Source organism: Pseudomonas cistanchae, assembly GCF_054483635.1.
On sequence record NZ_JBTLWN010000006.1, the window covers coordinates 1 to 56,885 of the forward strand.

A 56,885-nucleotide genomic window follows, 5' to 3' on the forward strand; every position below is an offset into this window, starting at 1 on the left:
GCCGCGTTCCTTGAGGACAGCAAAGCGAGCATCGAAGCGCGCAATTTCTATTTCAACCGTGATTTCCGCGAAGACGCCGGCCAGTCCAAGCAGGAAGAATGGGCGCAGGGCTTTCTGCTGCGTCTGGAATCCGGCTACACCGAAGGCACCGTCGGTTTTGGCGTCGATGCCCTGGGCACCCTGGGCTTCAAGCTGGACTCCGGTGACGGCACCTCCGGCAGCGGCCTGCTCAACCCGGATCGCTCCGGCGGTTCGCAGGACTACTACGGCGGCCTGGGCCTGACGGCCAAGGCGAAGATCTCCGAAAGCGTGCTCAAAGTCGGCTCGCTGCAGCTGAAGAACCAGGCCATCGGTTCCAGCGACAGCCGCCTGCTGCCGCAGGTGTTCCGCGGCGGCAACATCGTCTCCAAGGACATCGCCGGGCTGACCCTCGACGCCGGTTACCTCGACGAGGTCAACAACCGCAACTCCGCCGATTACGAAGACATGACGCTGAATCAGTTCACCCTGAGCGGAATTACCTTCGGCGGCAATCCCAACCAGTCGAACGAGTTCATCTTCGCCGGCGGCAACTACAAGCTCACCGACAGCCTCACCGGCGGTTACTACTACAGCAACCTGGAGGACATGTATAAGCAGCATTCCTTCAACCTGGTGCACGTGCTGCCACTGGGCGACAAGCAGTCGCTGAAAACCGACCTGCGCTACGCCCGCTCCACCGATGACGGGGTGAGCAATGTCGACAACAAGGCCTTCGGTGCGATGGTTACCTACGCGCTGAGCGGCCACAGCCTCGGCCTCGGCTACCAGAAGATGAGCGGCGACACCGGCTTCGCCTACGTCGGCGGTACTGACCCGTTCCTGGTCAACTACGTGCAGATCGGCAACTTCGCGGCCAAGGACGAAACTTCCTGGCAGGCGCGTTACGACTTCAACTTCGCCTCCATCGGCATTCCCGGCCTGACCTTCATGACCCGCTACCTGACGGGCGACAACATCGACCGCGGCGCGCTGGCGGATGGCAAGGAATGGGAACGCAACATGGACATCGCCTATGTGGTTCAGGAAGGCACCTTCAAGAACCTCGGCCTGAAATGGCGTAACGCGACCATGCGCAACAACTTCGGTCGCGATATCGACGAGAACCGTCTGATCGTCAGCTACACCCTGCCGCTGCTGTGACAGGCGCCGTCTGCTGAGTTGTTGCATCCAACTCGGCGGTGGCAGCACAAAAAGAAATCCCGGCCTGGTGCCGGGATTTTTTTTATCGCTTAGCGCTGCTGCGGGGCGGGTTGCTGCTGAGTGATGCAGTGGATGTTGCCGCCGCCGAGGAGGATCTCGCGGCCCGGCACCATCACGACCCGGTGTTCAGGGAACAGGCGCGTGAGGATCGCTTCGGCCTCGGCGTCCTGCGGGTCGTCGAAGCGCGGGGCGATGATGCCGCCGTTGACGATCAGGAAGTTGACGTAGGAGCCCGCCAGGCGGATCGAAGGGTCACGTGCCTGGCTGCCGGCGACCAGATCGACCCCGGCGCACTCTTCAGCGCTGGCGTAAAGCGGGCCGGGAATCGGCATCTTGTGCACGAGCAGTTGCCGGCCCTTGGCATCGCGTGCCTGTTCCAGCACGCGCATGGCGGCCTGGCAGCGCGGGTAGTTGGGGTTTTGCGGGTCATCGGTCCAAGCCAGCAACACTTCGCCCGGGCGTACGTAGCAACAGAAGTTGTCGACGTGGCCATCGGTTTCGTCATTGAACAGGCCATCCGGCAACCAGATCACCTGATCGATGGCGAGGTGCTCGTGCAGCACCCGCTCGATCGCCTCGCGATTGAGGTGCGGGTTGCGGTTGTGGTTGAGCAGGCACTCTTCCGTGGTGATCAGGGTGCCTTCGCCATCCACATGAATCGAACCGCCTTCGAGAATGAATTCCTCGGTTCGGTAGCGCGCGCAGCCTTCGATTTCGAGAATCTTGCGTGCGACTTGATCGTCACGCACCCAGTTGGCGTACAGGCCGCCCTCAAGACCGCCCCAGGCATTGAATGTCCAGTCGACTCCGCGCACGTCGCCCTGATCGTTGGTGACGAACGTCGGCCCGGTGTCACGTACCCAGGCGTCATCGGTGCTGATCTCGACGACACGAATCGCCCTGTGGTCCAGGCGCGCGCGGGCGTTCTCGTATTGGCCGGCGGAGACGCAGACCGTCACCGGTTCGAATTCGGCGATGGCCTTGGCCACGGCGGTGAACGCCGCTTGCGCCGGCTTGCCGCCGAGCCGCCAGTTATCCGGCCGTTCGGGCCAGACCATCCAGGTTTGACTGTGGGGCTCCCATTCGGCCGGCATGCGAAAGCCATCGGCACGTGGAGTAGTGGTCAAGGTCGTCATCAGGCTTACCTGCAGCTGGGTAGGATGGGCGTGCAGCGAGCCCATTCCTACGGACTTAATCAGTCGGTTCTCGGGTGGAGCGGTCAGGATTCGAGCGAACCGTCCAGCGTCTTGATCGGGCCATACAGGTTCGGCCGGCGGTCGCGGAAGCTGCCCCAGGCGCTGCGGATGTGCTCCAGCTGGTCGAGGTCGAAGGTGTGCATCAGCACGGCCTCGTCCGTTTCGTTGGCTTCCTGCACCTTGGCGCCGAACTGATCGGCGATGAACGACGAGCCATAGAAGTTGATGTGGTAGTCGCCCTGGTCTTCGCGGCCGATGCGGTTGCTTGCGACCAGCGGCATCAGGTTGGCGCCGGCATGGCCCTGCTGCACGCGCTGCCAATGGTCACGCGAGGTGATGTTGGAATCATGCGGCTCGCTGCCGATGGCGGTTGGGTAGAACAGGATCTCGGCACCCATCAAGGCCATGCTGCGCGCGCACTCGGGGAACCACTGGTCCCAGCAGATGCCCACGCCGATCTTCGCGTAGCGGGTATTCCACACCTTGAAGCCGGTATCGCCGGGATTGAAGTAATACTTTTCGTGGTAACCGGGGCCGTCTGGAATGTGGCTTTTGCGGTAGGTGCCGAGGTTGCTGCCGTCGGCATCGATGATCGCGATGCTGTTGAAGCGAGCACGTCCGGCCAGTTCAAAGAAGCTGATCGGCAGGACCACCTGCAGCTCCTTGGCGATTTTCTGGAAATGCGCAATGGCTTCGTTGCTTTCCACGGTGGTCGCCAGCTGCAGATAGTCTGGGTTGGGCTTCTGGCAGAAGTACGGCGTTTCGAACAGTTCCTGGATCAGGATGATCTGCGCCCCTTTGGCCGCAGCCTGACGCACCAGCTTTTCGGCATTGGCGATGTTGTTAGCGCGATCCCAAGAGCAAGCCATCTGGGTGGCGGCGACCGTGACGATGCGGGACATGGAGCACCTCATTAGGACAATAGGTGGTAGTCGATACAGGCTAGCAGGCGAGGTGCGGCATTGCTGTGTCACAGACGCCCGGCTGAAGCCAATCATGGATGCCTTTATAATCGATAAAAATCTGTTTTGGAAGCTATTAAATGTTTATAGCTGTTAAATATCGATGCTTATGCAGATATATATCGATATTATTTCTGCAACTACAGCTTCAGCGCCATACAGTGCTTCATAGCCTTCAATAGGCCGGTGGAAGAGAAAGCGTAGTCAGGCCGTGAGTTCAGTTACTCGGCTATCGTGGCGTTGCGAGCTTGGGCAGGTACAGCGGCAGGTAAAGGCTGAGGTAGGCGTCGAACACTCGCATGCCTTCTTCGGCCAGGCGTGGGGTGATGGTGCCGTGCAGTTGCACCGAGCGGGCGTAGACCCGATCACCCAATTCCATGGCCAGGGCGAACACGTCGATGTCTTCAGGCAGGCTTGGCAGGGCGAAGTGCCGCTCGAAAACCGCCTGCATCAGTTTGCCCAGCTCGATGTCGTGCTGACGGTCGGCCTGGGTCACTTCGGCCAGCCCGTGCTGGGCCAAAATCAGCTGCCGGGCCGCCGGATCCTCGCCATAGATGGCGAGCATGCGCAGCTCGACGATGCGCGACAGATCGCGCCAGGTCGCCAATGCCTCGTGTGCGATGGGCTCCTGCAGGCAGGCGCGAAATGCGCCGTGGATGTCCGCCGTCAGGCCTTCGAGCAGGGCCGGCACGCTGGCGAAAAAATGATAAACCGATGACGGAGGGATCTCCGCGCGCTCGGCGACGCTGTAGATCGACAGGCCGGCCACACCTTGTTCGGCCAGCAAGGCGCGGGCTGCGGCGAGAATGCCGGCGATTCGGGTCTGGCTGCTGGCGCGGGGTTTGCGGGTGGCGACGGGGCGCGACATGGCGTTCATCTCGGCGAAGGACGCGCTATTGGACGTCAGCCGGCGCTGCAGACGCAAGCGGCTGTCTAAGCCTTGGTGTTGCCCGCGATCACGCCGCCGTTTCAGGGGTACGCAGTCAGGGCGACGCAAAGGCTCGCGAGGTGAAGGCTGATTCGGCGGGATTGGCAGATAAAACAACGCCGGCTCAGGGCCGGCGTCGGGTCGTGCTTTAAACGGTGTGCAGGTACCAGTTGTACTCAAGGTCGGAGATCGAGTTTTCGAACTCGGCCAGTTCGCTCTCCTTGCAGGCCACGAAGATATCGATGTACTTGGGGTCGATATAGCGCGCCAGGATTTCGCTGTCGTCCAGTTCGCGCAGGGCGTCGCGCAGGTTGTTCGGCAGGCTCTGCTCGTTCTGCTCGTAGGAGTTGCCTTCCACCGGTGCGTTGGGCTCGATCTTGTTGACCAGGCCGTGATGCACGCCCGCCAACACCGCCGACAACAACAGGTAGGGGTTGGCATCCGCACCTGCGACCCGGTGCTCGATGCGCACGGCATCGGCGCTGTCGTTCGGCACGCGCAGGGCTACGGTGCGGTTGTCGATGCCCCAGCACGGTGAGTTCGGTACGTAGTACTGGGCACCGAAACGCCGGTAGGAGTTGACGTTCGGGCAGAGGAACGCCATCGACGCCGGCATGGTTTCCAGCACCCCGCCAATCGCGTGGCGCAATGCATCGTTCTTCACCGGATCATCACAGGCAAAGATGTTGTTGCCATCCTTGTCGAGAATCGAAATATGCACATGCAGCCCGTTGCCCGCCTGATTCGGGTACGGCTTGGCCATGAAAGTGGTGTCCATTTCATGGTCATAGGCAATGTTCTTCACCAGGCGCTTGAGCAGCAGTGCGTAATCGCAGGCCTTGATCGGGTCGGCGACGTGGTGGAGGTTGACTTCGAACTGCGCCGGGGCGCTTTCCTTGACGATGGCATCGGCCGGGATGCCCTGCTCCTTGGCGCCTTCGAGGATGTCCTGCAGGCACTCGGCGTATTCGTCGAGGTCGTCGATCAGGTACACCTGGGTCGAATGCGGGCGCTTGCCCGAAAGGGGCGACAGCGGCGGTTGCGGGCGGCCGTTCACGTTGGCCTGGTCGATTAGGTAGAACTCGAGTTCGAAGGCGGCGCAAATGGTAAGGCCCAGTTCGTCGAACTTCGCGACCACCTGGCGCAACACTTCCCGCGGGTCGGCGAAAAACGGCTCGCCTTCCAGCTCGTGCATAGTCATCAGCAACTGCGCAGTCGGGCGCTTCTGCCATGGCTCGTAGCACAGGGTGTTGGGGATGGGGAAACAGACACGGTCGGCGTCGCCGATATCCAGACCCAGGCCAGTGCTTTCCACCGTCGAGCCGTTGATATCCAGGGCGAATAAGGAAGCCGGCAGGTTGATGCCGCGCTCGTAAACCTTGTGGAGGCTTGCGCGCTCGATGCGCTTGCCGCGCACCACGCCATTCATATCTGCAATAAGAAGGTCGACGAACAGGACCTCAGGATGTTTCTTAAGGAACGCGTTCGCTTCGTTAAGCTGAACGGCACGCGGGGGTACCGACATGATGCAACACCTTTCTTGTTAAAAATATCAATCATGCGACTGCACAGGAGAGAGTCAATCTTAAACCCCTAGCACTGTCAAGACACGTGCATTCTGCCCTAAAAAAGGGCTCTGTGGCCAATTTCAGGGCGTTTCAGGGCATTTGCTCCCGGCCGCAGCCTCGGCTTTACGCGGTGCTCAGTGGGGTGTGTTCAATTTTTTACATGACTATTGTGTAAAAAAATGAACAAGGCTAAGCTCCGCTCAAACCCATAACAGCAATAAAACGGGTGTCTCATGTCGCGCCTGCCGTTGATCGGCGTCACCGCTTGCACCAAGCAGTTAGGCCCTCAAACCCACCATACCACCGGCGATAAGTATGTTCGCGCCGTGGTCGTGGGTGCCGGTGGGCTGCCGCTGATCATCCCTGCTCTGGCTGAGCTGCTCGACCTACCCGCGCTGATCGATAATCTGGACGGCCTGCTGTTTACCGGCTCGCCGTCCAACATCGAGCCCCATCATTACCAGGGCATGGCCAGTGCGACTGGCACCTCACACGAGTCCCAGCGTGATGGCACCACCCTGCCACTGATTCGCCTGGCGCTCGACGCGGGCATCCCGCTGCTCGGCATCTGCCGCGGCTTTCAGGAAATCAACGTGGCCCTGGGTGGCACCCTGCACCCGCGTGTGCACGAGGTGACGGGGCTGATGGATCACCGCGAACCGGCGGATCAGCCGTTCGATGTGCAATATGCACCACGCCATCCGCTGCGGGTGCAGCCGGGTGGTCTACTCGCCGGCCTCGGCTTGCCGGACGAGATTATCGTCAATTCCATTCATGGCCAGGGCGTTGCACGTCTGGCGCCGGGCCTTCGCGTAGAAGCACTGGCGCCTGACGGGTTGATCGAAGCCTTCTCCGTCGATGCTGCGAAAAGCTTCGCGCTAGGGGTGCAATGGCATCCCGAGTACCAGGTACGATCCAACCCGAATTATCTCGCCATCTTCCAGGCCTTTGGTGAGGCTTGCAGGAAGAGGGCGGGGCAACGTTGAGCCGACTATATATAGGTCGGCTCTCACCAACCCTGAGGTCTCTATGAGCACCAAACTAGACCAGCTTTCGAGCTGGCTGAAAGAACGCAAAATCACCGAAGTTGAATGCCTGGTCAGCGATCTTACCGGCATTGCCCGCGGCAAGATCTCCCCGACCAACAAGTTCCTCGACGAGAAGGGCATGCGCCTTCCCGAGAGTGTGCTGCTGCAAACCGTAACCGGCGACTATGTCGAGGACGACGTCTACTACAGCCTGCTCGACCCGGCCGACATCGACATGATCTGCCGTCCGGATGAAAACGCAGTATTCCTGGTGCCATGGGCCATCGAGCCAACCGCCCAGGTGATTCACGACACCTATGACAAGCAAGGCAACCCGATCGAGCTGTCGCCGCGCAACTTGCTGAAAAAGGTCCTGAAACTCTACGCCGACAAAGGCTGGCAGCCGATCGTCGCGCCAGAGATGGAGTTTTACCTGACTAAGCGCTGCGAAGACCCGGACTTCCCGCTGCAGGCGCCGATGGGCCGCTCGGGCCGCCCGGAGACTGGTCGCCAGTCGTTTTCCATCGATGCTGCCAACGAATTCGATCCGCTGTTCGAAGACATGTATGACTGGTGCGAGATTCAGGGCCTGGACCTTGACACCCTGATTCACGAAGAAGGCCCGGCGCAGATGGAAATCAACTTCCGTCACGGCGACGCCCTGTCGCTGGCCGATCAGATTCTGGTGTTCAAGCGCACCATGCGCGAAGCCGCGCTCAAGCACGACGTGGCGGCAACCTTTATGGCCAAGCCGATCACCGATCAGCCGGGCAGCGCCATGCACCTGCACCAGAGCATCATCGACCGCAAGACTGGCAAGAACATCTTCTCCAACGAAGACGGTTCGATGAGCGAGCTGTTCCTCCACCATATCGGTGGCCTGCAGAAATTCATCCCCGAGCTGCTGCCGCTGTTCGCCCCCAACGTCAACTCGTTCCGCCGCTTCCTGCCGGACACCTCCGCGCCGGTCAATGTGGAATGGGGTGAGGAGAACCGCACCGTCGGCCTGCGGGTGCCGGACGCGACGCCGCAGAACCTCCGCGTGGAGAACCGCCTGGCCGGTGCCGACGCCAACCCGTACCTGGCGCTGGCGGCCAGTCTGCTTTGTGGTTTCATCGGCATGGTCGAAGGCATCAAACCGAGCGCGCCGGTTAAGGGTCGCGGTTACGAGCGCCGCAACCTGCGCCTGCCGCTGACCCTGGAGGCGGCGCTGGAGCGCATGGAAACCTGTAAAACCATTGAGCAGTACCTGGGCTCCAAGTTCATTGCCGGCTATGTCGCGGTGAAGCGGGCCGAGCATGAAAACTACAAGCGCGTGATCAGTTCCTGGGAACGCGAGTTCCTGTTGCTGTCGGTGTAAAACGGCTGCGTTTGCAGAGGCCGGGCTTGCCGGCCTCTGCGGCGCTCGCGACGTACAACGTCGCCTATTAAAGGTGTGGATATGACTAACCCGGTTACCAATCCGAAAACCCGTGAATGGCAGGCCATGAGCCGCGACCATCACCTGGCGCCGTTCAGCGACTTCAAGCAGTTGGCCGAAAATGGCCCGCGCATCATCACCAAGGCCGACGGTGTGTACCTGTGGGACAGCGAGGGCAACAAGATTCTCGACGCGATGGCCGGGCTCTGGTGCGTGGCCGTCGGTTATGGGCGCAAGGAGCTGGCCGATGCCGCCTCCAGGCAGATGCAGGAGCTGCCCTACTACAACATGTTCTTCCAGACCGCGACGCCGCCGGCGCTGGAACTGGCCAAGACCATCGCCGAAATCGCCCCCGAGGGCATGAACCACGTGTTCTTCACGGGCTCCGGCTCGGAAGGCAACGACACCATGCTGCGCATGGTTCGTCATTACTGGGCGATCAAGGGCCAGCCGAACAAGAAGGTCATCATCAGCCGGCATAACGGCTACCACGGCTCGACGGTAGCCGGCGCGAGCCTGGGCGGCATGAAGTACATGCACGAGCAGGGCGATTTGCCGATTCCGGGCATCGTGCACATCCCGCAGCCTTACTGGTTCGGCGAAGGCGGCGACATGACGCCGGACGAGTTCGGCATCTGGGCCGCCGAGCAGCTGGAAAAGAAGATTCTCGAAGTCGGCGCGGACAAGGTCGCCGCCTTTATTGCCGAGCCGATCCAGGGCGCCGGCGGGGTCATCATTCCGCCAGACAGCTACTGGCCGAAAGTGCGTGAAATCCTCAGCCGTTACGACATCCTGTTCGTTGCCGACGAAGTGATCTGTGGCTTTGGCCGCACCGGTGAGTGGTTCGGTAGCGACTATTACGGCAACGCCCCGGACATGATGACCATCGCCAAGGGCCTGACCTCCGGTTACATCCCCATGGGGGGCTTGATCGTGCGCGACGAAATCGTCGACGTGCTCAACCAGGGTGGCGACTTCAACCACGGCTTTACCTACTCCGGGCACCCGGTAGCGGCGGCGGTGGCGCTGGAAAACATTCGAATCCTGCGTGAAGAGAAAATCGTCGAACGGGTCAAGGCAGAAACGGCACCGTATTTGCAAAAGCGTCTGCGTGAACTGGCCGACCACCCATTGGTGGGCGAAGTGCGTGGCGTCGGCATGCTCGGCGCGATCGAACTGGTCAAGGACAAGGCAACACGCACGCGCTATCCGAGTGAGCAGGGCGTGGGCATGATCTGCCGCGGCCACTGCTTCAATAACGGGCTGATCATGCGCGCGGTGGGCGACACCATGATCATCTCGCCGCCACTGGTCATCAGCCCGGCGGAAATCGATGAACTGGTCGCCAAGGCGCGCCACTGCCTTGATCTCACCGCGCAGGCGGTGTCGGCTTAAGGGGTGTAACGTCTGAAAGTTGTAAAAAGTGCCCTGTCCTTGCCAGACTGCGCCAGTGCGTCAGTCAGGCTCACCGGGAGGTGGTGCAGGTTGGCTGTATCACCCGCTGGCAAAACAATTACGACAACAGGAGCTGTAAGCATGAAAACATTCGGCAAAACCCTTCTCGCGTTGTCCCTGGTGGGCGCCATTACTGGCGTTGCGCAAGCCGAGGATAAAGTGCTGCACGTCTACAACTGGTCGGACTACATCGCCGAAGACACCCTGGCGAATTTCGAGAAAGAGACCGGCATCAAGGTGGTTTACGACGTTTTCGACAGCAATGAAACCCTGGAAGCCAAGCTGCTCTCCGGCGGTTCGGGCTACGACGTGGTGGTGCCGTCCAACCAATTTCTGGCCAAACAGATCAAGGCCGGTGTGTTCCAGAAGCTGGACATGTCCAAGCTGCCAAACTGGAAGAACCTCAACCCCGACCTGATGAAAGCGCTGGAAACTGCCGACCCAGGCAACCTGTATGCCTTCCCCTACCTGTGGGGCACTACCGGCATCGGCTACAACCCGGAGAAAGTGAAAGCGGCGCTGGGGGTGGACACCATCGATTCCTGGGACGTGATCTTCAAGCCGGAAAACATGGAAAAGCTCAAGTCCTGTGGCGTTTCCATGCTCGACGCACCGGATGAAGTGTATGCCGCGGCGCTGCACTACCAGGGCCTCAACCCGAATCCGACCAGCGTTGAAGATGTGAAGAAAGCCGAAGAGCTGTTGATGAAGGTGCGCCCTTACGTCACCTACTTCCACTCCTCCAAGTACATCTCCGACCTGGCCAACGGCAACATCTGCGTCGCCCTGGGTTGGTCTGGCGATATCTTCCAGGCCCAAGCGCGCGCCGAAGAAGCTAAGAACAACGTGCCGGTGGCCTACACCATCCCGAAAGAGGGCGCCGCGTCCTTCTTCGACATGATGGCGATTCCTGCCGACGCGAAGAACGTCGAAGAAGCGCACATCTTCCTCAACTACATCCTCAAGCCGGAAGTGATCGCCCCGATCTCCGACTACGTGGCCTACCCGAACGGCAACAGCGCCGCAACGCCGCTGGTGGCCGAGGAAATCCGCAACAACCCGGGCATCTACCCGACCGAGGCGGCCAGCAAGAAGCTGTACACCTTCTCCGAGCTGAAACCAGCCGTACAGCGCGCCGTTACGCGCAGCTGGACCAAGGTCAAGTCGGGCCGGTAAGCCCTGGTAACAGGCTGTGATCGGTTTCTGGCGGGAACGCCCGCCAGAAACCTTGATGCAAAAGGATGCCGCAGAGCGGGTGGACTCATGGTCGATGCCCAAACTGACCCTGCCATGCGCGTCGCTACTGGTAGTCCTGGACAATCTTTTTTATCGTTCGCGCCCCTGGCGGTCCGCTCGACCCCCAAGAGCCACAGATCCGTTTTTTTGAAAATCTCGCAGGCATCTCCCCGCCTTCCACGGCGAGCGGGTTGCTCGAATCGATTCACTCAGTTCAACCGTCCGCCGGCCGGGCGCTACTTTTGTGGGGAGTTTGGGAATGGCAGTTGCTTCCAGTGCCTATAAAAAGGTCCTCGAGGGCGATCTGACACCGAAAGAGGTGCTGGTCAAGATCGAGCGCGTGACCAAGAAGTTCGATGAAACCGTGGCGGTCGACGATGTATCGCTGACCATCAACAAGGGCGAAATATTCGCCCTGCTTGGTGGTTCGGGCTCGGGCAAATCCACCCTGCTGCGCATGCTTGCCGGCTTCGAACGGCCGACCGAAGGGCGCATCTGGCTCGACGGCCAGGACATCACCGACCTGCCGCCGTACGAGCGGCCGATCAACATGATGTTCCAGTCCTACGCGCTGTTTCCGCACATGAGCGTGGCCGACAACATCGCCTTCGGCCTCAAGCAGGACAAACTGCCGAAAGCCGAAATCGACGCCCGCGTCGAAGAAATGCTCAAGCTGGTGCACATGACCCAGTACGCCAAGCGCAAGCCGCATCAGCTGTCCGGTGGTCAGCGTCAGCGCGTGGCCCTGGCCCGCTCCCTGGCGAAAAGCCCGAAACTGTTGCTGCTCGACGAGCCCATGGGCGCGCTGGACAAGAAGCTGCGCTCGCAGATGCAGCTCGAACTGGTCGAGATCATCGAGCGCGTCGGCGTGACCTGCGTGATGGTGACCCATGACCAGGAAGAGGCCATGACCATGGCCCAGCGCATCGCCATCATGCACCTCGGCTGGATCGCCCAGATCGGCAGTCCGGTGGACATCTACGAAACTCCGACCAGCCGCCTGGTGTGCGAATTCATCGGCAGCGTCAACCTGTTCGAAGGCCAGGTGGTCGAGGACATGGAAGGCCACGCGCTGATCGACAGCCCGGACCTGGAACGCAATATCTTCGTCGGCCACGGCGTCAGCACCTCGGTGCAGGACAAGAGCATCACCTACGCCATCCGCCCGGAGAAATTGCTGGTCACCACCGAGCAGCCGACCTGCGAATACAACTGGTCGCGCGGCACCGTGCACGACATTGCCTACCTGGGCGGTCACTCGGTGTTTCACGTCATGCTGCCAAGCGGCAAGGTGGTGCAATCCTTTGTTGCCAATGCCGAACGGCGCGGCGCACGGCCTACCTGGGACGACGAAGTGTTCGTCTGGTGGGAGGACGACAGCGGGGTGGCATTGCGCTCATGAATATTTCCCGAAGCATCAGCCGCCGTATGCCTAGCGGGCGCCACTTCGTCATCGGGGTGCCGTTCCTCTGGCTGTTCCTGTTCTTCCTGCTGCCCTTCATCATTGTCTTGAAGATCAGCTTCGCCGAAGCCGACGTGGCCATTCCGCCGTACACCGATGTGTACACCTGGGCGGAGAACAAGTTTTCCCTGGTGCTCAACCTGGGCAACTACATCTTCCTCAGCGAGGACGACCTGTACCTGTCGGCCTACCTCGGCTCGCTGAAGATGGCGCTGGTCAGCACCGTGCTGTGTTTGCTGATCGGCTATCCGATGGCCTACGCGATCGCCCGAGCCAACAAGGAAATGCAGACCGTACTGCTGCTGCTGATCATGATGCCGACCTGGACGGCGATCCTGATCCGCGTATACGCGTGGATGGGCATCCTCAGCAGCAATGGCCTGCTCAATGGCTTCCTGCAGTCCATCGGGGTGATCGACGAGCCGCTGCGGATTCTCAACACCGACATCGCGGTCTATATCGGCGTGGTCTATTCGTACCTGCCGTTCATGATCCTGCCGCTGTTCGCCAACCTCGTAAAGCATGACCAAAGCCTGCTGGAAGCGGCATCGGACCTGGGTTCGAGCAACTTCAACAGCTTCTGGAAAATCACCGTGCCGCTGTCCAAGAACGGCATCATCGCCGGCTGCATGCTGGTGTTCATCCCGGTGGTCGGCGAGTTCGTGATTCCCGAGCTGCTCGGCGGCCCCGAAACTCTGATGATCGGCAAGGTGCTCTGGCAGGAGTTCTTCAACAACCGCGACTGGCCGGTGGCGTCCGCCCTTGCAGTGGTGATGCTGGCGATCCTGATCGTGCCGATCATCCTGTTTAACCGTAACCAAGCCAAGGAAATGGAGGGCAGGGCATGAGTCATTGTCTGATGGGCCTCCTGTTCAACCGGCTTTCAATCCTCAATCAGGCCGAAGAAACGGAGGGCCGCGCATGAGACGTTACCGTTTCTCCAGCATCATGCTGTGGGTCGGCCTGGCGTTTATCTACCTGCCAATGCTGATCCTGGTGATCTACTCCTTCAACGGCTCGCGGTTGGTCACGGTGTGGGGCGGCTGGTCGCTGAAGTGGTACGCCGGCCTGCTCGATAACAGCCAGTTGATGGGCGCCGTGATGCGCTCGCTGGAAATCGCCTGCTACACCGCGATTGCCGCCGTGGCGCTAGGCACCATGGCCGCGTTCGTGCTGACCCGGGTGACCCGCTTCAAGGGCCGCACGGTGTTTGGCGGCCTGGTCACTGCGCCGCTGGTCATGCCGGAGGTGATCACTGGTCTGTCGCTGCTGCTGCTGTTCGTCGCCATGGCCGACCTAATCGGCTGGCCCGCGCAACGCGGCATTCTGACCATCTGGATCGCCCACACCACGTTCTGCTCCGCCTATGTGGCGGTGGTGGTGTCGGCGCGGCTGCGCGAGCTGGACCTGTCGATCGAGGAGGCGGCGATGGACCTGGGCGCCAAGCCCTGGAAGGTGTTCTTCCTGATCACCATCCCGATGATCGCCCCCTCGCTGGCGGCCGGCGGCATGATGTCGTTCGCCCTGTCGCTGGACGATCTGGTATTGGCCAGCTTCGTCTCCGGGCCCGGTTCCACCACCCTGCCGATGGAAGTGTTTTCCGCCGTGCGCATGGGCGTGAAGCCGGAGATCAACGCGGTCGCCAGCCTGATACTGTTGTCGGTATCGCTGATCACCTTCCTGATCTGGTTCTTCGCCCATCGCGCCGAAGAGAAACGCAAGAAAGCGCTGCAGCAAGCCATGGAAGAAACCACCGGCGCCAGCCGGCAGGCGGGTCCCGACAGCCGCCGCGATCCTTCGCAGCAACACGTCGCCGCTTAATCGGCGCGCGCAAAAAGGGCCACTTCGGTGGCCCTTTTTTATGGCGCTGTCGTTGTGTGCAGCGACCGCAGAGCCTTTTATATACCTGAAAAGCGCTCGACGTTCCGACCGCCGGTTAGGCTCGCGGCAGCAACTGGCAGCCTCGTTTCCGGTCTATCAAGTGTTCCTTCCACGCTGCCAGGCAATCAGGCGGCGGGTACCCAAGCTATTTACCGACTCAAACCCTCATTCCAGGGACGGGCAGCTCATGTTTATCGCCTCCCGCCATCGCTTGGTCGATGCGGGCGCCGCGATGCCGTAGCCCATGACTGTTGACGGAGCCCTGGCCCCGCAAACACGTATGAAGGCTACAACATGCTCAATAAATCACCTCATTCGTTGCTGTTCGCATTCCTCGCTGCCTTGTTGTTCTCCGCGTTTGGCCATGCCGAGCAGGCCCCGCCGCGGGATATCCTCGGCTACCTGCACACGGTGCCCGGCATGCAGGCGGAAGACTTGCCCAACGCTCCGGCGGGTTACCGCTACATCCTGATCCGTTACCAACAGCCGATCGACCACCGCAACCCGGCGCGCGGTACCTTCAAGCAGCGCATGGTGCTGCTGCACCGTACCGCCGAAGCGCCGATGGTGCTGGAAACCAGCGGCTACGACATCAGCGTCAGCCCGTACCTGTATCCGCTGGCGCGGGTACTCGGCGCGAGCCAGCTCAAGGTCGAGCACCGTTACTTTGCCGAATCGGCGCCTCAGCCGCTGGACTGGCGCTACCTCGACATTCGCCAGGCGGCCAACGACCATCACCGCATCGTGCAGGCTATTCGTCCGTTCTACAGCGGCAAGTGGGTCTCCAGCGGCGCGAGCAAGGGCGGCATGACGGCGATGTACCACCGCCGCTTTTTCCCCAACGATGTGGACGGCACGGTGGCCTACGTGGCGCCGCAAAGCTTCGGCCGCCTTGACCCGCGTTACGTGGTGTTCCAGAACCACGTCGGGCCGCGCTCCTGCCGCAACGACCTCAAGCAATACCAGCGTCAGGTGCTCAGCCGCCGGGAAACCATGAAGGCCTATATCCAGCGTTATGCCGCCGAGAATCAGCTGGCGTTCAACCTGGAGGGTGGGCTCGACCGGGTGCTGGACCTGACCATCGGCGAGCTGTATTTCCAGTTCTATCAGTACGGTGACCTGGAGAACTGCAAGGACATTCCCGCGCCCAGCGCGAGCGATCAGGAGCTGTTCGACTTCATGATCGCCTGGGGGCCCCTGCCGTTTCTGACCGATGAAGGTATCGCGCAGTACGAGCCGTACTTCTACCAGGCGATTACCCAGCTCGGTTACCCGCGCCTGCTCACCAGCCACCTGAAGGATCTGCTCAAGTACGACCCGAACGACTACAGCGCCTATGTCAGCCGCTGGCCGCACAAGCCGTTCGACTACCGCGCCATGTGGGACATCGCCGCTTACGTCGCCTTGAAAAGCGAAAACGTGATGATGATTTACGGCTCGATCGATCCCTGGACGGCAGCAGCTTTCCTGATGCCCAACACCCGCCACCGCGATACCCGGCTGTTCATGGTTCCCGGCGGCAACCATGGCGTGAACATCCTCAGCCTCGACGCGCGCAAACAACAACAGGCATTCGCCATGCTTGAGCGCTGGACCGGCGTCAAACCGGTCGCGCCGCCCTTGCTGCGTAGCCTGAACGACGCCCCGCGCGAAGCCCAGGAGGAGAGCATCCGCCGTCCGCTGTAAGCCACGCAGAGCGGCGGGTGCGCCCGCCGCCTCTTCGGATTCGCCTGCCTGGCCTTGGCCTTGCCCTCCGCTTCGGCCAGCGTGACACGCGCCTTGGCCTGTATCAGTGCGCGGCTGGATACGCAATTGACCTGAACATTTGCCGCCGCATCGTTCAAATACCGAATAAGCCATTCACAGCGGAGGCCCGCATGCTGCCAATTGAAACCATCGCCCAGTACTGCGCGGCGGGTCTTGAACTGCTGGGCATTGGCGTCATTGTGACCATAGCGCTGAGCTCGACCGTGCGGGCAGTGGCCATGGTACGCAAGCACGACGAGGGTAACCGGGTATTCCGCGCCTACCGGCATCAACTGGTTCACGGCACGCTGCTGGGGCTGGAACTGCTGGTGGCGGCCGATATCGTGCATACGGTCGCCATCGAGCTGTCCTTTTCCAGCATCGGCGTGCTGGCCGCCGTGGTGCTGGTCAGAACCTTCCTGAGCTTTACCCTGGAAGTGGAAATGAACAATCGCTGGCCCTGGCAACCGGAGCCTCGCCCGCCAACAAAGGCTGCCGAGCCGCCGGTCCATCCGTCCTGATATGCAGTGGCGAGATAAACAGCTTGATGAGCAACTTGACCGACGCGGGCTATTGCGCCTTGTCGTGCCGCACGCTCAGCTCGCTGAACACCACCTTGCCGACTTCGTCAGCATTGCCCCCGCTTGCCTGGACATAGGCGCCGGCCTTGAAAAAGAACTGCACGTCACGCCACTCGGGGTCGGCGCCGTAGAAATCATGGGTGAACTGTTCGCCATTGACCTCGACGGTCAGAACGCCGTCTTGAACCTCGAGGCGGTAGGAAAACGGCTGCTTGCCCACTTGGGCGCGAAATACATGGCTGAGGTCGGCGTTACTGCCGCTCGGATGGCGTTTAATCAGCGCCTTGACCTTGCCTTTCTCCCATTGCAGCTTGACCAGTGGCCGCGCATCGAAGCCATGGATCTGCCCGACGATGATCTTTTCCGTGCTGGGTGCCTGGAGAACCTGACAGCGCGCCCGCAACTGATGAGAGCCCTCGCCAGACCAGTTGCGATTGTCATCGCCTGGGTCCATCACCTCGCGAAGTTCGGAGCGCGGGTAGCGGCTGTTTTCGGTGGTGCCGCCTGATGCGGGGGCAACGAACACCATGTCACCGCCATCGCCCAGGTGGAAGTAGGGCGACGCGTAGCCGCGCAGCTGAGCGGGGCGCACTTCACTGGCCTGGTCGTCCGGCAATGTCAGTTTCCAGTGGGATAAGTCATAGGCGGCGCCTGGGGCGTCGTAGCGTTTTTCCATGTCCTTGCCGCAGCCGGCGAGCAATGCCAGGCCGGCCAGCACGAGGCAAACAGTCGATAGACGCATAACAGACTCCCAGATTGGGTGAAGGCCCGCAGTGTAGCGCGGTTCTGGCATCGCCCGGGCTAGCGGTAATAGGCGTCCCAGAGCTTGTTGCGAAACTTGTTGGTCGGGTCGATGCGTTTCTTCAGGGCGAAGAATTCCGCGGCACGCGGATAGGCCGCGAGGAATTGCTCGCGGCTGGCGTGGATCTGGTAGGGCAGGTAATAGCTGCCCTGATTGGCGATGGCCAGGTCGATCAGTTCGCGGGTCCAGCTGGCCACGGCGGCGCGCTCCGCGGGCGCGCTGCCCTGGCGGTAGTACAGCACCAGGGCGAAGGTGTCGGCGCGAGCCCAGGCCAGCAAGGTGCCCGGATCGGCCTTGGCGTGGCGAATGGAGATATTGGCGACCCGTACACCGTGCGCATCGAGAATGCGCTTCAGGCCGCCGACGAATGCCTCGAGCCGAGCCTCGGGCACGAAATATTCCTGCAGCACATAGCTGTAGCCGGGCCCGGATATGGGTTGCAGCTCGCGCACATCCAGGCTGGCTTCGTGGTTGCGCCATTGCACGCGTTCGCCGTCGAGCAGCCACGGGTCCACCAGCGTTTCGCGCAGCTTGCCGCCGCTTTTGCTGTCGGCCAGGCCCAGTGCGGCGCGCATGATCGTGTAGCTGCGGTCATTCGGCACCAGGCGTTCCTCCACCGTCAGCGGCGCATCGCTGCGCAGGTAGGACACCGCGCGGACACTGCTGTAGTCATCGGTGTAGAGGATGCCGTTGTGCATCACCATATCCGGGTTGTTGCGCACCTGCTTATCGAAAAACTGACGGTACTCGCTCAGCGGCATCACCTCGGATTGCCGCGCGAGCTTGCTGTTGGGCACCAGCGGCAGGGTGGCTTCGACGATTACGCCCAGCCCGCCGTAGCCACCGATGGCGCCATAGAACAGCTCGCGGTAGTGGGTCGGGCTGGCCTCGACCAGGCTGCCGTCGGCCAGTACCAGGCGCAGGGAGCGTACGCCGAGCACCAGCGGGCCCTGGCCGACGTAGCGACCGTGCGCGTTGACGCTGAGCGCGCCGCCGACGGTGAAGTTGGCGTAGGACTGCATGATCTGCGGCGACAGGCCGTGCGGGTCGATGTGCTCCAGCACGTCGCGCCAGGTGATGCCGGCTTGCACGCGGATCTCCCGGCGCTCGGCAGAAAACTCCAGCACCCGATTGAAGCGCCGCATATCCAGTTGCAGCGCCTGCTCGGTCGCGGTCTGCCCGCCCATGCTGTAGCGCCCGCCGCCGATGGCGATCGGGCCGGGATGCGCGCGTACCGCCTCGACGATCTGCTCCAGGCGCGTGGGCACCAGCACCTGTGCCACTTCGACGGGGTTGAAGCCGCTGACATCGTTGACGATCTCGCTGGCCTGCAACGGCCCGCACAGCAGCAGGGCGAAGATCACGGCGATACGCATGGAACCTCCTTGTTCGTGGCGTGGAGCGGGCTTACTCAGGCACCAGGGTCAGCGTGCTGCGGGTGTTGGCCGCTACGTCCGCTTCACTCAGGTGCTGCGGCTGGTACTGCCCGGCGACATGGGCGGCGGCCTGGTCGCGGTAATGGGCGTCGAAGGGTACACCGCTTTGCCCGACCGGGTTGCTACCCAGCGCCGTTTCGGCGTTGGCCAGGTCCACCAGCTTGCGTGTGGACGGCCCGGCGGTCACTGGCCACGGCGCCGGGCTGGTGCGAAAGGACATGTTGTTTGGGGTCTCATGGCCACCCGCTGCGGCAAACGGGCCGACATTGAACAGCCAGTCCAGCGGCTTCTGCTGACCGAGCGGGTGGCCATGGGTGAGGGTGTGAACGTTGCCCCAGCGCCACTGCGCGGGCTCTTCGCCCAGGGTGTTGCGCAGGTGGCCAAGGCTCGCCTGCCAGGCCAGACGAACGATGTCGGCGCGGGTTTCCCGTGGCTCGCTGCCGCGCTTGTCCCACCAGGGCGAATCGGGGTCGGCGCTCAGGCGCGGCAGGGCGATATCCAGCGCGCGGGTTTGCAACAGGTTGGCGAAAAAAGGCTCACCCAGTTCGTCAGCCATGGCGGCCACGGTCAGCTGGTAGACGAACTGGTTGAACAGGGTGGCGGGGACCGAATCGAGGCTATGGTCGCCATTCCAGTTGGCCAGTTGTTCGACCAGTGCGCGCTGCTGATCGTCACTGGCCGCGGCGCGTAGGTCCGCAAGCAATGGCGCCAACAGCCGCGTGGCATAGCCGCTGCCGGGGTCGAGCTGGAGTGCCTGGCTGTTGCGCAGGTCCCACTTCACCTGGTCGTCGGCGAGACGTTGGTTCAGGCGCTGGCCGCGGTCGGGCAGGTTGTAGTAACCGGGAATCGCCATGCCCGTGGGCGCCAGCGGTTGATGGTTGGCCGAGACGATATAGCCGCGCGCCGGGTTCTCCTCCTGGGGGTTGGCGTTGAACGGGTGGAAGCCGTCTTTCTCCGCCTCGCCATTGGCGCCGTCGAGGATAAAGCTCGGGTTGACCCCCGCCGGGCGGCGCGGCAGCTTGGCCGCGGCCCACCAGCCGATATCGCCAGCGGCAGACGCCCACACCACGTTGAGGCCTGGCGCTTCGATGTGTTCGGCGGCGACGCGGGCCTTGTCCAGGCTGTCGGCGCGATTGAGCTGATAAAAGCCGTCGAGAATCGGGTTGGCCGTCTGCAGGAATGCCCACCACAGCGCGATGGGCGTGCTGCCAACGCTGTCGCTCAGCGCGCTGTTGATGATCGGCCCATTGGGCGAGCTGCGAATGCTCAGGCTGATCGGCGCGGCGTCCTTGACCAGAATCTGCTCGTCGCGGCTTTGCAGCTCGACCCACTGACCGCGATGCCAAACCTGGCTGGGGTTGTCCGGGTTGGTCTTCTCGGCGATCAGGTCGACGTCATCGTTCTGGAACATGGTCAGGCTCCAGGCGAACGCCCGGTTGTGGCCCAGAGAGGCGACCGGGTTGAGCGCCTGGTGGTGGCCGTACAGCTCGAAACCGGGATAGCTCAGGTGCGCCTCGTACCACACGGCCGGTACGGAGAAGCGGATATGCGGGTCGCCAGCCAGCAGCGGCTTGCCGCTGGCGGTGCGGCTGCCGGCGACGGCCCAGGCGTTGCTGCCCTCGAACTGCGGCAAACCGGCGTGGCTAGATGCGGCCTGGCTGAGCTGGGCAATGGCGTTGAGATCCTGCCAGTCGCCGGTCGATAGCGGCTGACCAAGCACACCCTGCGGGTGCCACTCGAGGTCGAAGGCGTTCAGATAGTCGGCGCCAAGCACATCGCGAACGTAGCTCAGTACCGGTTCGGTACGGAAGGCGGCGGCGAAGCTATACGCCATGTAGCCGGCGACGCTGATGGTGTCGGCCGCTCTGAACGGGCGCTGCTCGATGCCCAGCAGGTCAAACTCCAGCGGCGCCGGGCGGCTGTTCTGGTACTGATTGATGCCATCCAGGTAAGCCTGCAACGCAAGCCCGGCAGGGCTTTGCATGTCCATCCGGGCGGCGTAGTCATCGGCGTGGGCACGGATGCCGAGGGTACGAAACAGCCGGTCGGTTTCCACCAGGTTGGGCCCGAGCACCTCGGCCAGCTCGCCGCGGGCCAGCCGGCGCAGCATCTCCATCTGGAACAGCCGATCCTGGGCATGCACAAAGCCGAGGGCGCGGTACAGGTCGGCTTCGTGCTGTGCCTGGATATGCGGCACGCCGCGCTCGTCGTAACGCACGCTGACAGGCGCCTGCAGCTGCGCCAGGGTCAGCTCGCCGCTGCGCTGCGGCTGTTTGCCGTCGAGGTACCAGTAAGCGCCAGCGGCAGTGGCGGCGACTATCACGGCAAGGGCAGTCAGGGTGCGTTTCATGGGTGTTCCTTGTTATAGGTTTGCGCGCATTGTGCGGGCTGGCCACGGCGCAGGTATTGACCAAATACAACTGGAGTGAAAGCCTTTGGTCAATCAAAGGAAGGTGCATGAATCAGTATCCGCATAACAGCGTTGCCAGCATGCTGACCCATTCCTCGACCCTGCGTCGTCTGCTGTACGAGGCACTGGCTGAGTTGGGGCTGGACCCGACGGACACCTATCGCCAGGCCTATCAGGGCGTAGCGCTCGCACCGCCGCTGCTCAATGCCCGCGAGGACCACGACAACGCGCCGCGCTTTTGGCAGGCGCTGGCGGGCATCAGTGGTGATGTGGATATTGGCCTGCATCTGGGCGAAACCATGCAGCCACGGCCGATGGATGTGGTCGGTTACCTGCTGCTGGCCAGTCGCGACCTGGGCCAGGCGCTGGAGGGCTTTGTGCGTTTTCAGCACATCCTGTCCGGTGGCTTTGCCGCGCGCCTGGAGCTGGACGGCGAGCAGGCGCGGTTGATCTTCGACCTCAACTACCGTGGCGTCGGCTCGCTGCGCCAGCAGATGGAATGCCTGGCGCTGCTGTTGCAGAAGATGCTGGCCAGCATCAACAACGACGGCAGTTTCCACCTGGTCGGGCTGGATTTCCGCCACCCCGCACCGCGCCAGCTGAGCGAACACCGGCGTTTGTTCGGCCTGCTGCCGCAGTTTTCACAGGTGCATGACGCGCTGATCTTCCCGCGTGCCTGGCTGGGTCGGCCATCGCGCAGCGCCAACCCGCGGCTGTTCGCGGTGCTCTGGGCGCAGGCGGAAGTTGAGCTGGCGGAGCTGGAGGAAAACCAGCTGCTCAACCGCGTGCGCTACTGGCTGGAAGTCAATATTGGCGTGCAGCTGTGCGATCTACCGCGCTGCGCCAAGGCCCTCGGTTACAGCGTCGGCGGCCTGCAACGAGCGCTCGGCGAACAACAGCAGAGCTTTCGCCAGCTGCACGATGAAGTCCGCCGCCTACGCGCCCAGGCTCTGCTGGATGAAGGCCTGGCGATTCGCGAAGTAGCCCGCGCCTGCGGCTTTGCCGAGCTGTCGCCGTTCTACCGCGCCTTCAAACGCTGGCAGGGGGCGACGCCGCAGGGCTATCGCGCTAGCTGCTAACGCGGAAGCGCCGGCTCAAGTTGCTCAACCGCTCGGCCAATTGACTGAGCTGCTCGCCATCACGGCTGAGCTCCTGGGCATCGCTGAGGTTCTGCTCGGCGACCTGTTGCACGCTGGTGAGGTGCTGGCTGACGTCCGCACTGACGGCCGCCTGTTGGTGGGTGGCGGCGGCGATTAGTTCGTTCATTTGAGTGATGGCGTTGATGTCCTGTGCCACGGCGCCAAGCAGGTCGGCAGTGGCCTGGCTGTCCTGTACGCAGCTACGCACGCTGTCGCGACTTTCTTGCATGGCCGAGGCGGCTTGGCGGCTGCCCTGTTGCAGGCGGCTGATGATTTGCTGGATCTCGGCAGTAGACAGGGCGGTCTTTTGCGCGAGGTTGCGCACCTCGTCGGCAACCACCGCAAAGCCACGGCCCTGATCGCCGGCGCGGGCGGCCTCGATGGCCGCGTTAAGCGCGAGCAGGTTAGTTTGTTCGGCAATTGAGCGGATCACCTCCAGCACCTTGCCGATCTGTTCAGACTGATTGGCCAGAGCTTGCACCTCGCTTTCGGTGACATCGATCTGCGCGGCCAGCTTGCCGATTTCGCTACGCACATGGTTGACCGAGCGACTGCCTTCGGCGGCTTGCTGGTTGGCCGTTTGTGCGGCACTGGCGGCGCCGTCGGCGTGCCCGGCCACTTCGTCGATGGCGCTGCTCATCTGTTGCATGGCCGAGCTCATATAGGCAATTTCCCCCTGCTGGCGGTCCGCGCCGCTGCGCATCTGGCCGGTCGCCTGCACCAGGTTGCCGCCCAATTGCTGAAGGCCTTGGGTGTCCTTGATCACCTCGCTGACCAGCTCGTCGAGGGTACCGAGGAAGTGGTTAAAGCGTTTGCTGACCTTGCCCTCGGCTTTGCTGCGGTAGCTCAGGTCAATCGCTTCATCATGCTCGGTCAGCTGTTCGGCGGCCTGCATAAGCGCCGCGCCTTCCAAGGCTTCAGCATGGGTCTGTTTGGCCAGGTAGATCAGGATCGCGCTCTCCACCACCACGTAGAAGGCATGTAGAAAAATGATTGGCCAGCTGCCATTTGGCACCACGAATACCGCGCTGCCTTGCATCTGCAGGGCAAAGAAGCTCAGGTGGTGTACGGCAATCACCGCAGCCGCTACCACGATGGGCAGCCAGTCGCGGTAATACACCAGAAATGCCAGCAGCACGAAAATACCGAAATGCATTTCCAGCATGCCGCCCGCCTGGTTGATATGCAGTGCCGACATCACCATAAATGCCGCGCCAATCGCGCAGCGCAGCAGACGCCGGCCGGCGATCAGTTGCTGCAGCACGCTCATCACCGCTGCCGTACCGCCACCGACTAGCAGTGCCTGCCCCCAGGTACCATGCCAGGCTGCAAGGCCGAGCGAATAAAGAAACATCAGCCAGAGCACACCCAGCATGATGCGATCCGCGTTGCGGTAGTGCTGTTCAAGGGGAGAGATACGGCTAGGCATGACGGTGGACCCGAAAAAGATGATTTAGGCCCTGTTGAGTATGGCAGTCATCCTTGGTGTTGCAGGGCAATGTCCAGGGGATAAGTTGTACATGGTATGTGCTTTGTACAATTTATGTTAAATAAATTTAGTTTTCTGCTAAGGCGCAAGCCGCACCTGGCTGATATGACCACGCCGAACTGATTTAGGTTTGTACAAGGTCGCAGCTATCGGCTGCGATAAGTGGTGGCTGGCTTGATGAGAGATCGCCTCGTACGGGCGTTGTTAGCCTCTATGCGATATGGCTAGTGTGGTCAGTTGCTTTGCCAGTCGCAGAAACAGCCCACCGCCAGGGTATTGCTGGCGTTCACCGGGCGATCTGCGACCAGGGCTTCGAGAATGGGCTCGATAAAGCTGTTGCTTGAGGTGCAAGTCGCGCCTTCGCTGTAGGGGCCGAAGTAGGCCAGCCGGCCAGTGCGGTCCCAGATCGCCACCGCCGGGCTGGCGGGAATCTGCGTACTGCCGGGCAATTCAGCCAGTGGTTGCAGGGCGCTGAGGGTGCTGGGCAGTCGGCCTGTGCTTCCGGGGTTTTGCACGGCATGGAAGGTCACGCCCTGAGGGGCGAAGCGCTCGATGAGTTCGGCCAGGTGCTGCTGGTTGCCGACGTTGCACGGGCATGCTGGGTCCCAGAAATGCACCAGACGGATCGGGCCTGGGCCGGCCAGCTCAGCGGGCAGGCGCAGCTGTTCGCCGTAGAACAGCGCGGTCTGCTCGCTGAAGCTGCGCAGATAGCGCGCCTCATACCACCAGTAGGCAGCGAGCATGGCGGCGGCCCAGAGCAGAATCAGCAGGCTGGCGAGTAGGGTCTTGCGCGTGGTTCGAGTCATGGGCAGCCTTCGGCAAACAGGCGCGCAGCTTGCCATGACTGGCGCGACAGCTGAATATCCGCAGCCTGATTGCATTGGCCTGGATGGCCTGTGACTACCCCGCATGATTGATGGAAGCCCTATGCCAGAGCCGTTTCAGCCGGAAAACCTGATTGCCAGTCTGCGACCCTTGGCCGCAGCCGCGCCGCTGTCGCTGGCGGAGCAGGGCTATCGGCAGTTCTATGGCTTTAATGGTGCACTGGCGTCTCACAGTTGTATGGGGGTTATTCATGCGGCCGGCTACCAGATCGCGGTGCAGGCCTGGTGGCCGACGCAGCCACGCGCCACCCTGGTGCTGCTGCACGGTTATTACGACCACAGCGGTTTGTACCGCCATGTGATCGAGTGGGCACTGGGCGTGGGCTTTGCCGTGCTGAGTTTTGATCTGCCGGGGCATGGCCTGTCCAGCGGGTCGCGCGCCAGCATCGGGGATTTTGCCGAGTACCAGACGGTGTTGCAGGCGGTGCTGGTTGAAGCCGCTGCGCTTGAGCTGCCTCAGCCCTGGCATCTGTGCGGGCAGAGTACCGGCGGGGCGATCCTGATTGATTACCTGCTGAACGGCGAGCCGCTGGCGCAGATTGGCGAAACCATTCTGCTGGCGCCGCTGGTGCGGCCGCGGGCCTGGGTTTGGTCGCAGCTCAGTTACCGGGTGATGCGCAGTTTTGTCAGCGAGATTCCCCGGCGCTTCAGTGTCAACTCCAGCGACGCGGCGTTTATCGACTTCGTCCATCATCAGGATCCGCTGCAGCCGCGCAATCTACCGACTGCCTGGGTCGGCGCGCTTAGCCAGTGGGTACCGCGTATCGAGGCTGCACCGCGCAGTATGCTCAGCCCGCTGATCATTCAGGGCGAAGCGGATATGACGGTGGCCTGGCAGCATAACCTGGGGGTGTTGCAGGACAAGTTCGCGGCACCGCAGATTCTGCGCCTGCCGGATGCACGCCATCATCTGGCCAATGAAGCGCCGGCATTGCGCCAGCGCTATTTCGATTTTCTCAGCGAGCGGCTCGCCTAGGCGTGGTTGCGGCCTAAATGCCCTGCGGTGCAGGCGCCAGATTCGATGGGCTTTCGCCGACTGCCAAGCCGGCGCGCAGGGCGGCCAGTGCGGCTTGGTAATAGGCCTTGCCGTCTGCGGACTGGGCAAAGCTGACGAATTCTTCCAGTTCCGGGTCGGACAGCTCGCGGTAGATATGCAGCAGGCTGTTATCCAGGTCAGCGCCAATCTGCTCCATCAGCCGCTGGCGCTGACCGTTGAGCATGCCCTGCGCGCTGCCGCCGCCAAGCAGGCCTGGGAGGCCGGGCAACATCTGGCTAAGGCTGTCCGCCGCTACGCCGGCTAAAGCCAAGCTGACTTCTGCGGCCGCTTCCTTGGCCGGCAATGCCTGAGCCAAGTGGCGAATCAGCAGGCGGCGAGTGGCATCGGCTTCGACCCGGGGTAAACCGTTGCTGTACTTAGCCAACTGATCGCGACGGCTGGCTAGCAATTCGGCCTCGACGATCTTGCGGCCCAGCGGCGACTGGAAAAAGCCCAGCGCCGGCGCGGGGTTGGCGAGGTTCTCGCGCAAACCGCGCTGCACCCGCTGATCAATTGCGGCAGCAGCGAAGCGCTGGTTGCTGTTGGCCACTAGCGCCTGGTACACCGCTGGCGGCAGGGTGCTGCGGTAGCGCTCCTGAGCGGCGCTCAAGGCATCGTTGAAATGCACGCGCTGCTGGGGCCAGCCCGCGGCCTGGTACAGCTGAAGGAAGTCGTCGGCCCAGCTCGAAAGGCTGACCAGTAACAACAGAACACTACAAAAGACGCGCATACAGACTCCTGTCTAGCGGGCGGCTATTTTCAATGGCCGGTGACGGCTTGTCGAGGCAAAGCCTGCACGCTGATAGAATCGCCGGCATGAACCCCGCGACCCACAGCGAACGGATAACACGCATCGTCGACGACCTTGCCGAACACGGTTGGTCGCGGCAGCGGCTATTCGCTTCACAGGCTCTGACTCTCGAGTTGGCCGCTGAGTGCCATAAACAATCGGCCCAGGGCGCGCTGACCCGCGCGGGTACTGGGCGTGGCAGCGGTCAGCAGGTGCGCGAGGGCGTGCGTGGCGACCATATTCAATGGCTCGAACCGGGGCAGGCGGTTTGTTGCGATCAGTACCTGCAACTGCTTAATGAATTGCGTCTGGCGCTCAACCAGCATCTGTACCTGGGGCTTGAGGACTTCGAAAGCCATTTCGCCCTGTATCCGCCGGGCGCGTTTTACCAGAAGCACGTTGATCGGTTTCGCGATGACGACCGCCGTGCGGTGTCGACCGTGCTGTACCTCAATCCGGAATGGCTGGCCGAACAGGGCGGTGCCCTGCGCCTGTATCTGAGGGATGGCAGTTGCCAAGAGCTGTTGCCGGAAGCTGGCACCCTGGTGGTGTTTCTCTCCGCGGACATGCCCCACGAGGTGTTGCCGGCGACCCGCGAGCGGCTGTCGCTGACCGGCTGGTTCAGGCGTCGCGCGGCGATGCCGTTGTGACAACAGCGTTCAACCTTTCCCTGTTTCAACGGAGCGAGCCCGATGCAAAAGATTCTGGTAAGTCGGTGCTTGCTGGGCCACCGCGTTCGCTATGACGGTGGCGCCCATGGGCCCTTCGATCAGCTGCAGCGCTGGCAGGCCGAAGGCCGGGTCATCGCCCTCTGTCCGGAAGTGGCGGGTGGCCTGCCGACCCCGCGGCCACCGGCAGAAATTGCCGGCGGTCAGGGTGCCATGGTGCTCGATGGCCGGTTACCGGCGCTGACGATCGAGGGTGACGATGTCAGCGCGGCCTTTATCGCTGGCGCCGAGCAGGCACTGGCGCTGGTACGCCAGCACGGCATTCGCCTGGCGTTGCTGAAGGCACGCAGCCCTTCCTGTGGCAATCGGGAAAATTACGATGGCAGTTTCAGCGGGGTAAAGGTCGCTGGCGAAGGGGTAACCGCGGCGGCGTTGCGTCGCGCTGGGGTGATGGTGTTCAGCGAAGAGGAACTGCCGGCGGCCGAAGCCGCGTTACGCACGCTGGATGACTGACCGCTGAGCGACGTTGGCGAGAGCCGTGCCGTTGAATTGCGCGGCGGTAAGCTGAGCGGCCGGTCTAGGTTGCGCCCTCGGCGCTATGAAAAAGGGAGGCCGAAGCCTCCCTTTTTTGGTTTTGGTGGTGCGATGGCGCTTAGAACAACACCCGGCTGCGGATGGTGCCGCGTACATGCTGCAGCTTTTCCAGCGCCAGGTCGGAGTACTCGGCGTCGACGTCGATCACCACGTAGCCAACCTTGTCGTTGGTCTGCAGGAACTGGCCGGAGATGTTGATGCCGTTTTCGGCAAACACCTGGTTGATCTCGCTCATCACGCCCGGCACGTTCTCGTGGATATGCAGCAGGCGGTGCTTGCCCGGGTGCGCCGGCAGGGCCACCTCGGGGAAGTTGACCGAGGACACCGAGGTACCGTTGTCACTGTACTTGACCAGTTTCTCCGCCACTTCCAGGCCGATGTTGGCCTGGGCTTCGGCAGTCGAGCCGCCGATGTGCGGGGTCAGGATCACCCGGTCCAGACCGCGCAGCGGGCTTTCGAATTCTTCATCGTTGGATTTGGGCTCGACCGGGAATACGTCGATGGCGGCGCCGATCAGGTGCTCGTCCTTGATCGCCTGGGCCAGATGCTCCAGTTCGACCACGGTGCCGCGGGCGGCGTTGATTAGGATGCCGCCCTTCTTCATCGCGCGGATTTCTTTCTCGCCGATCATCCACTGAGTCGACGGCAACTCGGGAACATGCAGCGAAACGATGTCGCACAGGCCGAGCAGGTCGTGCAGCTTGGCTATCTGGGTGGCGTTGCCCAGTGGCAGCTTGGTCACCACGTCGTAGAAAAATACCTGCATGCCCAGCGCTTCAGCCAGCACCGAGAGCTGGGTGCCGATCGAGCCATAACCGACGATACCGAGTTTCTTGCCGCGGATTTCGAAGGAGTTCGCCGCCGACTTGATCCAGCCGCCGCGGTGGCAGGAGGCGTTCTTTTCCGGGATGCCGCGCAGCAGCAGGATGGCCTGGGCCAAAACCAGCTCCGCCACCGAGCGGGTGTTCGAATAGGGGGCGTTGAATACCGCGATGCCGCGCTCGCGTGCCGCGCTTAGATCGACCTGATTGGTGCCGATGCAGAAGCAGCCGACGGCGACCAGGCGTTTGGCGCAGTCGAAGACTTCGGCGGTCAGCTGGGTGCGCGAGCGGATGCCGATGAAGTGGGCGTCGGCAATCTTTTCTTTCAGTTCTTCGTCGGACAGTGCGCCCTTGAGGTACTCGATGTTGGTGTAACCGGCGGCCTTCAGGGTGTCGACGGCGTTCTGGTGCACGCCTTCCAGCAGAAGGAACTTGATCTTGCTCTTGTCGAGAGAGGTCTTGCTCATCGGAGTACCTGTTGGCCCACAAAAAGTGTCAGGGAAGCGTCAGCCGCGCGGCTGACCATGCCTCTGTAAATCGGCGCGGGGCACGATTCACGGGGTGCGTATGCTAGCATACGAGCCCCGCGAAACACCTACCCTGGCAGATGAAGCGTGCTCAGGGTGACCATGAATCGTTTGAGAGTTCTGCAGATGACCAATCCGGCCCTGATCGAAGAATTGAAGACACTGGTTGAGCCCGGCAAGGTGCTGACCGATGCCGATGCCCTCACCACGTACGGCAAGGATTGGACCAAGCACTTCGCGCCCGCGCCGAGCGCCATCGTGTTTCCCAAGAGCGTCGAGCAGGTGCAGGCCATCGTGCGCTGGGCCAACGCGCACCAGATCGCGCTGGTGCCTTCGGGTGGCCGGACCGGCCTGTCGGCTGCGGCAGTGGCGGCCAATGGCGAAGTGGTCGTCGCTTTCGACTACATGAACCAGATTCTCTCCTTCAACGAGTTCGATCGCACTGCCGTGTGCCAGCCGGGGGTGGTGACCAAGCAGCTGCAGCTGTTCGCCGAAGAGCAGGGCCTGTACTACCCGGTGGATTTTGCCTCCAGTGGTTCGAGCCAGATTGGCGGCAACATCGGCACCAATGCCGGCGGCATCAAGGTGATTCGCTACGGCATGACCCGCAATTGGGTGGCCGGCCTTAAGGTTGTCACCGGCACCGGCGAGTTGCTGGAGCTGAACAAGGATTTGATCAAGAACGCCACCGGTTACGACCTGCGCCAGTTGTTCATTGGCGCCGAAGGCACGCTGGGCTTCGTCGTCGAAGCGACCATGCGTCTGGATCGCGCGCCGAAGAACCTCACCGCCATGGTGCTTGGCGCGGCCGACTTCGACTCGATCATGCCGGTGCTGCACGCGTTCCAGAACAAGCTCGACCTGACCGCCTTCGAGTTCTTCTCGGACAAGGCGCTGGCCAAGATCATGGCCCGCGGCGACGTGCCGGCGGCGTTCGAGACCGAATGCCCGTTCTATGCGCTGTTGGAGTTCGAGGCGACCACCGAAGAGGTCGCTAACCAGGCCCTGGAAACCTTCGAGCATTGCGTCGAGCAGGGCTGGGTGCTGGACGGCGTGATGAGCCAGAGCGAGCAGCAGTTGCAGAACCTGTGGAAGCTGCGCGAGTACATCTCCGAAACCATCAGCCACTGGACGCCGTACAAGAACGACATCTCGGTGACCGTCAGCCAGGTGCCGGCGTTCCTCCACGACATCGACGCCATCGTCGGCCAGCATTACCCGGATTTTGAAATCGTCTGGTTCGGCCATATCGGCGACGGCAATCTGCACCTGAATATCCTGAAACCCGAGAACCTGTCCAAGGACGAGTTCTTCGCCAAGTGCGCGACCGTCAACAAGTGGGTGTTCGAGACTGTGCAGAAGTACAACGGCTCGATCAGCGCCGAACACGGTGTCGGCATGACCAAGCGCGATTACCTGACCTATAGCCGCTCGGAGGCCGAGATTGGTTACATGAAGGCGATCAAGCAGGTGTTCGACCCGAACGGCATCATGAATCCGGGCAAGATCTTCCCGCTCTGATGGCTGCTGCGCTGTTAATCCGTAGGGTGCGCCGTGCGCACCAGATATTCCTGGCCAGATCAGTTGACGGTGCGCATGGCGCACCCTACGGCACCTTCGTCCGCGACGCTTTTAGTCAGCTGTAATCTTTGGTCGCAACGACGGCCCGCGCAAAAGCGGGCATGATCGCTCTACACCGCAGGCTCCCACAAAGAGCCGAGCACCGCATTCCCATAAGGAGTCGCCATGAATTACCAACATCAGTACATCGACGGCACCCATATCCACTTCCCCATGGGCAAGGTGGTCTGCATCGGGCGCAACTACGCCGAGCACGCCAAGGAACTGAACAATCCGGTGCCAAGCGAACCGCTGCTGTTCATCAAGGCCGGTAGCTGCGTGGTGGCGCTGGACGACGGCTTCACCATCCCCGACGACCGTGGCGATGTGCACTACGAGGCGGAGATCGCCGTACTGATCGGCAAACCGCTGTCGCGCACGCCAGACGCGGAAGAGGTGATGGATGCGATTTCCGGGTTCGCCCCGGCGCTGGACCTGACCCTGCGCGACCTGCAGGCCAAACTCAAGGAAAAGGGCTACCCCTGGGAAACGGCCAAGTCCTTCGATGGCGCCTGCGTGCTTGCGCCATTCGTGCCGGGCGATGCGGTGGAGGACCTGACCGATATGGGCATCCGCCTGACCATCAACGGCGACGTTCGCCAGGATGGCAACAGCCGCGACATGCTCAACCCGATCCTGCCGATGATCCAGCACATCTGCGGCCACTTCAGCCTGCAACCGGGCGATGTGATTCTAACCGGCACCCCGGTGGGCGTCGGTCCCCTGCGCAAAGGCGATCAGCTGGTGCTCGAACTGGTCGGTCATTCGCGCTTCGCCAGCCGCGTGCTTTGACGCCAGGCGCCCATGGGTGCCGCTGCAATGCCGAGCAAGCCAACCGATTCGTCGTACGCGGCGGATTAAGGTTGGCTTAAGGGCGAATTAAGCCTGGCTTCAGCAACCTTCCCTAATCTGACCCCGTCACTTACGGATTAGAGGATCTCCCCATGAAGCGTTCCACCCTGGTTTTACTGCTTGCTCCCCTGTTCTCCACCGCTGCGCTGGCCGGCGGCTACAACGGCCCAGGCGCAACCGCGCAGGTCACGACCGTTGCTGCCGCGCTGGAAGCCGCCGATGACATGCCGGTGGTGCTGCAGGGACAAGTCGTCAAGCGTCTGCAGGACGAGCTGTACGAGTTCAAGGACTCCAGCGGCACCATCCAGGTAGAAATCGACAATGAAGACTGGCCCGGCCAAACCGTATCGGAAAAGGCCACGGTGAAGCTGACCGGTGAAGTCGACAAGAACCTGACCAGCCGCGAGATCGATGTGGATCGGGTCGAACTGGTCCAGTAAGCCCTGGCCAGTTAAGTCGCGAGCCGTGCCGGGTCACCCTGGCGCAGCGGTTTGCCCCGTCAGCCCCGAGCCATGCTCGGGGCTGACGTCGTTGTTAGGTGTAGTCCCGTTAGGCGCAGTTTTCTCCGAGAGTTAGCCGATATGCGTGCCGTATTCACCCTCAAGCGAATGTTGTTAGGTTGCCTGTTCATCGGGCTATTGGTGCTTGGCCTCTGGGCACAGGATTATCGATTGTTCGAACGTGCCTGGTTCAACGCTCAGCAGTGGCGCCACGCCGCGCAATGGCAGGACCAGTCGATCTGGCTGACCGACTATCAGGTCGAGCTCGAGGCCCAGCCCATCGTCGGGCTCGAAGATGATGTGTCGGCGCTGACCTATGACCCCGACCGGCGCAGCCTGTTTACCGTCACCAACCAGAAGTCCGAACTCGTCGAGCTGTCCCTTGATGGGCGCGTCCTGCGCCGCGTGCGCTTGATCGATTTTGGCGATCCCGAGGCCATCGAATACATCAGCCGCAACCTCTATGTGATCAGCGACGAGCGCCGCCAGCGCCTGTTCAAGGTGCGTCTCGATGAGGGTGTGACCGAACTCCGCGCGGATGATGCCGCGCAGCTGTCTCTGGGGATCGGCCTGAACGGCAACAAGGGCTTCGAGGGCCTGGCCTACGATTCGGCGGGCGAGCGCCTGTTCGTCGCCAGGGAGCGCGACCCGGTGCAGATCTACGAGATCCACGGTTTTCCCCATCGCGATCCGCAGCAGCCGTTCGCCGTACATGTAGTCGACGACGCGAAGCGGGATGCTGGACTGTTTGTCCGCGACTTGTCGAGCCTGCAGTACGACGAGCGCACCGGCCACCTGCTGGCGCTGTCGGACGAGTCGCGCCTGGTGCTCGAACTGGATGCCAACGGCCGCCCGATCAGCAGCCTGTCGTTGCTGGGCGGCATGCGCGGGTTGCAGAAGACGGTGCCGCAGGCGGAGGGCATCGCCATGGACGATGCCGGCGGTCTTTACCTGATCAGCGAGCCCAACCTGTTCTACGTCTTCAGGAAAAAGGCCGGCGCCTGACCGCTAGCGCCGCAGCGTCTTAACCCCGTCCGCGGTGCCGAGCAGCAGCAGGTCGGCCGGGCGGGCAGCGAACAGGCCATTGGTGACCACGCCGACGATGTTGTTGATCTGCGCTTCCAGTGTCAGCGGGTCGATGATCGACAGGTTGTGCACGTCCAAGATGACGTTGCCATTGTCGGTCGTCACACCCTCGCGGTACAACGGGTCGCCCCCCAGTTTGACCAGCTCGCGGGCGACGTGACTGCGCGCCATCGGAATGACTTCCACCGGCAGTGGGAATGCACCGAGTACCGGCACCAGCTTGCTGGCGTCGGCGATGCAGATGAACGTCTGTGCCACGGCGGCAACGATTTTCTCGCGGGTCAGCGCCGCGCCGCCGCCCTTGATCAGGTTCAGGCGTTCATCGCTCTCGTCGGCACCGTCGATGTAGAACTCCAGATCGCTGACGGTATTCAGCTCGTACACGGGAATACCATGACCCTTGAGCCGCGCGGCGGTGGCTTCGGAGCTGGCGACTGCGCCGTCGAACTCCATCTTGTGCTTGGCCAGGGCGTCGATGAAGCAGTTGGCGGTCGAACCGGTACCGACTCCGATCACGCTCTTGGCGTCGAGCTTGGGAAGGATGATGTCGACGGCAGCCTGGGCGACTGCTTGCTTGAGTTGATCCTGATTCATCGGGGTTGTGCGCCTGGCTGGACTCGGAAGGCGCGAATTATAGCCGCAAGTGCGCTGCGTCAACTCCTGTCGTCATTCCGGCACGGGCAGGCTCAGGCTTTCCTTGACCTCTTCCATTACGATGTAGCTTTTCGATTCACGCACGTGCGGCAGTTTGAGCAGGATGTCGCCAAGCAGTTTGCGGTAGCTGGCCATCTCGTTGATGCGTGCCTTGACCAGGTAATCGAAGTCGCCGGAAACCAGGTGGCATTCCAGCACATGGGGCAGCTTGAGCACGGCGCGGCGGAATTCTTCGAAGGTGTCGCCGGACTTGTAGTCCAGGCTGATTTCGACGAACACCAGCAGGCTGGCCTTGAGGTTCTGCGGATTGAGACGGGCGTGGTAGCCCATGATGATGCCTTCACGCTCCAGGCGCCGGACCCGCTCGGTGCAAGGGGTGGTCGACAGGCCGACGCGTTCGCCCAGCTCGGTGAAGCTGATGCGCCCGTCTTCCTGCAGGATGCGCAGGATGTTGCGGTCGATCTTGTCCAGCTCGCGACGGCTCTGATGTTGGGTTCGCATGGTGGATACCCCTCTGTGAAACGGGTTTTTGCCAAGAATTCTCGCCAAATATAGTTATCTATATAGTGAAAAGCACTAATCATCTCTTTCTATACTGCGCCCAATAGTGTTCTCGAGAACTGTCCGTCCTGCTGGTCGGGACGAGGAGAAGGTCATGCGGGTTTTGGTGTTGGGCAGCGGTGTGATTGGTGTGGCCAGTGCGTATTACCTGGCCCGGCAGGGCTTCGAGGTGGTCGTGGTGGACCGGCAGAACGGCCCGGCGCTGGAAACCAGTTTCGCCAACGCCGGCCAGGTATCGCCGGGCTACGCCTCCCCGTGGGCAGCGCCGGGCGTACCGCTGAAGGCGATCAAGTGGTTGTTGCAAAAGCACGCACCCCTCGCGATCAAGGCTACCGCGGATATCGATCAATACCTGTGGATGGCGCAGATGCTGCGCAACTGCACCGCCAGCCGCTATGCGGTGAACAAGGAACGTATGGTGCGGCTGTCCGAATACAGTCGCGATTGCCTCGATGAGCTGCGCAGCGAAACCGGCATCGGCTACGAAGGCCGGCAATTAGGGACTACGCAGTTGTTCCGCACCCAGGCGCAACTGGACAATGCCGCTAAGGACATCGCCGTTCTCCAGCAGTCCGGCGTTCCCTTCGAGTTGCTTGATCGTGCAGGTATCGCCCGCGTCGAGCCCGCTCTGGCCAAGGTGACTGACAAACTGGCCGGCGCCTTGCGGCTGCCCAACGACCAGACCGGTGACTGCCAGATTTTCACCGGCAAGCTGGCCGAGATGGCGCAGCAGTTGGGCGTGGAATTCCGCTTCGGTCAGACCATCGAGCGCCTGGATTTCGCCGGCGACCGCATCAATGGCGTATGGATCGACGGCAAGCTGGAAACTGCCGATCGCTACGTGCTCGCCCTTGGCAGTTTCAGCCCGCAGCTGCTCAAGCCGCTGGGCATCAAGGCGCCGGTCTACCCGCTCAAGGGCTACTCGCTGACTGTGCCAATCACCAATGCCGCGATGGCGCCGACCTCGACGATTCTCGACGAGACCTACAAGGTCGCGATCACCCGCTTCGACAACCGGATTCGGGTCGGCGGCATGGCCGAAATCGCTGGCTTTGACCTGAGCCTGAACCCACGTCGGCGCGAGACCCTGGAAATGATCACTGCCGATCTCTACCCGGAGGGCGGCGATTTGCGCCAGGCCGAATTCTGGACCGGACTGCGTCCGGCCACGCCGGATGGCACGCCCATCGTCGGCGCGACCAGCTTCCGTAATTTGTTCCTCAATACCGGTCACGGCACACTGGGCTGGACCATGGCTTGCGGCTCCGGTCGCTTCCTTGCCGACCTGCTGGCGAAGAAGCGCCCGCAGATCAGCGCCGAAGGCCTGGATATCTTCCGTTACAGCCGCACCAAGGAGAGCCCGACCCATGTCACTACAGCGCCTGCGCACTGAAACCCGCTACAGCGAGATCGTCATTCACAACGGCACCGTCTACCTGGCGGGGCAGTTGGCCGATGATTACAGCGGCGACATCGTGCAGCAGACCCGGGAAACCCTGGCCAATATCGACCGCATGCTCGACGAGGCCGGGACCGACAAAACGCGAATTCTCTCGGTGACCATCTACCTCAAGGATATGGCGTGCGATTACGCCGGGCTGAACCAGGCCTGGGATGCCTGGGTGGCCCCAGGCGCAGCCCCGGCCCGCGCGTGCGTGGAAGCGGCCCTGTATGACCCGCACGTCCTGGTTGAGATGACGGTGGTCGCCGCTCAGCCCTGACTCTCGTTTGCCCGGTCCTGCCGGGCTTTTTTATTCATCCGCCAGAAGCCTGAACCATGCGACCTGCCCGCGCCCTGATCGATCTGCACGCCCTTCGCCACAACTACCAGCTGGCCCGCGAACTCTCGGGTGCGCGGGCACTCGCGGTGGTCAAGGCAGATGCATACGGGCACGGCGCGGTGCGCTGTGCCGAGGCGCTGGCCGATCAAGCGGACGGTTTTGCCGTTGCCTGCATCGAAGAGGCGCTGCAACTGCGCAACGCTGGTATTCGCGCGCCGATTCTGCTACTGGAAGGGTTTTTCGAGGCGGACGAGCTGGCGCTGATCGAACAGCATGAGCTGTGGTGTGTCGTTCATTCGCTGTGGCAGCTGGAAGTGATTGAGCGCAGTGCGGTGCGCACGCCGTTGACCGTCTGGCTGAAAATGGACAGCGGCATGCACCGCGTGGGCCTGGCCCCGGCGGATTATCAGGCCGCCTATCGACGGCTATTGGCCACCGGCAAGGTCGCCAAAATTGTATTGATGAGTCATTTCGCCCGCGCCGACGAACTGGACTGCCCGCGCAGCGAAGAGCAGCTCGCGGTGTTCGAGCAGGCGCGTGAGGGTTTGGCCGCGGAGGTCAGTCTGCGCAACTCGCCGGCGGTGCTGGGGTGGCCGCAGCTGTTCACCCGGCAGCAAGCCGGAGACTGGGTGAGGCCAGGCATCATGCTCTACGGCGCTACGCCGTTCGAGCAGGCTCAGGACGCCGCCGCGCGTCTGCTGCCGGTGATGACGCTGGAGTCGAAGATCATCGCCGTGCGCGAATTGCCGGCCGGCGAGCCGGTGGGTTATGGCGCGCGTTTCGTCAGCGAGCGACCGACCCGAGTCGGCGTGGTCGCCATGGGCTATGCCGACGGCTACCCGCGCCATGCGCCGACAGGCACCCCGATGGCAGTGAACGGCCAGCTGACCCGGCTGATTGGCCGGGTGTCGATGGACATGCTGACGGTGGATCTCAGCGATCTGCCGTCAGCGGGCCTGGGTAGCCGGGTGGAGCTCTGGGGCAAGCAGGTGCTGGCCAGCGATGTCGCAAGCTGCGCCGAGACCATTCCCTATCAGCTGTTCTGCAACCTGCGGCGGGTGCACCTGCTCTACCGTGAGGGTTGAACGACCGCTTGCGCAGAATTTGCGGTCGTGGCGTTGTAAATACTGAACACTGTTGCCATGATACGGCCACTTTCATCCGTATCTTCCCGAGGGGGACTCCATCATTGGACGTCGGTGTTCGACTGCAATCCATTCGCAAACTCAAAGGCCTATCCCAGCGTGAACTCGCCAAGCGGGCAGGCGTCACCAACAGCACCATTTCGATGATCGAGAAGAACAGCGTAAGCCCCTCGATCAGTTCGCTGAAAAAGGTGCTGGCGGGTATTCCCATGTCGCTGGTGGAATTCTTCTCCCTGGAAGTCGAGCAGGACAACCACACCCAGGTTGTCTACAAGGCGGGCGAGCTGATCGATATTTCCGACGGCGCGGTGACCATGAAGCTGGTCGGCAAGGCCCATCCCAGCCGCGCAATCGCCTTCCTTTCCGAAACCTACCCACCAGGTGCCGGCACCGGTGACGACATGCTCACCCATGACGGCGAAGAGGCTGGCATGCTGGTCGAAGGAAGGTTGGAACTTACCGTCGGCAGCGAGACCTATATTCTCGAAACAGGCGACAGCTATTACTTCGAAAGCAGCAAGCCGCATTGCTTTCGTAACCCGTTCGATGTGCCGGCCAAGCTGATCAGCGCCACGACACCGGCAAATTTCTAAACGTACCGGATCGGATCCGCGGCTTGCCGCAGGATCCGCCAGACAGCTCGCCAGGCTGGATAACCCTGCGACATCTGGGTTGTTTCGGCAGGGCGGGCTTCTCGTTATACTGCCGCCTGCTCGCGAAACCGTGGCCGCGGGCGAGACTAGCCACGATGAGGGTGAACGCGTGAACCTAATTAAGAAAATGCTGGTAGCTCCGACTGCCGTATTGGCCCTCTGGGCAGTGGCAGCACAGGCCGCTACCGATGAAGAAATCGCCGAACGTTTGAAGCCTGTCGGCGAAGTCTGCGTCATGGGCGAAGAATGCAAAGGCGTCGGTGCAGTAGCTGCCTCCGCTGGCGGTGCAGCCCGTACTGCTGACGACATCATCGCCAAGCACTGCGGCGCCTGCCATACACCGGGTGTTCTCGGCGCGCCGAAAGTGGGCGACACCGCTGCCTGGAAGGCCCGTGCCGACGCCAAGGGCGGCCTGGATGGAATCCTCGCCACGGCGATTTCCGGGATCAATGCGATGCCGCCGAAAGGCACCTGTGCAGATTGCTCGGATGACGAGCTGCGCGGCGCCATTCAAAAGATGTCCGGTCTGTAAGCGGACCTGCTGTAAGAAAGCCGCCTTCGGGCGGCTTTTTGTTGCCTTGCGTGCAGCACACTGGCCTACCGTGCGGTCCAGCCGCCCCGTTCATGGATGCATCAGGAGGAAGTCCGATGGTGAAGCGCTGTTCGATCGAGCACGCAGTCGATCACGTGTTAAGTGAGCTTGAAGGTCCCATTCATCTGGGGTTGCCACTGGGTCTGGGCAAGCCCAACCAGTGGGTCAATGCGCTTTACGCACGGGTCAGGCAACTGCCGCAGCGCCAGCTGGTGATCTATACCGCGCTCTGCCTGGGCAGGCCGCGTACCGGCAAGGGACTGCAACAGCGTTTTCTCGAGCCGTTCGTCAGCCGCGTATTTGGCGATTATCCCGAACTGGATTTCCTCGCCGATCTGCACCGCGGCAGCTTGCCTGCCAACGTGCGGGTCGAGCAGTTCTTCCTCCAGCCCGGCAGCCTGCTCGACAGCGCCTCGACGCAGCAGAATTACATCAGCAGCAACTACAGCCATGTGGCCCGCGACCTCAACGACAAGGGTTTGAACCTGATTGCCCAACTCGTCGCGGAAGACCCGCAGCGGCCCGGCTATTTCAGCCTCAGCTGCAACCCGGACATCACCCTCGACCTGCTGCCGCTGATCGAACAGCGCCGCGCCGCGGGTGAGACCATTCTGTGCCTGGCCCAGGTTCACGAGGCACTGCCGTACATGGCTGGTGATGCCGAGGTGCCGCGCGAGACCTTCGACCTGCAGGTGCAGGAGACGGATTGCAGCACGCTGTTTTCCACCCCGAACATGCCCATTCAAGTGCAGGACCACTGCATCGGCCTGCACGCCAGCACGTTGGTACGCGACGGCGGCACGCTGCAGATCGGCATCGGCTCCATCGGCGACGCGCTGACCGCCGCCTTGCTGGCGCGGCACGCCGATAACGTCGCCTACCGCGCGCTGCTCGACGATCTGCAATGCCCCTCGCAATGGTCGGCCGAAATTGACAAGACGGGCGGCCTCGACCCGTTCGCCCAGGGGCTGTACGGCTGCAGCGAAATGTTCGTCAACGGGCTGCTGGCGCTGGCCGAGGCGGGCGTCGTGCGCCGGGCGGTCTACCCCGAAGTGGTCGTGCAGCAACTGGCACTTGCCGGCGCCCTGAACGAACACGGGCAGCCGCATGGCGTTCAGGCCCTGCTCGACGCCGGCCTGCCGCCTTGTCTGAATGACCAATCCTTACAGCGCTTGCAGGGAGCTGGTTTGTTGGCCGGTTCGTTGAGCTGGAGTAATGGTCAATTGGCGCTGGCCGATGGGCAGCGCGTGCCGGCTGACCTGCGTGACCCGCAGACCCAGACGGCCCTGCAACCATACCTCGAGGCTGCCCGTGGCGGCGTGGTGGTACATGGCGGCTTCTTTCTCGGGCCTCGGGCGTTCTATCAGCGCTTGCGCGAACTGGAGGCCACCCAGCGCGCGCGCTTCGGCATGACCGGCATCTGTTTCATCAACGAGGCTTACGGCGAGGAGGCGCTCAAGCGTCTGCAGCGCCGCGACGCACGCTTCATCAACACTGCGTTCACCATGACGCTGATGGGCGCAGCGGTGTCCGATCAACTGGAGGACGGCCGCGTGCTCAGCGGCGTCGGCGGGCAATACAACTTCGTCGCCCAGGGCCATGCGCTACCGGGTGCCCGTTCGATTCTGCTGCTGCGCAGCTGGCGCGCTTCCGGCAGCAAGGTCAGCTCGAACATCGTCTGGGATTACGGCCACGTCACCATCCCGCGGCACCTGCGCGACATGGTCGTGACCGAGTACGGCATTGCCGATCTGCGCGGCAAGACCGATGCGCAGGTAATCGAAGCGCTGCTCAATATCAGCGATTCGCGCTTTCAACCGGGATTGATCGAAGAGGCACAGCGGGCGGGCAAGTTGCCCAAGGATTTTCGTCTCGACCCACGGTTCACCGACAACCACCCGGAGCGTTTGCAGGCGCTACAGGCCGGCCATTCGAGACTGTTCGCAGAGTTTCCCCTGGGCAGCGATTTCACGGCCCACGAGCACGACCTGCTGCGTGCACTGGCCTGGCTGAAGAGCCGTCTGAAGCCCGCCGGTGCGCTGGCGCTGCTCCGCGCCGCTGTCGCTGCGCCTGCGCCGCAGGCCTACCCTGGTCAGCTCGAACGCATGGCGCTGACAGCGCCGAACGGCCTGCGCGAAAAGCTCTACCAGCGCTTGCTGCTGGCGGCCTTGCAGGCCACCGCTGCCGTGAGCTGAGCCCGGTCAGTCGAGAAAGCTCACCTGGCCGTTGGCCAGGGAGCTGATGCGTGCAAGGGACTCGACCCGATAGCCCTGTTGGTCGAGTACGCCGCGGCCACTCTGAAAGGATTTTTCGATCACCACGCCAATCCCGGCGATGCTCGCGCCGGCCTGCTTGATCAGGTCGATCAGCGCCTGGGCCGCGTGGCCGTTGGCGAGAAAGTCGTCGATGACCAGCACGTGGTCGGCGGCGCTCAAGTGTTTGGCGGAAATCGCGATGGTGCTCTCGGTCTGCTTGGTGAAGGAAAACACCTTGGAGATGTAGAGGTTGTCCTTGAGCGTCAGCGACTGATACTTGCGTGCGAAGATCACCGGTACGCCGAGTTCCAGGCCGGCCATGATCGCCGGGGCGATGCCCGAGGCCTCGATGGTGACGATCTTGCTGATGTTCTGGCCGGCGAAACGCCCCGCGAACTCATGGCCGATCAGCTGCATCAGCGCAGGGTCGATCTGGTGGTTGAGAAACGCATCGACCTTGAGCACCTGTTCCGAGAGCACGCTGCCTTCTTCGCGAATCTTCTGTTTTAGCGCTTCCACACGTGGTCCTCTCATGATTAGCGTAGCCCGGATGCAATCCGGGGCTACCAGAGCTATGTAGGGTGGATGACGCTTTTTCATCCACCATTGCGATTTGGTGGATGGATGAAGCGCCATCCACCCTACGACTGAACAAACCTATTTCTTATAGCCTGCCATCCCTGGCGCCACCCTGCGGGCCGGCGCAAGCGACCTTTATTTTTTCAGCATCGCCCGCAAATCCGCCAGGGCGGCATTACCGCGGGCGGCCTTGACCTCCACCGGTGCGTCTTCCAGGCCTTCCCACTGCAAATCCTCGGGCGGCAGCTCGTCGAGGAAGCGGCTCGGCGAGCAGTCGATCACTTCACCGTACTGCTTGCGCTTGGAGGCATAGGTAAACGCCAGGGTTTGCCGCGCACGGGTTATACCGACATAGGCCAGGCGGCGCTCTTCCTCGATGGTATCGGCCTCGATGCTGGAGCGGTGCGGGAGGATTTCTTCCTCCATGCCGATGATGAACACGTAGGGGAATTCCAGGCCCTTGGAGGCATGCAGGGTCATCATCTGCACGCCTTCGGCACCTTCCTCTTCCTCCTGCTGGCGTTCGAGCATGTCGCGCAACACCAGTTTGCCGATCGCATCCTCGATGGTCATGTCGCCGTCTTCGTCACGCTCCAGGGTGTTCTTCAGCGCCTCGACAAGGAACCAGACGTTGCCCATGCGCGCGTCGGCGACCTTGTCGTTGGAGGCGTTCTGCCGCAGCCAGTTCTCGTAGTCGATGTCCATCACCATGCTACGCAGCGCGGCGATCGGGTCGTTCTGCGCGCATTCCTGGCGTACTCCGTCCATCCAGCGGGTGAAGCGCGCCAGGCGCTCGGTGAAGCGCGCATCCAAATGTTCGCCTAGGCCCATCTCGCCCGCAGCGGCGTACATGCTGATTTTGCGCTCGGTAGCGTAGTTGCCGAGCTTTTCCAGGGTGGTCGAGCCGATTTCCCGGCGCGGCACGTTGATCACCCGCAGGAAGGCGTTGTCGTCGTCCGGATTGACCAGCAGGCGGAAGTAGCTCATCAGGTCCTTCACCTCCTGGCGGGCGAAGAAACTGGTGCCGCCACTCAGGCGATAGGGAATCTGGTGGTGCTGCAGCTTCAGCTCCATCAGCTTGGCCTGGTAGTTGCCGCGGTAGAGGATGGCGAAGTCGCTGTAGGGGCGGTCGGTGCGCAGGTGCAGCGTGAGGATCTCCATCGCCACCCGCTCGCACTCGGCGTCCTCGTTGCGACAGCGGATCACGCGGATCTCGTCGCCCACGCCCATCTCGCTCCACAGCTGCTTTTCGAAGGCGTGCGGGTTGTTGGCGATCAGGGTGTTGGCGCATTTCAGGATGCGGCTGGTGGAGCGGTAGTTCTGCTCGAGCATCACCACCTTCAGCGAGGGGTAGTCCTCTTTCAGCAGCATCAGGTTTTCCGGGCGCGCGCCGCGCCAGGCGTAGATCGACTGGTCATCGTCGCCGACCACGGTGAACTGGTTGCGCGTACCAACCAGCAGCTTCACCAGCAGGTACTGGCTGGCGTTGGTGTCCTGGTATTCGTCGACCAGCAGGTAGCGAATGCGGTTCTGCCACTTTTCCAGGATGTCGGCGTGCTCTTGGAACAGCTTGACCGGCAGCAAAATCAGGTCGTCGAAATCCACCGCGTTGTACGCCTTGAGCGTGCGCTGGTAGTGCAGGTAGACGATGGCGGCGGTCTGCTCCTTCGGGTTGCGCGCCTCGGCCAGGGCCTGTTCGGGCAGAATCAGCTCGTTCTTCCAGCTGCCGATGTAGTTCTTGATCTCGTCGGCGCCGTCATCGCCTGAGTATTCCTTCTGCATGATGTCGCTGAGCAGCGCCTTGATATCGCCCTCGTCGAAGATCGAAAACCCCGGCTTGTAACCCAGCCGCGCGTATTCCTTGCGGATGATGTTCATCCCCAGGTTGTGGAAGGTCGACACCGTCAGGCCGCGGCCTTCGGCGCCCTGTAGCAGGCTGCCGACGCGCTCCTTCATCTCGCGCGCCGCCTTGTTGGTGAAGGTCATGGCGACGATGTGACGGGCCTGGATGCCGCAGTTCTTCACCAGGTGGGCGATCTTGCGGGTGATCACGCTGGTCTTGCCGGAGCCGGCGCCGGCGAGCACCAGAAGGGGGCCGCCGATGTAATTCACGGCTTCCTGCTGGCGGGGGTTCAGTCGGGACATTGCATCAATCGCCAGGAAGTGGGCGCGCATTTTAGCAGGCCCTGAGCCCTGTGCCGCGACCGTCTGAAACTGTGGCGCAGCGCACGTAATGGCAGAGCGCCAGGCTTGGCTAATTCGATCAATCCAGTACTCTGCTGGACAGCCGCGGCCCTTCAGGGTCGGCCGGTCACGCACCAATGACACATGGATGTGCTCGATTAGACGCCGATAACGGCGCAATCAGGCGGCTCGACCGCCCGCTATTTTTGTGTTTCTGGGGAGGTTGTTTGTCTGCGCTCGTCGAACCGTTGCGGTTGGTCCTGTTGGCTGAAACATCTGAATGGCCTGAGCTGCTGCGCACGCAGCTGAGTGCGCTGGAGGGTGTCTTTCCACTGATCACGGCGCCGTCCTGGGAGGCTGCCAGTGGGCTGTTCAACGGGCAGAGCGGCGGCTTGCTGCTGACTACGCCGGCCCGTCAGCCAGCGTTTGGCTGTTGCCCGTTACCCACCATCCTGTTGCTCGACGAAGAGCCCGCCGAAGCGCCGAGCGGCGTATGCGACTGGCTGGTGCGCGATCAGTTGAGCCTGGATGTGCTGAGGCGCTGCCTGCGTTACGCACGCGAGCAGGGTTCGCTGAAACAGACCCTGCTGCGCCTGGCCGAACAGGATGCGCTGACCGGCGTCGCCAATCGCCAGGGGCTGCACACCTTGCTCGCCGCACGCCTGGCGGAAAACGAAGGCCGCGGCCTGAGCCTGGGTCATCTGGACCTGGATAATTTCCGCCACGCCAACGATGCGCTCGGTTACCAGGCTGGCGATCATTTGATCCTGCAGGTGGTGGCTCGCGTCAAGGCGCAACTGGAGAGCGGCGATCACCTGGCGCGGCTGGGCAGCGACGAGTTTGCCCTGCTGCTCGACACCCGCCACGACCCGCGCCGCGCCGAGCAGGTTGCCGAGCGCATCATCGAAACCCTGTCCGAACCCTACTGGGTCGACGGCGAAAGCCTGCTGCTCGGTTGCAGCCTCGGCTTGGCCCATGCCCGCAGCGGTGAGGGCGCCGACCCGTTGCTGTGGCACGCTCACATCGCCATGCAGCAGGCGAAGAGCCGGCAGGGCTGCACCTTTCATTTCTACGACGACCGCATCAACCGCGACGCGCGCAGCTTGGTGGACCTCGAAGGCGAATTGCGCCGTGCCCTGCGCCGGGACGAGCTGGAGCTGCATTACCAGCCGCGCCTGTGCCTGGACAGCGGCCGCATCGTCGGCCTGGAAGCCCTGGTGCGCTGGCGCCACCGCGAGCGCGGGTTGCTGGCGCCCAACGATTTCGTGCCGTTGGCCGAGGAAAGCGGCCTGATCGTGCCGTTGGGCTACTGGGTGATCGCCCGCGCGTTGCGCGACATGCAGTGGCTGCGCGGGCGCGGTCTGCCGCCGCTGCACATGGCGGTCAACCTGTCGTTCCGCCAGTTTCAGGACAGCCAGTTGCTGCCGACCCTGAGGCGCCTGATCGAGGAGCGTGGCGTCGATGCCCAGTGGCTGGAGTTCGAGCTGACCGAGACGGCCGTGATGCGCCGCAGCGATCAGGTGCAGCAAACCATGCTGGCCCTGGGCGAACTGGGGGTGCGTTTTTCCCTGGACGACTTCGGCACCGGCTTTTCCTCGTTCGTCCACCTGAGCAGCCTGCCGATCACGCTGCTGAAGGTCGACAAGAGCTTTGTCGGCGGCATGGGCGAACGCGCTGAGAGCTGCCAGTTGGTCAAGGCGATGATCAACCTGGCGCACAACCTCAACCTGGAAGTGGTGGCCGAAGGCGTCGAAACTGCCGAGCAGTTGGCCCTGTTGCGCGAATTTGGTTGCGACCAGGTCCAGGGCTATCTGATCAGCAAGGCCCTGCCGCTCAGCGAGTTGGCGCGGTTCCTGATATTCGGCATGCGCCAGCCGCTGCTCGGGCTGCTAAGGCCCTGACGCTCTCGCAGGGCGCAAGGTTTTGCGCGGGTAGCCCGATGCAATCCGGGAACGATCTTCTAACCCACTACCGCTGCCCCTGATTGCCTCCAGGCTTGAGTCGCGCTTTGGTAGGGTGGACATGGCGCAGCCTTGTCCACCGCGCGTCCAGATGGCGGACAAGCCTTCGGCATGTCCTCCCTACGAGATTGCAGGCTTTGCACATAAACCTAGGGTGTACAAAAGCCCGCTTACGCCAAATATGCCTGTTGAGCGGCGGGCGCGGGGCGTAGCAAGCGCGCGGTTTTCCACTCGAAGCCCAGGGTCAGGCCGATGGCTGCGCAGGCCAGGCCGCTGGCCAGCCCCCACCACACGCCCTGCGCACCCCAGCCGAGCGGGAAGGCCAGCAGCCAGGCCAGCGGCGCACCGATCAGCCAGTAACAGCCGAGGCCGACGAAGAAGGTGGTCTTGGCATCTTTCAGGCCGCGGATCGCACCCATGGCGATGGTCTGGATGCCATCGAAAAACTCGAACCAGGCGGCAATCGCCAGCAGCCCGACCGCCAGGGCGGTGATCTCCCCGTAGGCCGGGTCGAGGTGATCGAGAAACAGACCCACCACCCACTGTGGCGCCAGCCAGAACAGTGCGGCAAAACCGAGCATGCAGCCCGCGCCAATGCCGATACCCAGGCGTCCGGCGCGCTGCGCCTCAAGCAAGCGGCCGGCGCCGAAGTGCTGGCCGATGCGAAACGTCACGGCGTAGGAAATCCCCACCGGCACCATGAAGGCCACGTACACCGACATGATCGCGATCTGGTGCGCGGCGAGTTCGACGCTGCCCAGCGCGCCCATGCACAGCGCGGCGAAGGCGAACAGACCGGACTCCACCGCATAGGTGCCGCCGATGGGCAGGCCAAGGCGCAGCAACTCCTTCAGGTCGGCCCAGATAGGGCGCAACAGGCCGCGCCAGAGCGGATAGGCGGCATAGGCGCGGTGCCGCATCAGGTGCCAGGCCAGGAGCAAGGCCATCGCGTTCATCACCAGCGCGGTGACCAGGCCGATTCCGCCCAGGCCGAGGGACGGCAAGCCGAACCAGCCCTTGATCAGCGCGTAATTGAGGACGAAGTTGGCCAGCGCTCCACCAATGCTGATCGCCATGATCGGCCCGGGGCGGCCGATCGCGGCGGTGAAGCCGCGCAGCGCCATGAAGGTCATGTAGCCGGGCAGGGCGAACACCAAGGTGGAAAGAAACTGCATGGCGCCGGCGACGTTCATCGGCAGCTGGCCGAACTGCAGCAGCAGCGCTTCTAGATTCCACAGGCCCAGCCCGGCCAGCAACGCGAGCGCCCAGCCCAGCCACAAACCGCTCTGGGTAAGGCGGGTGACGCCGGCGGTATCCCCGGCACCGTGACGGATCGCCACCAGATTGCCGACCGCGGCAATTACCCCGACGCAGAAGATCGATACGAAGGAATAACTGGCCGCGCCGAGGCCGCCGCCGGCTAACGCTTCAGGCCCGAGCAGGCCCATCATCACCGTATCGGTGAATACCATCACCACATGGGCCAGTTGTGCGGCGATCAACGGGCCGGCCAGGCGCAGAATGGCGCGCAGTTCGCTGTGCAGGGTATCGCTCATGATGAGTATGGCTCACTGAAAGGCTTGCCCAGGATTTGCCGGCAGGCTGAGAATGTAGCCATTCTCAAGAGATGGGCACGTCGCCACAAAGGGAAAAAATCGATGCAATACGTGATTAATACTCATGGGTGCGGCTCATGAGCAAGAATCGCCGGCTACCGCCGTTGTACGCATTACGGGCGTTCGAGGCCGCAGCCCGACACAGCTCCTTCACCCGCGCGGCCGAAGAACTGGCGATCACCCAGAGTGCGGTCAGCCGGCACGTGCGCACGCTGGAAGATCACTTTGCCTGTCGGCTATTCGAGCGCCGCGGACGTGCTCTGCAACTCACCGAGCCGGCGCGCATGCTGTTGCCCGGTTTGCGTGACGGCTTCGATGCGCTGGAGCGGGCCTGCACCACCCTGCGCGCCGACGATGCGATTCTTCGCCTGAAAGCACCCTCGACCCTGACCATGCGCTGGCTGCTGGCCCGCCTGTCGCGCTTTCGTCTGCTGCACCCGGACATAGAAGTGCAGCTGACCAGCGCCTGGATGGACGTGGACAAGGTGGACTTCCTCCACGAGCCCTTCGACTGCGCGGTGTTGTTGAGCAGCGGCGGGTTTCCGGACGACTGGGGCAGCGTCGAGCTGTTCGGTGAATGGTTGATCCCGGTGTGCGCGCCCGAAGCGGCCCATGCCGGGCCATGGGACCTGGCACGCTTGCAGGGCGCCGAGCTGGTGCATCCGACACCTGACCGCCGCGACTGGCGTCAGTGGCTGCAGGCCATGGGGCTGGCCGAACAGGTGCCGCTGAAAGGCGGGCAGGTGTTCGACACGCTGGAACTGGGCATGGTCGCCGCCGCCCGTGGTTACGGCGTGTCGATTGGCGACCTGGTATTAGTGGCCGAGGACGTCGCCCAGGGTCGCCTTGGCCTGCCCTGGCCGAGCGCGGTGCCCAGCGGCTGCAGCTATTACCTGGTCTGGCCCAAGGCCCGGCGCGGCCAGGAACGCTACCAGCGGCTGCGCGATTATCTGGTTGCCGAGGTCGCGGCGATGCAGTTACCGGCGGTTCAACGCGTGATCTGAGCGGCGCGTTTCAGGTTCGTAGGGTGCGCCGTGCGCACCAGGCCCCGGTTTTCAGCGGTGCGCACGGCGCGCACCCTACAGTAGGTCACGGCGGCAAGTGTCGGCAGCTCAGCGCGTGACCTGAGTGGCGTGTTGTCAGCTCTGCGGGTTACCGCGGTACTGCAAGGCTTCAGCCAGGTGGGCGCGGGCGATCTGGTCGACCTGCTCTAGGTCGGCCAGGGTGCGCGCTACCTTGAGTATTCGGTGGGCCGCGCGCAGCGAAAGGCCGAGGCGCTCGCAGGCGCTTTCCAGCCAGCTCTGGTCAGCGGCATGCAGGTGGCAGTGCTGGCGCAGGCCGGGCAGATCGAGAAAGGCATTGGCGATACCCTGGCGGCGGACCTGGCGCTGGCGAGCCTGGGCTACCAGAGCTGCGCTGCTGGCCGTGTCGGCGCCATCGCTGGCCGGTACATGCAGCGCAGTTACCTCGCGCGCCACCGTGACATGCAGGTCGATACGGTCGAGCAGCGGCCCGGAGAGTTTGCCGCGATAGCGCTGAATCTGCTCCGCGGTGCAGCGGCAGCGCCCGCTTGGGTCGGCGAGAAAGCCGCAGGGGCAGGGGTTCATCGCTGCCACCAACTGAAAGCGCGCGGGGAAGCGCACCTTGTCGCGCGCCCTGGCGATGACGATCTGGCCGCTTTCCAGCGGCTCGCGCAGAACCTCCAGCACCTTGCGATCGAACTCGGGCAGCTCGTCCAAAAACAAAACGCCCTGATGAGCCAGGGTGATTTCGCCAGGCTGCGGGCGACTGCCGCCGCCGACCAGGGCCGGGCCGGAAGCGCTGTGGTGCGGATTTCTGAACGGCCTTTGCGGCCAGGCCTCGAGCGGCGCATGGCTTGCCACCGAATGAATGGCCGCGACTTCAAGCGCTTCCTGTTCCTCCAGTGGCGGCAACAAACCGGGTAGACGGCTGGCCAACAGGGTTTTGCCGGTACCAGGTGGGCCAGTGAACAGCAGGTTGTGCGAGCCCGCCGCTGCGACCAGCAGGGCGCGCTTGGCGGCGACCTGGCCCTGTACTTCGGCAAGATCGGGGTAGGGCAGTGTCTGGCGCAACAGGCCTTTGGCCTGGTAGGGCGCGATCGGCGTATGGCCGTTGAGGTGCGCGGCCAGTTCGAGCAGATGGCCGATGGCGATGACGGTCAGCCCCGAGGCCAGGCTCGCTTCCTCGGCGTTGGCTTGAGGCACCACTAAGGTGCGTCCGGCGGCGCGAGCGGCCAGGGCCGCGGGCAACACGCCTTGCACTGGGCGCACTTCGCCTGATAGCGCCAGCTCGCCCAGGCATTCGAGGGGTTTCAGAGCAGCTGCGAGCACTTGGCCGCTGGCGGCGAGAATCCCCAGAGCGATCGCCAGGTCGAAGCGGCCGCCGTCCTTCGGCAAATCCGCCGGCGCGAGATTGAGAGTAATCCGCCGCGGCGGAAAATCGAAGGCGCAGTTGAGGATGGCGCTGCGCACGCGGTCCTTGCTTTCCTTGACCGCCGTTTCCGGCAGGCCGACCAGGGCCAGGGAAGGCAAGCCGTTGGCCAGATGGGCCTCGACGGTGACTGCGGGGGCTTCGACGCCGACTTGGGCGCGGCTGTGAACTATGGCCAGGGACATTCGATCACTCCTTGATCGTCTGCCGCACGCTGTTACTCGGCGGGCGGGGTCGACTCTGCGCTACGGGCTTCCATTTCGGCGACCTTGGCTTCCAGCGCCTCAAGGCGCGCGCGGGTGCGGGCAAGGACGGCCATCTGGCTGTCGAACTCTTCCCGGCTGACCAGATCGAGCTTGCTGAAACCGCTTTGCAGCAGGGCTTTGAATTGCGCTTCGAACTCGGCGCGCGGCAACGGTGTTTCACCGTTGAAAAGGCGCGAAGCGTGGGAGCTGAGGGCGTCGAACAGGGCTTTGGGCGGCAACATGATGAGTTTCCAGATAAAACGAGCCGCAGTGTAGCACGCAGCTTGCGGGGCACTTTGGGGCTCGCCTTGCACGGTTTTCGCGCGCAGTGCTAAGGGAGTGCGCGCCATTGTGGTGCGCACGGTCAGGTCGAATTTACTGAACACGGTCGATAAGTTCGCTTAAAACCCTGAAAAGGATCGCTTTTATGGGTCTTGGCAAGCTTTCTGCTTAGTCGCTCATGACGCAAGCACCAACGCGGTTCCGGTGCGTAGGCGAAACGGGAGCGTTTCGTCGAGAGCGGTTGGTGGGTATCGGTGTCGCCCGGTTAGGTCGGCCGATGCATTACAAAAGCCAGACACTGCGCTTAGACTTGGGCCGGGTTCGCAATTCCTGGGGCAAGTCCACCTTACACGGGAGAAGTTTCATGAAACTAGTCACTGCCATCATCAAACCGTTCAAGCTGGACGACGTCCGTGAGTCACTGTCGGAGATCGGCGTGCAGGGCATTACCGTGACTGAAGTGAAAGGCTTCGGTCGGCAAAAAGGCCACACCGAGCTGTATCGCGGTGCCGAATACGTGGTCGATTTCTTGCCAAAAGTGAAGATCGACGTGGCCATCGCTGATGATCAACTGGACCGCGTGATCGAGGCCATCACCAAGGCCGCCAACACCGGCAAGATCGGTGACGGCAAGATTTTCGTCGTCAATCTGGAACAGGCGATTCGAATCCGTACCGGTGAAACCGATACCGACGCAATCTAAGCCCAGCTAACCCCACGCCCCAGGAGTAACCCCCATGACTCTGCGAAAAATCGCAGGGCTAGGAGCCCTTTTGTCTCTCGTTCCTGGCTTTGCCATGGCCGACGAGGCAGTTTTGAACAGTGGCGACACGGCTTGGATGCTGGTTGCGACCGTGCTGGTGCTGTTTATGACCATTCCCGGCCTGGCGCTGTTCTACGCCGGTATGGTGCGTTCCAAGAACGTCCTGTCGGTGCTGATGCAGTGCTTCGCTATCACCGGTCTGACCAGCGTGCTGTGGGTGCTTTACGGTTACAGCCTGGCCTTTGACACCACCGGCATGGAACAGGGTGTGGTCAATCTCAACTCCTTCGTCGGTGGGTTCTCCAAGGCCTTTCTCAGCGGCCTGACCCTGGACAGCCTGGTGGCCGGCATTCCGGAAAGCGTGTTCATCACCTTCCAGATGACCTTCGCCATCATTACACCTGTCCTGATCGTCGGCGCCTTTGCCGAGCGCATGAAGTTTTCGGCCATGCTGATCTTCATGGCGGTCTGGTTCACCCTCGTTTACGCCCCTATCGCGCACATGGTGTGGAGCGGCGACGGGGCGCTGATGTGGGACTGGGGCGTGCTCGATTTCGCGGGCGGCACCGTGGTGCACATCAATGCCGGTATCGCCGGCCTGGTGGCCTGTCTGGTGCTGGGCAAGCGCAAGGGCTTTCCAACGACCGCCATGCCGCCGCACAACCTCGGCTACACCCTGATCGGCGCCAGCATGCTTTGGGTGGGCTGGTTCGGCTTCAACGCAGGTTCTGCGCTGGCCGCCAACGGCAGCGCCGGCATGGCCATGCTGGTCACCCAGATTGCCACTGCCACGGCGGCACTGAGCTGGATGTTCGCCGAGTGGATCACCCACCGCAAACCAAGCGTGCTGGGCATTGTCTCGGGCGCTGTGGCAGGCCTGGTGGCGATCACTCCGGCGTCTGGTACGGCGGGCCCGATGGGCGCGCTGGCGATTGGTCTGGCGAGTGGGGCGATCTGCTTCTTCTGCGCCACCAGCCTGAAACGCAAGCTGGGTTATGACGATTCCCTTGACGTGTTCGGCGTGCACGCCGTGGGCGGCATTGTCGGCGCCATTCTCACCGGGGCATTCGCCGCACCGGCCTTGGGTGGCTTCGGCACGGTGGAAGACATTCCGGCGCAGCTGTGGATCCAGTTCGAAGGGGTGGCCTTCACCGCGGTGTACACCGCAGTGGTGACCTTCGTGATTCTGAAAGTGATCGATCTAGTAATGGGCCTGCGCGTCAGCGAAGAGGAAGAGACCATCGGTCTCGATCTCGCCCTGCACAACGAGCGTGGCTACAACCTGTAAGCACACGGAGAGCGTCCGGCGCCAACCCGGACGCCTTAACCGAATAGCGCCAAAAAGCGCAACGGCAAGAGGTGAACCATGGACAACACAGCATTGACGGCACTGCAGTACGGTTTTGATACCTTCTATTTTTTGGTTTGCGGCGCCCTGGTCATGTGGATGGCAGCGGGTTTTGCCATGCTCGAATCGGGTCTGGTGCGAGCCAAGAACACCACCGAGATTCTCACCAAAAACATCGCCCTCTATGCGGTGGCGAGCATCATGTACCTGGTGATCGGCTACCACATCATGTACTCCAGCCCAGAGGGCGGCATCCTGCCGAGCCTGGGTTTCCTGCTCGGTGAAGAGAACAGCGTCGAATCGGTACTCGCCGGCGGCGACGATGCACCCTATTACTCGGCCCGTTCGGACTTCTTCTTCCAGGTGGTGTTCGCCGCGACCTGTATGTCGATCGTTTCCGGTGCGGTGGCCGAGCGCATGAAGCTGTGGGCGTTCCTGGCTTTCGCCGTGGTCATGACTGGTTTCATCTACCCGATCCAGGGCTTCTGGAAATGGGGTTCGGGCTTCCTTAACGAAGCGGGCTTCCTCGACTTCGCCGGTTCCGGCGTGGTGCACATGGCCGGTGCTTCTGCGGCCCTGGCGGGTGTACTGCTGCTCGGTGCGCGCAAAGGCAAATACGGTGCTAATGGGCAGGTCAACGCCATTCCGGGCGCCAACCTGCCGATGGCGGCGCTGGGTACCTTCATCCTGTGGATGGGCTGGTTCGGTTTCAACGGTGGCTCGCAGTTGAAGATGAGCACCATCGAAGACGCCAACGCCGTCGCCAACGTATTCGTCAACACCAACATGTCGGCTGCCGGTGGCCTGATCGCCGCGCTGATCGTGGCGCGCATCCTGTTCGGCAAGGCTGACCTGACCATGGCTCTCAACGGCGCCCTGGCTGGCCTGGTGGCAATCACCGCCGAGCCACTGACCCCGACCGCCCTGCAGGCAACCCTGATCGGCGGTGTCGGCGGCGTGCTGGTGGTGTTCTCGATTCTCGGCCTGGACAAGCTGAAGCTCGACGATCCGGTCGGTGCCATCTCCGTTCACGGTGTGGTCGGTATCTGGGGCCTCCTGGCGGTCTGCCTGACCAATAGCGACGCCACCATTGGCGCACAGCTGCTGGGTATCGGCGCGATCTTCGCCTGGGTCTTTGTGGCCAGCCTGATCGTCTGGTCCATCATCAAGCTGGTGATTGGCCTGCGCGTAACCGAAGAAGAAGAATACGAAGGCGTGGATATCGCCGAATGCGGCATGGAAGCCTATCCGGAGTTCACCAAGAACTGATTTACCGGAGTTTCGACGAGGGCGCCTTATGGCGCCCTTTGTTTTTTCTGGCAGCACGCTAGAATGCGCGCCGTTGAGCATGATTTCATTGTTGGATGCTCGCTCCGCCGGTGCAGGGATCCACAGGCGGTTTGGCCAGGCAAGGGCATTTGAATTTTTTCCGGCGGCGAACGAAACATTTCGCAGCTGGGCTATAACTAACCTGCTTTTCGCAAGTGATGAGGCTGAACATGAGCGACGAAGAACTGGAACACGATGAGCTGGAAGGCACGGGCGAAGACGAAGGCGAAGAGCTGGCGGCGGCCGACGACGGCGATGCCAGCGACGACGAGTCCGATGACGAGGTTGCAGTAACCGGCAAGGGTAAAACCAAGGCCAAGGCTGCGGTCGATGTCGAAGAATTGCCGAGCATCGAAGCCAAGCAGAAAGAACGCGATGCCCTGGCCCGTGCCATGGAAGAGTTTCTTTCGCGTGGTGGCAAGGTGCAGGAGGTCGAGCCGAACGTGGTATCCGATCCTCCTAAAAAGCCGGACAGCAAGTATGGCAGTCGCCCCATCTAAGCGACCGGATGCAAATAAAAAAGCCCGCAGGCTATACGCCTTCGGGCTTTTTTTTGGCCTGCCTTTTTTGTGACGGCCAGATTACGGACGCGAGGTTGCGCCATCCATCCAGCCTTGCAGCAGCGCCGGTAATTCGGCCAGGCTGCGAATTTGCCCGTCCGGTTTCTGCGCGGCATCCCAGGGCCTGTCCAGCGGATTGAACCAGATCGCCCGCAAGCCGGCGGCCTGGGCGCCGGCAATGTCGTCGCTGGGGTGGTCGCCGATATGCACGGCATGTTCTGCCGCAACGCCCGCGCGCTTCAGGGCTTCCTGGAATGGCTTCGGGTCCGGTTTGCCGATCCCCAGCTCCTCGGCGCAGAGGGTGAACTGGAAATAATCGGCGAGCCCCAGACGCCGCACGTCGGCGTTGCCATTGGTGATGACGCCTAGCTGGAACTGGTTGGCGAGCGCCTCGAGGGTAGGGTGCACTTCGGCAAACAGTTCGACCTGATGACGCGCCGCAAGAAACACCTGAAAGCCCCCCTCGGCGAGGGATTCGGCTTCACTGCGGGCATAACCGACATCGCCAAGCGCCTGCAGCAGAATGCGCCGTCGCAGCTCGCTGAGGCGGTGCTTGAGGCTAGGTTCAGCTTGCAGCAGAGCGGCGCGGATCGTCCACAGGTGCTCGACCGGGACGGCGCCCAGGCGCGGCGCGTGCATGGCCAGCCAGTTGCGCAGCGCCGCCTCGGCGTCCTGCATCACCGGAGTGACGTCCCACAGCGTGTCGTCGAGGTCGAAGGTGATCAGCTTGATGCTCATGGGTAATCGCTCATTCGCTACTGCCTTTGCGTTTCGCCCGCGGGTGGGCGCTGTCGTACACCGTCGCCAGGTGCTGAAAATCCAGGTGGGTATAGATCTGCGTGGTGGCGATATCGGCATGGCCGAGCAACTCCTGTACCGCGCGCAGATCCTGGGACGATTCGAGCATATGGCTGGCGAAGGAGTGACGTAGCATGTGCGGATGCAGGTTCTGGCCGAGCTCGCGCACGCCAGCCTGGCGTACCCGCAGCTGCACCGCACGCGGGCCGATGCGGCGGCCCTGCTGGCTGATGAATACCGCACCATCGGCAGGGTTTGCCAGGGCACGTAGCGGCAACCACTGCTCCAGCGCCAGGCGTGCCATGCGCCCGACCGGCAGGTCGCGAGTCTTGTTGCCCTTGCCGCGCACGCGCACCAGGCCGGCCGCCAGGTCGAGGCCGTCGAGGTCCATGCCAACCAGTTCGGACAGACGCAGCCCTGATGAATAGAAGAGCTCGAGCATGGCTTGATCGCGCCGGGCGATGAAATCGTCCTCCAGGGCGCCGTCGAGCAATTGCGCGGTGCGGTCGGCATCCAGGGTTTTCGGCAGTCGCCGCTCACCTTTCGGCGGCGCCAGGCCGCTGGCGGGGTCGTGTTGGCACAGGCCTTCACGGATCAGGTAGCGATAAAAACCGCGTGTCGCCGACAGCAGGCGCGCCAGGCTGCGGCTGGACTGGCCTTCGAGGTTGAGGCGGGCAATCAGGCGGCGCAGGCGTTGGGTATCGAGTGCAGGCCACTGCGTCACCTGTTCGCGCTCGCAATAGGCCAGCAGCTTGGCCAGGTCACGGCGGTAGCCATCCAGCGTGTGTGCAGACACCTGGCGCTCGCTGCGCAAGTGTTCGAGGTAGGCGTCCAGTTGGTCTTGCATGGAAGCTCCCGGCGCTAGGCTCGGTAACGCGTAGGATGGAAAACCGCGAGGTGTTTCCATCGGGTCGCTGGTGGATGAAAAAGCCGTCATCCACACTACCAGGCTGTTGAATAACTACCTGCGTTGCCGATCCGTCGTTAAAACAGGTTCGGATGCCCGCCTAGGTTTTTCAACGGCCTGCTGCACCTGCCACTGGCGTACGGCTATCTGACCGAACGCAGTGGCGTGGCGAAACGCGGCAGCACGCGGGCCAGCACTTCGGCGATATAGCCAAGGAACAGCGTACCCAGGGAGCTTTTGTAGTGCTGCGGGTCGGCGCTGCCGATGGCCAGTACACCGTGCAAGCCCTGATAGGACAGAGCGACCACGGCAGCCGAGCCAACCTGCTGACCTTCGCTCTCGCCAAACAGGAAGCTCAGCTCATGCTCGCGCAACACGCCACAGATGGTCTTGCCGCCCGCGAGCAGGCCGCCGATGGCCTGGTGAGCCTCGGCACTGCTGACCGAGCGGCCAACCGGCATGGGTGCTTCGCTGAACAGGATAAGACTGACGAAGGGCACCTGGAATTCGCGGCGCAGGCTGTCTTCAACACAGCTGACCACTTCTTCCAGGCTGCTGGCATCGAGCAGGTCGAGGACCAGGCGGCGGGTCTTGTCGAACAGGCGGTCATTGTCGCGGGCGACGTCCATCAGCTGCGACAGGCGGTGGCGCATCTCGATATTGCGCTCGCGCAGCAATTTTACCTGGCGCTCCACCAGCGACACCGTATCGCCGCGCTGGTGCGGGATACGCAGCTCGGGGATCAATTCGTCGTGATCGATGAAGAATTCCGGGTGCAGGCGCAGGTAGGCGGCAACCGTGGCCGAGTCGAGTGGCTTGGGCGAATCCTGCTGGTCAGTCATAGGCGAACCTGTCCTTCGTA

The 56,885-nt window shown here is 62.5% G+C and carries 52 protein-coding genes (1 of these 52 running past the window's edge); 30 read left to right on the forward strand and 22 right to left on the reverse strand.

The features are described from left to right. Positions 1-1,182, forward strand: a 1,182-nt coding sequence (locus tag ACX0MV_RS16330; RefSeq protein ID WP_458983210.1) for an OprD family porin, incomplete at its 5' end; no start/stop codon positions are given. A gap of 89 nt (positions 1,183-1,271) precedes the next feature. Here ACX0MV_RS16330 and aguA read toward each other — a convergent pair. The 4 genes from aguA to ACX0MV_RS16350 form a co-directional block, all read right to left on the reverse strand. Beyond that, on the reverse strand, positions 1,272-2,378 hold the full coding sequence (aguA, locus tag ACX0MV_RS16335; protein ID WP_458983578.1) for an agmatine deiminase: 1,107 nt from the start codon (positions 2,376-2,378) through the stop codon (positions 1,272-1,274). Between the two features lie 83 nt (positions 2,379-2,461). Next, entirely contained in the window at positions 2,462-3,340 is an 879-nt protein-coding gene (gene aguB / locus ACX0MV_RS16340; RefSeq protein WP_458983579.1) for an N-carbamoylputrescine amidase, read from the reverse strand. Positions 3,341-3,629: 289 nt separating this feature from the next. Beyond that, a complete protein-coding gene (locus ACX0MV_RS16345; protein ID WP_458983580.1) occupies positions 3,630-4,268 on the reverse strand; it encodes a TetR/AcrR family transcriptional regulator in 639 nt (212 codons plus the stop codon). A 208-nt stretch (positions 4,269-4,476) separates the two neighbouring features. Then, positions 4,477-5,853, reverse strand: coding sequence for a glutamine synthetase family protein (locus ACX0MV_RS16350; RefSeq protein ID WP_458983581.1), 1,377 nt, complete (start codon positions 5,851-5,853; stop codon positions 4,477-4,479). Between the two features lie 276 nt (positions 5,854-6,129). Between ACX0MV_RS16350 and ACX0MV_RS16355 the strand changes: the two genes are divergently transcribed. The 9 genes from ACX0MV_RS16355 (at position 6,130) to ACX0MV_RS16395 (ending at position 16,645) form a co-directional block, all read left to right on the forward strand. Next, a complete protein-coding gene (locus ACX0MV_RS16355) occupies positions 6,130-6,882 on the forward strand; it encodes a gamma-glutamyl-gamma-aminobutyrate hydrolase family protein (protein ID WP_458983582.1) in 753 nt (250 codons plus the stop codon). Between the two features lie 43 nt (positions 6,883-6,925). Continuing rightward, on the forward strand, positions 6,926-8,284 hold the full coding sequence (locus ACX0MV_RS16360) for a glutamine synthetase family protein (protein ID WP_458983583.1): 1,359 nt from the start codon (positions 6,926-6,928) through the stop codon (positions 8,282-8,284). Between the two features lie 81 nt (positions 8,285-8,365). Further along, complete coding sequence (locus ACX0MV_RS16365; protein WP_458983584.1) at positions 8,366-9,739, forward strand: aspartate aminotransferase family protein; 1,374 nt, start codon at positions 8,366-8,368, stop codon at positions 9,737-9,739. Positions 9,740-9,880: 141 nt separating this feature from the next. After that, on the forward strand, positions 9,881-10,975 hold the full coding sequence (locus ACX0MV_RS16370) for a polyamine ABC transporter substrate-binding protein (RefSeq protein WP_458983585.1): 1,095 nt from the start codon (positions 9,881-9,883) through the stop codon (positions 10,973-10,975). Between the two features lie 319 nt (positions 10,976-11,294). Further along, positions 11,295-12,437 carry a polyamine ABC transporter ATP-binding protein gene (gene potA / locus ACX0MV_RS16375; RefSeq protein ID WP_458983586.1) on the forward strand — a complete coding sequence of 381 codons (1,143 nt, stop codon included), beginning with the start codon at positions 11,295-11,297 and terminating at the stop codon, positions 12,435-12,437. 26 nt (positions 12,438-12,463) lie between these two features. After that, on the forward strand, positions 12,464-13,345 hold the full coding sequence (locus ACX0MV_RS16380) for an ABC transporter permease subunit (RefSeq protein WP_458983894.1): 882 nt from the start codon (positions 12,464-12,466) through the stop codon (positions 13,343-13,345). 73 nt (positions 13,346-13,418) lie between these two features. Continuing rightward, positions 13,419-14,318 carry an ABC transporter permease subunit gene (locus ACX0MV_RS16385; RefSeq protein WP_458983587.1) on the forward strand — a complete coding sequence of 300 codons (900 nt, stop codon included), beginning with the start codon at positions 13,419-13,421 and terminating at the stop codon, positions 14,316-14,318. 354 nt (positions 14,319-14,672) lie between these two features. Beyond that, positions 14,673-16,064, forward strand: a complete 1,392-nt coding sequence (locus ACX0MV_RS16390) for a S28 family serine protease (protein ID WP_458983588.1) — start codon at positions 14,673-14,675, stop codon at positions 16,062-16,064. 191 nt (positions 16,065-16,255) lie between these two features. Further along, positions 16,256-16,645, forward strand: coding sequence for a DUF1622 domain-containing protein (locus ACX0MV_RS16395; protein ID WP_458983589.1), 390 nt, complete (start codon positions 16,256-16,258; stop codon positions 16,643-16,645). 49 nt (positions 16,646-16,694) lie between these two features. On the opposite strand, the gene ACX0MV_RS16400 is transcribed toward ACX0MV_RS16395, so the two are convergent. Genes ACX0MV_RS16400 through ACX0MV_RS16410 form a run of 3 tightly spaced genes read right to left on the reverse strand, consistent with a single transcriptional unit; the run spans position 16,695 to position 21,293 of the window. Then, the gene (locus tag ACX0MV_RS16400) at positions 16,695-17,447 is read right to left on the reverse strand and encodes a polysaccharide lyase family 7 protein (protein WP_458983590.1); all 753 of its coding nucleotides are present in this window, start codon (positions 17,445-17,447) and stop codon (positions 16,695-16,697) included. A gap of 59 nt (positions 17,448-17,506) precedes the next feature. Beyond that, the gene (locus ACX0MV_RS16405; protein ID WP_458983591.1) at positions 17,507-18,883 is read right to left on the reverse strand and encodes an FAD-binding oxidoreductase; all 1,377 of its coding nucleotides are present in this window, start codon (positions 18,881-18,883) and stop codon (positions 17,507-17,509) included. A gap of 31 nt (positions 18,884-18,914) precedes the next feature. Beyond that, a complete protein-coding gene (locus tag ACX0MV_RS16410; RefSeq protein ID WP_458983592.1) occupies positions 18,915-21,293 on the reverse strand; it encodes a penicillin acylase family protein in 2,379 nt (792 codons plus the stop codon). A gap of 107 nt (positions 21,294-21,400) precedes the next feature. Between ACX0MV_RS16410 and ACX0MV_RS16415 the strand changes: the two genes are divergently transcribed. After that, entirely contained in the window at positions 21,401-22,432 is a 1,032-nt protein-coding gene (locus ACX0MV_RS16415; protein ID WP_458983593.1) for an AraC family transcriptional regulator, read from the forward strand. On the opposite strand, the gene ACX0MV_RS16420 is transcribed toward ACX0MV_RS16415, so the two are convergent. Together ACX0MV_RS16420 and ACX0MV_RS16425 are read right to left on the reverse strand one after the other, a co-directional pair. After that, positions 22,422-23,921: a methyl-accepting chemotaxis protein gene (locus tag ACX0MV_RS16420; protein WP_458983594.1), complete on the reverse strand. Its 1,500-nt coding sequence runs from the start codon at positions 23,919-23,921 to the stop codon at positions 22,422-22,424. The two genes, ACX0MV_RS16415 and ACX0MV_RS16420, sit on opposite strands and share 11 nt — an antisense overlap. Positions 23,922-24,214: 293 nt before the next feature. Continuing rightward, a complete protein-coding gene (locus ACX0MV_RS16425; protein ID WP_458983595.1) occupies positions 24,215-24,823 on the reverse strand; it encodes a DUF6436 domain-containing protein in 609 nt (202 codons plus the stop codon). A gap of 85 nt (positions 24,824-24,908) precedes the next feature. On the opposite strand from ACX0MV_RS16425, the gene bipL reads away from it, so the two are divergent. Then, positions 24,909-25,841 carry a phospholipase BipL gene (gene bipL / locus ACX0MV_RS16430; RefSeq protein ID WP_458983596.1) on the forward strand — a complete coding sequence of 311 codons (933 nt, stop codon included), beginning with the start codon at positions 24,909-24,911 and terminating at the stop codon, positions 25,839-25,841. A 13-nt stretch (positions 25,842-25,854) separates the two neighbouring features. On the opposite strand, the gene ACX0MV_RS16435 is transcribed toward bipL, so the two are convergent. Continuing rightward, positions 25,855-26,631 (reverse strand): hypothetical protein, encoded by a 777-nt coding sequence (locus ACX0MV_RS16435; RefSeq protein WP_458983597.1) that lies wholly within the window; start codon positions 26,629-26,631, stop codon positions 25,855-25,857. Positions 26,632-26,717: 86 nt separating this feature from the next. Here ACX0MV_RS16435 and ACX0MV_RS16440 point away from each other — a divergent pair, with 86 nt between their 5' ends. Next, positions 26,718-27,341: a 2OG-Fe(II) oxygenase gene (locus tag ACX0MV_RS16440; RefSeq protein WP_458983598.1), complete on the forward strand. Its 624-nt coding sequence runs from the start codon at positions 26,718-26,720 to the stop codon at positions 27,339-27,341. Positions 27,342-27,383: 42 nt separating this feature from the next. Continuing rightward, positions 27,384-27,872, forward strand: a complete 489-nt coding sequence (locus ACX0MV_RS16445; protein WP_458983599.1) for a 2-thiouracil desulfurase family protein — start codon at positions 27,384-27,386, stop codon at positions 27,870-27,872. A gap of 139 nt (positions 27,873-28,011) precedes the next feature. Here ACX0MV_RS16445 and serA read toward each other — a convergent pair whose 3' ends face one another. Further along, positions 28,012-29,241, reverse strand: a complete 1,230-nt coding sequence (serA, locus tag ACX0MV_RS16450; protein WP_458983600.1) for a phosphoglycerate dehydrogenase — start codon at positions 29,239-29,241, stop codon at positions 28,012-28,014. A gap of 186 nt (positions 29,242-29,427) precedes the next feature. Between serA and ACX0MV_RS16455 the strand changes: the two genes are divergently transcribed. The 4 genes from ACX0MV_RS16455 to ACX0MV_RS16470 all read left to right on the forward strand — a co-directional run bounded on the left by ACX0MV_RS16455 (position 29,428) and on the right by ACX0MV_RS16470 (position 33,278). Continuing rightward, positions 29,428-30,822: an FAD-binding oxidoreductase gene (locus tag ACX0MV_RS16455; protein WP_458983895.1), complete on the forward strand. Its 1,395-nt coding sequence runs from the start codon at positions 29,428-29,430 to the stop codon at positions 30,820-30,822. Positions 30,823-31,047: 225 nt separating this feature from the next. After that, positions 31,048-31,713 (forward strand): fumarylacetoacetate hydrolase family protein, encoded by a 666-nt coding sequence (locus tag ACX0MV_RS16460; RefSeq protein ID WP_458983601.1) that lies wholly within the window; start codon positions 31,048-31,050, stop codon positions 31,711-31,713. A gap of 152 nt (positions 31,714-31,865) precedes the next feature. Continuing rightward, positions 31,866-32,213 carry a NirD/YgiW/YdeI family stress tolerance protein gene (locus ACX0MV_RS16465; RefSeq protein ID WP_458983602.1) on the forward strand — a complete coding sequence of 116 codons (348 nt, stop codon included), beginning with the start codon at positions 31,866-31,868 and terminating at the stop codon, positions 32,211-32,213. A 141-nt stretch (positions 32,214-32,354) separates the two neighbouring features. Next, positions 32,355-33,278 (forward strand): SdiA-regulated domain-containing protein, encoded by a 924-nt coding sequence (locus tag ACX0MV_RS16470; RefSeq protein WP_458983603.1) that lies wholly within the window; start codon positions 32,355-32,357, stop codon positions 33,276-33,278. A gap of 3 nt (positions 33,279-33,281) precedes the next feature. On the opposite strand, the gene rpiA is transcribed toward ACX0MV_RS16470, so the two are convergent. Further along, positions 33,282-33,953: a ribose-5-phosphate isomerase RpiA gene (gene rpiA / locus ACX0MV_RS16475; protein WP_458983604.1), complete on the reverse strand. Its 672-nt coding sequence runs from the start codon at positions 33,951-33,953 to the stop codon at positions 33,282-33,284. Positions 33,954-34,025: 72 nt separating this feature from the next. Further along, positions 34,026-34,514 carry a transcriptional regulator DadR gene (gene dadR / locus ACX0MV_RS16480; protein WP_025163949.1) on the reverse strand — a complete coding sequence of 163 codons (489 nt, stop codon included), beginning with the start codon at positions 34,512-34,514 and terminating at the stop codon, positions 34,026-34,028. Between the two features lie 154 nt (positions 34,515-34,668). Between dadR and dadA the strand changes: the two genes are divergently transcribed. The 6 genes from dadA to ACX0MV_RS16510 all read left to right on the forward strand — a co-directional run bounded on the left by dadA (position 34,669) and on the right by ACX0MV_RS16510 (position 40,940). Further along, entirely contained in the window at positions 34,669-35,967 is a 1,299-nt protein-coding gene (gene dadA / locus ACX0MV_RS16485) for a D-amino acid dehydrogenase (protein ID WP_458983605.1), read from the forward strand. Continuing rightward, positions 35,942-36,295, forward strand: coding sequence for a RidA family protein (locus tag ACX0MV_RS16490; RefSeq protein ID WP_458983606.1), 354 nt, complete (start codon positions 35,942-35,944; stop codon positions 36,293-36,295). Before dadA ends, ACX0MV_RS16490 begins: the two co-directional genes overlap by 26 nt. Before the next feature lie 56 nt (positions 36,296-36,351). After that, positions 36,352-37,440 carry an alanine racemase gene (alr, locus tag ACX0MV_RS16495; RefSeq protein WP_458983607.1) on the forward strand — a complete coding sequence of 363 codons (1,089 nt, stop codon included), beginning with the start codon at positions 36,352-36,354 and terminating at the stop codon, positions 37,438-37,440. A gap of 104 nt (positions 37,441-37,544) precedes the next feature. Next, positions 37,545-38,093, forward strand: coding sequence for a cupin domain-containing protein (locus ACX0MV_RS16500; RefSeq protein WP_458983608.1), 549 nt, complete (start codon positions 37,545-37,547; stop codon positions 38,091-38,093). A gap of 169 nt (positions 38,094-38,262) precedes the next feature. After that, complete coding sequence (locus ACX0MV_RS16505; protein ID WP_458983609.1) at positions 38,263-38,685, forward strand: c-type cytochrome; 423 nt, start codon at positions 38,263-38,265, stop codon at positions 38,683-38,685. Between the two features lie 116 nt (positions 38,686-38,801). Continuing rightward, positions 38,802-40,940 (forward strand): acetyl-CoA hydrolase/transferase C-terminal domain-containing protein, encoded by a 2,139-nt coding sequence (locus ACX0MV_RS16510; protein ID WP_458983610.1) that lies wholly within the window; start codon positions 38,802-38,804, stop codon positions 40,938-40,940. A 6-nt stretch (positions 40,941-40,946) separates the two neighbouring features. Here the strand turns inward: ACX0MV_RS16510 and ACX0MV_RS16515 are convergent, their stop codons facing one another. Together ACX0MV_RS16515 and rep are read right to left on the reverse strand one after the other, a co-directional pair. Beyond that, positions 40,947-41,519, reverse strand: coding sequence for a xanthine phosphoribosyltransferase (locus tag ACX0MV_RS16515; protein ID WP_458983611.1), 573 nt, complete (start codon positions 41,517-41,519; stop codon positions 40,947-40,949). Between the two features lie 195 nt (positions 41,520-41,714). Beyond that, complete coding sequence (rep, locus tag ACX0MV_RS16520) at positions 41,715-43,724, reverse strand: DNA helicase Rep (RefSeq protein WP_458983612.1); 2,010 nt, start codon at positions 43,722-43,724, stop codon at positions 41,715-41,717. 266 nt (positions 43,725-43,990) lie between these two features. Here rep and ACX0MV_RS16525 point away from each other — a divergent pair, with 266 nt between their 5' ends. Further along, positions 43,991-45,664: a putative bifunctional diguanylate cyclase/phosphodiesterase gene (locus ACX0MV_RS16525; protein ID WP_458983613.1), complete on the forward strand. Its 1,674-nt coding sequence runs from the start codon at positions 43,991-43,993 to the stop codon at positions 45,662-45,664. 230 nt (positions 45,665-45,894) lie between these two features. Here the strand turns inward: ACX0MV_RS16525 and ACX0MV_RS16530 are convergent, their stop codons facing one another. Then, positions 45,895-47,280, reverse strand: coding sequence for a NorM family multidrug efflux MATE transporter (locus ACX0MV_RS16530; RefSeq protein WP_458983614.1), 1,386 nt, complete (start codon positions 47,278-47,280; stop codon positions 45,895-45,897). A 137-nt stretch (positions 47,281-47,417) separates the two neighbouring features. On the opposite strand from ACX0MV_RS16530, the gene ACX0MV_RS16535 reads away from it, so the two are divergent. After that, complete coding sequence (locus tag ACX0MV_RS16535; RefSeq protein ID WP_458983615.1) at positions 47,418-48,344, forward strand: LysR substrate-binding domain-containing protein; 927 nt, start codon at positions 47,418-47,420, stop codon at positions 48,342-48,344. A gap of 135 nt (positions 48,345-48,479) precedes the next feature. Here ACX0MV_RS16535 and ACX0MV_RS16540 read toward each other — a convergent pair whose 3' ends face one another. Continuing rightward, complete coding sequence (locus tag ACX0MV_RS16540; protein ID WP_458983616.1) at positions 48,480-49,976, reverse strand: YifB family Mg chelatase-like AAA ATPase; 1,497 nt, start codon at positions 49,974-49,976, stop codon at positions 48,480-48,482. A gap of 32 nt (positions 49,977-50,008) precedes the next feature. Then, the gene (locus tag ACX0MV_RS16545) at positions 50,009-50,278 is read right to left on the reverse strand and encodes an accessory factor UbiK family protein (protein WP_458983617.1); all 270 of its coding nucleotides are present in this window, start codon (positions 50,276-50,278) and stop codon (positions 50,009-50,011) included. Positions 50,279-50,682: 404 nt separating this feature from the next. Between ACX0MV_RS16545 and glnK the strand changes: the two genes are divergently transcribed. From glnK to sutA, 4 genes are all read left to right on the forward strand, one after another. After that, on the forward strand, positions 50,683-51,021 hold the full coding sequence (gene glnK, locus ACX0MV_RS16550; protein WP_003096476.1) for a P-II family nitrogen regulator: 339 nt from the start codon (positions 50,683-50,685) through the stop codon (positions 51,019-51,021). A gap of 34 nt (positions 51,022-51,055) precedes the next feature. Next, positions 51,056-52,369, forward strand: a complete 1,314-nt coding sequence (locus ACX0MV_RS16555) for an ammonium transporter (protein WP_458983618.1) — start codon at positions 51,056-51,058, stop codon at positions 52,367-52,369. Between the two features lie 78 nt (positions 52,370-52,447). Continuing rightward, positions 52,448-53,698 carry an ammonium transporter gene (locus ACX0MV_RS16560; protein ID WP_458983619.1) on the forward strand — a complete coding sequence of 417 codons (1,251 nt, stop codon included), beginning with the start codon at positions 52,448-52,450 and terminating at the stop codon, positions 53,696-53,698. A gap of 230 nt (positions 53,699-53,928) precedes the next feature. Then, complete coding sequence (gene sutA / locus ACX0MV_RS16565; RefSeq protein WP_458983620.1) at positions 53,929-54,258, forward strand: transcriptional regulator SutA; 330 nt, start codon at positions 53,929-53,931, stop codon at positions 54,256-54,258. Between the two features lie 81 nt (positions 54,259-54,339). Here the strand turns inward: sutA and ACX0MV_RS16570 are convergent, their stop codons facing one another. From ACX0MV_RS16570 to dapF, 4 genes are all read right to left on the reverse strand, one after another. Continuing rightward, complete coding sequence (locus tag ACX0MV_RS16570; RefSeq protein ID WP_458983621.1) at positions 54,340-55,056, reverse strand: HAD family hydrolase; 717 nt, start codon at positions 55,054-55,056, stop codon at positions 54,340-54,342. 10 nt (positions 55,057-55,066) lie between these two features. After that, positions 55,067-55,963: a tyrosine recombinase XerC gene (xerC, locus tag ACX0MV_RS16575; protein WP_458983622.1), complete on the reverse strand. Its 897-nt coding sequence runs from the start codon at positions 55,961-55,963 to the stop codon at positions 55,067-55,069. A gap of 203 nt (positions 55,964-56,166) precedes the next feature. Then, positions 56,167-56,865 (reverse strand): DUF484 family protein, encoded by a 699-nt coding sequence (locus ACX0MV_RS16580; RefSeq protein ID WP_458983623.1) that lies wholly within the window; start codon positions 56,863-56,865, stop codon positions 56,167-56,169. After that, on the reverse strand, positions 56,862-56,885 hold the 3' end of the coding sequence (gene dapF / locus ACX0MV_RS16585) for a diaminopimelate epimerase (protein WP_458983624.1). 807 nt of this gene lie beyond the right edge of the window; the window shows 24 of its 831 coding nt (coding positions 808-831); its start codon lies off the right edge, out of view — the gene reads right to left on this strand; the stop codon is at positions 56,862-56,864. The genes ACX0MV_RS16580 and dapF overlap by 4 nt, the downstream gene beginning before the upstream one ends.

Coding starts and splice junctions, on each gene's coding strand:
- ACX0MV_RS16385 (WP_458983587.1), top strand. CDS start 13,419: ATGAGACGTTACCGTTTCTCCAGCATCATGCTGTGGGTCGGCCTGGCG.
- ACX0MV_RS16405 (WP_458983591.1), bottom strand. CDS start 18,883: ATGCGTATCGCCGTGATCTTCGCCCTGCTGCTGTGCGGGCCGTTGCAG.
- ACX0MV_RS16400 (WP_458983590.1), bottom strand. CDS start 17,447: ATGCGTCTATCGACTGTTTGCCTCGTGCTGGCCGGCCTGGCATTGCTC.
- aguB (WP_458983579.1), bottom strand. CDS start 3,340: ATGTCCCGCATCGTCACGGTCGCCGCCACCCAGATGGCTTGCTCTTGG.
- ACX0MV_RS16410 (WP_458983592.1), bottom strand. CDS start 21,293: ATGAAACGCACCCTGACTGCCCTTGCCGTGATAGTCGCCGCCACTGCC.
- ACX0MV_RS16415 (WP_458983593.1), top strand. CDS start 21,401: ATGAATCAGTATCCGCATAACAGCGTTGCCAGCATGCTGACCCATTCC.
- ACX0MV_RS16560 (WP_458983619.1), top strand. CDS start 52,448: ATGGACAACACAGCATTGACGGCACTGCAGTACGGTTTTGATACCTTC.
- ACX0MV_RS16460 (WP_458983601.1), top strand. CDS start 31,048: ATGAATTACCAACATCAGTACATCGACGGCACCCATATCCACTTCCCC.
- ACX0MV_RS16440 (WP_458983598.1), top strand. CDS start 26,718: ATGAACCCCGCGACCCACAGCGAACGGATAACACGCATCGTCGACGAC.
- dadA (WP_458983605.1), top strand. CDS start 34,669: ATGCGGGTTTTGGTGTTGGGCAGCGGTGTGATTGGTGTGGCCAGTGCG.
- ACX0MV_RS16425 (WP_458983595.1), bottom strand. CDS start 24,823: ATGGCAAGCTGCGCGCCTGTTTGCCGAAGGCTGCCCATGACTCGAACC.
- serA (WP_458983600.1), bottom strand. CDS start 29,241: ATGAGCAAGACCTCTCTCGACAAGAGCAAGATCAAGTTCCTTCTGCTG.
- rep (WP_458983612.1), bottom strand. CDS start 43,724: ATGTCCCGACTGAACCCCCGCCAGCAGGAAGCCGTGAATTACATCGGC.
- ACX0MV_RS16360 (WP_458983583.1), top strand. CDS start 6,926: ATGAGCACCAAACTAGACCAGCTTTCGAGCTGGCTGAAAGAACGCAAA.
- ACX0MV_RS16380 (WP_458983894.1), top strand. CDS start 12,464: ATGCCTAGCGGGCGCCACTTCGTCATCGGGGTGCCGTTCCTCTGGCTG.
- ACX0MV_RS16545 (WP_458983617.1), bottom strand. CDS start 50,278: ATGTTGCCGCCCAAAGCCCTGTTCGACGCCCTCAGCTCCCACGCTTCG.
- sutA (WP_458983620.1), top strand. CDS start 53,929: ATGAGCGACGAAGAACTGGAACACGATGAGCTGGAAGGCACGGGCGAA.
- ACX0MV_RS16365 (WP_458983584.1), top strand. CDS start 8,366: ATGACTAACCCGGTTACCAATCCGAAAACCCGTGAATGGCAGGCCATG.
- ACX0MV_RS16535 (WP_458983615.1), top strand. CDS start 47,418: ATGAGCAAGAATCGCCGGCTACCGCCGTTGTACGCATTACGGGCGTTC.
- aguA (WP_458983578.1), bottom strand. CDS start 2,378: ATGACGACCTTGACCACTACTCCACGTGCCGATGGCTTTCGCATGCCG.
- ACX0MV_RS16355 (WP_458983582.1), top strand. CDS start 6,130: ATGTCGCGCCTGCCGTTGATCGGCGTCACCGCTTGCACCAAGCAGTTA.
- ACX0MV_RS16555 (WP_458983618.1), top strand. CDS start 51,056: ATGACTCTGCGAAAAATCGCAGGGCTAGGAGCCCTTTTGTCTCTCGTT.
- ACX0MV_RS16540 (WP_458983616.1), bottom strand. CDS start 49,976: ATGTCCCTGGCCATAGTTCACAGCCGCGCCCAAGTCGGCGTCGAAGCC.
- ACX0MV_RS16455 (WP_458983895.1), top strand. CDS start 29,428: ATGACCAATCCGGCCCTGATCGAAGAATTGAAGACACTGGTTGAGCCC.
- dadR (WP_025163949.1), bottom strand. CDS start 34,514: ATGCGAACCCAACATCAGAGCCGTCGCGAGCTGGACAAGATCGACCGC.
- ACX0MV_RS16445 (WP_458983599.1), top strand. CDS start 27,384: ATGCAAAAGATTCTGGTAAGTCGGTGCTTGCTGGGCCACCGCGTTCGC.
- potA (WP_458983586.1), top strand. CDS start 11,295: ATGGCAGTTGCTTCCAGTGCCTATAAAAAGGTCCTCGAGGGCGATCTG.
- ACX0MV_RS16350 (WP_458983581.1), bottom strand. CDS start 5,853: ATGTCGGTACCCCCGCGTGCCGTTCAGCTTAACGAAGCGAACGCGTTC.
- xerC (WP_458983622.1), bottom strand. CDS start 55,963: ATGCAAGACCAACTGGACGCCTACCTCGAACACTTGCGCAGCGAGCGC.
- ACX0MV_RS16510 (WP_458983610.1), top strand. CDS start 38,802: ATGGTGAAGCGCTGTTCGATCGAGCACGCAGTCGATCACGTGTTAAGT.
- ACX0MV_RS16570 (WP_458983621.1), bottom strand. CDS start 55,056: ATGAGCATCAAGCTGATCACCTTCGACCTCGACGACACGCTGTGGGAC.
- rpiA (WP_458983604.1), bottom strand. CDS start 33,953: ATGAATCAGGATCAACTCAAGCAAGCAGTCGCCCAGGCTGCCGTCGAC.
- alr (WP_458983607.1), top strand. CDS start 36,352: ATGCGACCTGCCCGCGCCCTGATCGATCTGCACGCCCTTCGCCACAAC.
- bipL (WP_458983596.1), top strand. CDS start 24,909: ATGCCAGAGCCGTTTCAGCCGGAAAACCTGATTGCCAGTCTGCGACCC.
- ACX0MV_RS16435 (WP_458983597.1), bottom strand. CDS start 26,631: ATGCGCGTCTTTTGTAGTGTTCTGTTGTTACTGGTCAGCCTTTCGAGC.
- ACX0MV_RS16490 (WP_458983606.1), top strand. CDS start 35,942: ATGTCACTACAGCGCCTGCGCACTGAAACCCGCTACAGCGAGATCGTC.
- glnK (WP_003096476.1), top strand. CDS start 50,683: ATGAAACTAGTCACTGCCATCATCAAACCGTTCAAGCTGGACGACGTC.
- ACX0MV_RS16580 (WP_458983623.1), bottom strand. CDS start 56,865: ATGACTGACCAGCAGGATTCGCCCAAGCCACTCGACTCGGCCACGGTT.
- ACX0MV_RS16420 (WP_458983594.1), bottom strand. CDS start 23,921: ATGCCTAGCCGTATCTCTCCCCTTGAACAGCACTACCGCAACGCGGAT.
- ACX0MV_RS16390 (WP_458983588.1), top strand. CDS start 14,673: ATGCTCAATAAATCACCTCATTCGTTGCTGTTCGCATTCCTCGCTGCC.
- ACX0MV_RS16465 (WP_458983602.1), top strand. CDS start 31,866: ATGAAGCGTTCCACCCTGGTTTTACTGCTTGCTCCCCTGTTCTCCACC.
- ACX0MV_RS16530 (WP_458983614.1), bottom strand. CDS start 47,280: ATGAGCGATACCCTGCACAGCGAACTGCGCGCCATTCTGCGCCTGGCC.
- ACX0MV_RS16395 (WP_458983589.1), top strand. CDS start 16,256: ATGCTGCCAATTGAAACCATCGCCCAGTACTGCGCGGCGGGTCTTGAA.
- ACX0MV_RS16370 (WP_458983585.1), top strand. CDS start 9,881: ATGAAAACATTCGGCAAAACCCTTCTCGCGTTGTCCCTGGTGGGCGCC.
- ACX0MV_RS16470 (WP_458983603.1), top strand. CDS start 32,355: ATGCGTGCCGTATTCACCCTCAAGCGAATGTTGTTAGGTTGCCTGTTC.
- ACX0MV_RS16345 (WP_458983580.1), bottom strand. CDS start 4,268: ATGTCGCGCCCCGTCGCCACCCGCAAACCCCGCGCCAGCAGCCAGACC.